The 56774-nt window shown below is 63.1% G+C and carries 53 protein-coding genes and 1 tRNA gene (1 of these 54 only partly in view); 25 read left to right on the plus strand and 29 right to left on the minus strand.

Features of this window, described 5'->3' with window-relative positions; all coding sequences use genetic code 11:
* Window positions 1-472: the start of an aminodeoxychorismate synthase component I gene (pabB, locus tag K3146_RS09950; protein ID WP_221546136.1), read on the minus strand. 1340 nt of this gene lie to the left of the window's left edge; only the first 472 of its 1812 coding nucleotides appear in the window; its start codon is at window positions 470-472; its stop codon lies beyond the left edge, outside the window.
* A gap of 108 nt (window positions 473-580) precedes the next feature.
* On the opposite strand from pabB, the gene K3146_RS09955 reads away from it, so the two are divergent.
* Together K3146_RS09955 and K3146_RS09960 are read left to right on the plus strand one after the other, a co-directional pair.
* Window positions 581-2107 carry a helicase HerA-like domain-containing protein gene (locus K3146_RS09955; RefSeq protein ID WP_221546137.1) on the plus strand — a complete coding sequence of 509 codons (1527 nt, stop codon included), beginning with the start codon at window positions 581-583 and terminating at the stop codon, window positions 2105-2107.
* A gap of 2 nt (window positions 2108-2109) precedes the next feature.
* Window positions 2110-2511 carry a ribose-phosphate pyrophosphokinase gene (locus K3146_RS09960; protein ID WP_247711193.1) on the plus strand — a complete coding sequence of 134 codons (402 nt, stop codon included), beginning with the start codon at window positions 2110-2112 and terminating at the stop codon, window positions 2509-2511.
* On the opposite strand, the gene K3146_RS09965 is transcribed toward K3146_RS09960, so the two are convergent.
* From K3146_RS09965 to K3146_RS09990, 6 genes are all read right to left on the minus strand, one after another.
* Window positions 2508-3944, minus strand: coding sequence for a sensor histidine kinase (locus K3146_RS09965; RefSeq protein ID WP_221546138.1), 1437 nt, complete (start codon window positions 3942-3944; stop codon window positions 2508-2510). The two genes, K3146_RS09960 and K3146_RS09965, sit on opposite strands and share 4 nt — an antisense overlap.
* A complete protein-coding gene (locus tag K3146_RS09970; RefSeq protein WP_221546139.1) occupies window positions 3941-4675 on the minus strand; it encodes a response regulator in 735 nt (244 codons plus the stop codon). Before K3146_RS09970 ends, K3146_RS09965 begins: the two co-directional genes overlap by 4 nt.
* A gap of 45 nt (window positions 4676-4720) precedes the next feature.
* Complete coding sequence (locus K3146_RS09975; RefSeq protein ID WP_221546140.1) at window positions 4721-5389, minus strand: EF-hand domain-containing protein; 669 nt, start codon at window positions 5387-5389, stop codon at window positions 4721-4723.
* Window positions 5390-5566: 177 nt separating this feature from the next.
* Window positions 5567-5965: a cupin domain-containing protein gene (locus K3146_RS09980; protein WP_221546141.1), complete on the minus strand. Its 399-nt coding sequence runs from the start codon at window positions 5963-5965 to the stop codon at window positions 5567-5569.
* The gene (locus K3146_RS09985) at window positions 5965-6360 is read right to left on the minus strand and encodes a VOC family protein (RefSeq protein ID WP_221546142.1); all 396 of its coding nucleotides are present in this window, start codon (window positions 6358-6360) and stop codon (window positions 5965-5967) included. The genes K3146_RS09980 and K3146_RS09985 overlap by 1 nt, the downstream gene beginning before the upstream one ends.
* A gap of 76 nt (window positions 6361-6436) precedes the next feature.
* Window positions 6437-8242, minus strand: coding sequence for an aminopeptidase P family protein (locus K3146_RS09990; protein WP_221546143.1), 1806 nt, complete (start codon window positions 8240-8242; stop codon window positions 6437-6439).
* A gap of 125 nt (window positions 8243-8367) precedes the next feature.
* On the opposite strand from K3146_RS09990, the gene K3146_RS09995 reads away from it, so the two are divergent.
* The 3 genes from K3146_RS09995 (at window position 8368) to K3146_RS10005 (ending at window position 11722) form a co-directional block, all read left to right on the plus strand.
* The gene (locus tag K3146_RS09995; RefSeq protein WP_221546144.1) at window positions 8368-9120 is read left to right on the plus strand and encodes a hypothetical protein; all 753 of its coding nucleotides are present in this window, start codon (window positions 8368-8370) and stop codon (window positions 9118-9120) included.
* A 152-nt stretch (window positions 9121-9272) separates the two neighbouring features.
* Window positions 9273-11330, plus strand: coding sequence for a S9 family peptidase (locus K3146_RS10000; RefSeq protein ID WP_345724188.1), 2058 nt, complete (start codon window positions 9273-9275; stop codon window positions 11328-11330).
* Window positions 11327-11722, plus strand: coding sequence for an acyl-CoA thioesterase (locus K3146_RS10005; RefSeq protein WP_221546145.1), 396 nt, complete (start codon window positions 11327-11329; stop codon window positions 11720-11722). The genes K3146_RS10000 and K3146_RS10005 overlap by 4 nt, the downstream gene beginning before the upstream one ends.
* On the opposite strand, the gene K3146_RS10010 is transcribed toward K3146_RS10005, so the two are convergent.
* The 5 genes from K3146_RS10010 to K3146_RS10030 form a co-directional block, all read right to left on the minus strand.
* Window positions 11723-13474 (minus strand): GGDEF domain-containing protein, encoded by a 1752-nt coding sequence (locus tag K3146_RS10010; protein ID WP_221546146.1) that lies wholly within the window; start codon window positions 13472-13474, stop codon window positions 11723-11725.
* A 69-nt stretch (window positions 13475-13543) separates the two neighbouring features.
* Window positions 13544-14662, minus strand: coding sequence for an alanine dehydrogenase (gene ald / locus K3146_RS10015; protein WP_221546147.1), 1119 nt, complete (start codon window positions 14660-14662; stop codon window positions 13544-13546).
* 70 nt (window positions 14663-14732) lie between these two features.
* Window positions 14733-16280, minus strand: coding sequence for a DUF389 domain-containing protein (locus K3146_RS10020; RefSeq protein ID WP_221546148.1), 1548 nt, complete (start codon window positions 16278-16280; stop codon window positions 14733-14735).
* A gap of 9 nt (window positions 16281-16289) precedes the next feature.
* Window positions 16290-18626, minus strand: a complete 2337-nt coding sequence (locus tag K3146_RS10025; RefSeq protein ID WP_221546149.1) for a DNA translocase FtsK — start codon at window positions 18624-18626, stop codon at window positions 16290-16292.
* 54 nt (window positions 18627-18680) lie between these two features.
* Entirely contained in the window at window positions 18681-19205 is a 525-nt protein-coding gene (locus K3146_RS10030) for a thiamine phosphate synthase (RefSeq protein WP_345724190.1), read from the minus strand.
* 22 nt (window positions 19206-19227) lie between these two features.
* On the opposite strand from K3146_RS10030, the gene K3146_RS10035 reads away from it, so the two are divergent.
* On the plus strand, window positions 19228-19893 hold the full coding sequence (locus K3146_RS10035) for a YggS family pyridoxal phosphate-dependent enzyme (protein WP_221546150.1): 666 nt from the start codon (window positions 19228-19230) through the stop codon (window positions 19891-19893).
* A 55-nt stretch (window positions 19894-19948) separates the two neighbouring features.
* Here the strand turns inward: K3146_RS10035 and K3146_RS10040 are convergent, their stop codons facing one another.
* The 3 genes from K3146_RS10040 to K3146_RS10050 form a co-directional block, all read right to left on the minus strand.
* On the minus strand, window positions 19949-22681 hold the full coding sequence (locus K3146_RS10040; RefSeq protein ID WP_221546151.1) for a TonB-dependent receptor: 2733 nt from the start codon (window positions 22679-22681) through the stop codon (window positions 19949-19951).
* An 85-nt stretch (window positions 22682-22766) separates the two neighbouring features.
* A complete protein-coding gene (locus tag K3146_RS10045; protein ID WP_221546152.1) occupies window positions 22767-25526 on the minus strand; it encodes a [protein-PII] uridylyltransferase in 2760 nt (919 codons plus the stop codon).
* Between the two features lie 2 nt (window positions 25527-25528).
* Complete coding sequence (locus K3146_RS10050; RefSeq protein WP_221546153.1) at window positions 25529-27217, minus strand: class I adenylate-forming enzyme family protein; 1689 nt, start codon at window positions 27215-27217, stop codon at window positions 25529-25531.
* A gap of 171 nt (window positions 27218-27388) precedes the next feature.
* Between K3146_RS10050 and lgt the strand changes: the two genes are divergently transcribed.
* The 3 genes from lgt to K3146_RS10065 all read left to right on the plus strand — a co-directional run bounded on the left by lgt (window position 27389) and on the right by K3146_RS10065 (window position 29793).
* On the plus strand, window positions 27389-28267 hold the full coding sequence (gene lgt / locus K3146_RS10055) for a prolipoprotein diacylglyceryl transferase (protein ID WP_221546154.1): 879 nt from the start codon (window positions 27389-27391) through the stop codon (window positions 28265-28267).
* Window positions 28264-29316, plus strand: coding sequence for a class I SAM-dependent methyltransferase (locus tag K3146_RS10060; protein ID WP_221546155.1), 1053 nt, complete (start codon window positions 28264-28266; stop codon window positions 29314-29316). The genes lgt and K3146_RS10060 overlap by 4 nt, the downstream gene beginning before the upstream one ends.
* 63 nt (window positions 29317-29379) lie before the next feature.
* On the plus strand, window positions 29380-29793 hold the full coding sequence (locus tag K3146_RS10065; RefSeq protein ID WP_221546156.1) for a DUF2147 domain-containing protein: 414 nt from the start codon (window positions 29380-29382) through the stop codon (window positions 29791-29793).
* Window position 29794: 1 nt separating this feature from the next.
* Here K3146_RS10065 and K3146_RS10070 read toward each other — a convergent pair whose 3' ends face one another.
* The 4 genes from K3146_RS10070 to K3146_RS10085 all read right to left on the minus strand — a co-directional run bounded on the left by K3146_RS10070 (window position 29795) and on the right by K3146_RS10085 (window position 34155).
* On the minus strand, window positions 29795-31333 hold the full coding sequence (locus K3146_RS10070) for an ABC transporter permease/substrate-binding protein (protein WP_221546157.1): 1539 nt from the start codon (window positions 31331-31333) through the stop codon (window positions 29795-29797).
* Entirely contained in the window at window positions 31330-32097 is a 768-nt protein-coding gene (locus K3146_RS10075) for an ATP-binding cassette domain-containing protein (protein ID WP_221546158.1), read from the minus strand. Before K3146_RS10075 ends, K3146_RS10070 begins: the two co-directional genes overlap by 4 nt.
* Window positions 32094-32549: a hypothetical protein gene (locus K3146_RS10080; protein WP_221546159.1), complete on the minus strand. Its 456-nt coding sequence runs from the start codon at window positions 32547-32549 to the stop codon at window positions 32094-32096. Before K3146_RS10080 ends, K3146_RS10075 begins: the two co-directional genes overlap by 4 nt.
* A gap of 79 nt (window positions 32550-32628) precedes the next feature.
* Window positions 32629-34155 carry a PAS domain-containing protein gene (locus tag K3146_RS10085; protein WP_221546160.1) on the minus strand — a complete coding sequence of 509 codons (1527 nt, stop codon included), beginning with the start codon at window positions 34153-34155 and terminating at the stop codon, window positions 32629-32631.
* Window positions 34156-34331: 176 nt separating this feature from the next.
* Between K3146_RS10085 and K3146_RS10090 the strand changes: the two genes are divergently transcribed.
* The 7 genes from K3146_RS10090 to K3146_RS10120 all read left to right on the plus strand — a co-directional run bounded on the left by K3146_RS10090 (window position 34332) and on the right by K3146_RS10120 (window position 40834).
* Window positions 34332-35498, plus strand: a complete 1167-nt coding sequence (locus K3146_RS10090; RefSeq protein ID WP_345724194.1) for an isovaleryl-CoA dehydrogenase — start codon at window positions 34332-34334, stop codon at window positions 35496-35498.
* 11 nt (window positions 35499-35509) lie between these two features.
* Window positions 35510-35806: a DUF1330 domain-containing protein gene (locus tag K3146_RS10095; RefSeq protein WP_247711194.1), complete on the plus strand. Its 297-nt coding sequence runs from the start codon at window positions 35510-35512 to the stop codon at window positions 35804-35806.
* The gene (locus K3146_RS10100) at window positions 35803-37410 is read left to right on the plus strand and encodes a carboxyl transferase domain-containing protein (RefSeq protein ID WP_221546162.1); all 1608 of its coding nucleotides are present in this window, start codon (window positions 35803-35805) and stop codon (window positions 37408-37410) included. The genes K3146_RS10095 and K3146_RS10100 overlap by 4 nt, the downstream gene beginning before the upstream one ends.
* A 70-nt stretch (window positions 37411-37480) precedes the next feature.
* Window positions 37481-38110, plus strand: a complete 630-nt coding sequence (locus K3146_RS10105) for a lysophospholipid acyltransferase family protein (RefSeq protein WP_221546163.1) — start codon at window positions 37481-37483, stop codon at window positions 38108-38110.
* On the plus strand, window positions 38103-38897 hold the full coding sequence (locus K3146_RS10110) for a DUF1295 domain-containing protein (protein WP_221546164.1): 795 nt from the start codon (window positions 38103-38105) through the stop codon (window positions 38895-38897). Before K3146_RS10105 ends, K3146_RS10110 begins: the two co-directional genes overlap by 8 nt.
* A gap of 76 nt (window positions 38898-38973) precedes the next feature.
* The gene (locus tag K3146_RS10115) at window positions 38974-39600 is read left to right on the plus strand and encodes a hypothetical protein (protein WP_221546165.1); all 627 of its coding nucleotides are present in this window, start codon (window positions 38974-38976) and stop codon (window positions 39598-39600) included.
* Between the two features lie 25 nt (window positions 39601-39625).
* The gene (locus K3146_RS10120; protein WP_221546166.1) at window positions 39626-40834 is read left to right on the plus strand and encodes a WcaI family glycosyltransferase; all 1209 of its coding nucleotides are present in this window, start codon (window positions 39626-39628) and stop codon (window positions 40832-40834) included.
* Here K3146_RS10120 and K3146_RS10125 read toward each other — a convergent pair.
* Window positions 40831-42072 carry a glycosyltransferase family 4 protein gene (locus K3146_RS10125; RefSeq protein ID WP_221546167.1) on the minus strand — a complete coding sequence of 414 codons (1242 nt, stop codon included), beginning with the start codon at window positions 42070-42072 and terminating at the stop codon, window positions 40831-40833. The two genes, K3146_RS10120 and K3146_RS10125, sit on opposite strands and share 4 nt — an antisense overlap.
* A gap of 109 nt (window positions 42073-42181) precedes the next feature.
* Here K3146_RS10125 and K3146_RS10130 point away from each other — a divergent pair, with 109 nt between their 5' ends.
* From K3146_RS10130 to dcd, 3 genes are all read left to right on the plus strand, one after another.
* Window positions 42182-42613, plus strand: coding sequence for a hypothetical protein (locus K3146_RS10130; protein ID WP_221546168.1), 432 nt, complete (start codon window positions 42182-42184; stop codon window positions 42611-42613).
* Window positions 42610-44562 carry a hypothetical protein gene (locus tag K3146_RS10135; RefSeq protein WP_221546169.1) on the plus strand — a complete coding sequence of 651 codons (1953 nt, stop codon included), beginning with the start codon at window positions 42610-42612 and terminating at the stop codon, window positions 44560-44562. The genes K3146_RS10130 and K3146_RS10135 overlap by 4 nt, the downstream gene beginning before the upstream one ends.
* 73 nt (window positions 44563-44635) lie before the next feature.
* The gene (gene dcd / locus K3146_RS10140; RefSeq protein ID WP_221546170.1) at window positions 44636-45190 is read left to right on the plus strand and encodes a dCTP deaminase; all 555 of its coding nucleotides are present in this window, start codon (window positions 44636-44638) and stop codon (window positions 45188-45190) included.
* Here the strand turns inward: dcd and K3146_RS10145 are convergent.
* Window positions 45171-45878 carry a winged helix-turn-helix transcriptional regulator gene (locus K3146_RS10145; protein ID WP_221546171.1) on the minus strand — a complete coding sequence of 236 codons (708 nt, stop codon included), beginning with the start codon at window positions 45876-45878 and terminating at the stop codon, window positions 45171-45173. The genes dcd and K3146_RS10145 overlap by 20 nt on opposite strands.
* A gap of 197 nt (window positions 45879-46075) precedes the next feature.
* Here K3146_RS10145 and K3146_RS13570 point away from each other — a divergent pair, with 197 nt between their 5' ends.
* The gene (locus K3146_RS13570; RefSeq protein ID WP_282098492.1) at window positions 46076-46207 is read left to right on the plus strand and encodes a hypothetical protein; all 132 of its coding nucleotides are present in this window, start codon (window positions 46076-46078) and stop codon (window positions 46205-46207) included.
* 151 nt (window positions 46208-46358) lie between these two features.
* Window positions 46359-47534, plus strand: a complete 1176-nt coding sequence (locus K3146_RS10150; protein ID WP_221546172.1) for a saccharopine dehydrogenase family protein — start codon at window positions 46359-46361, stop codon at window positions 47532-47534.
* A gap of 42 nt (window positions 47535-47576) precedes the next feature.
* Here K3146_RS10150 and K3146_RS10155 read toward each other — a convergent pair whose 3' ends face one another.
* Window positions 47577-49766: a TonB-dependent receptor gene (locus K3146_RS10155; RefSeq protein WP_221546173.1), complete on the minus strand. Its 2190-nt coding sequence runs from the start codon at window positions 49764-49766 to the stop codon at window positions 47577-47579.
* 115 nt (window positions 49767-49881) lie between these two features.
* Window positions 49882-49956, minus strand: a tRNA-Gly gene (locus K3146_RS10160).
* Between the two features lie 195 nt (window positions 49957-50151).
* Here K3146_RS10160 and K3146_RS10165 point away from each other — a divergent pair.
* The 4 genes from K3146_RS10165 (at window position 50152) to K3146_RS10180 (ending at window position 52829) form a co-directional block, all read left to right on the plus strand.
* Window positions 50152-51075 (plus strand): tetratricopeptide repeat protein, encoded by a 924-nt coding sequence (locus tag K3146_RS10165; protein ID WP_221546506.1) that lies wholly within the window; start codon window positions 50152-50154, stop codon window positions 51073-51075.
* A gap of 7 nt (window positions 51076-51082) precedes the next feature.
* Window positions 51083-51694 carry an LON peptidase substrate-binding domain-containing protein gene (locus K3146_RS10170; protein WP_221546174.1) on the plus strand — a complete coding sequence of 204 codons (612 nt, stop codon included), beginning with the start codon at window positions 51083-51085 and terminating at the stop codon, window positions 51692-51694.
* Window positions 51695-51768: 74 nt separating this feature from the next.
* Entirely contained in the window at window positions 51769-52410 is a 642-nt protein-coding gene (locus K3146_RS10175; protein WP_221546175.1) for a TetR/AcrR family transcriptional regulator, read from the plus strand.
* Complete coding sequence (locus K3146_RS10180) at window positions 52407-52829, plus strand: MAPEG family protein (RefSeq protein WP_221546176.1); 423 nt, start codon at window positions 52407-52409, stop codon at window positions 52827-52829. Before K3146_RS10175 ends, K3146_RS10180 begins: the two co-directional genes overlap by 4 nt.
* On the opposite strand, the gene K3146_RS10185 is transcribed toward K3146_RS10180, so the two are convergent.
* The 6 genes from K3146_RS10185 to K3146_RS10210 all read right to left on the minus strand — a co-directional run bounded on the left by K3146_RS10185 (window position 52826) and on the right by K3146_RS10210 (window position 56708).
* The gene (locus tag K3146_RS10185) at window positions 52826-53449 is read right to left on the minus strand and encodes a MarC family protein (RefSeq protein WP_221546177.1); all 624 of its coding nucleotides are present in this window, start codon (window positions 53447-53449) and stop codon (window positions 52826-52828) included. The two genes, K3146_RS10180 and K3146_RS10185, sit on opposite strands and share 4 nt — an antisense overlap.
* A gap of 4 nt (window positions 53450-53453) precedes the next feature.
* Window positions 53454-54164: a Cif family virulence factor gene (locus K3146_RS10190; RefSeq protein WP_221546178.1), complete on the minus strand. Its 711-nt coding sequence runs from the start codon at window positions 54162-54164 to the stop codon at window positions 53454-53456.
* A complete protein-coding gene (gene folD, locus K3146_RS10195) occupies window positions 54164-55057 on the minus strand; it encodes a bifunctional methylenetetrahydrofolate dehydrogenase/methenyltetrahydrofolate cyclohydrolase FolD (protein ID WP_221546179.1) in 894 nt (297 codons plus the stop codon). Before folD ends, K3146_RS10190 begins: the two co-directional genes overlap by 1 nt.
* Complete coding sequence (locus K3146_RS10200) at window positions 55054-55338, minus strand: YggT family protein (RefSeq protein ID WP_345724204.1); 285 nt, start codon at window positions 55336-55338, stop codon at window positions 55054-55056. Before K3146_RS10200 ends, folD begins: the two co-directional genes overlap by 4 nt.
* 76 nt (window positions 55339-55414) lie before the next feature.
* A complete protein-coding gene (argB, locus tag K3146_RS10205) occupies window positions 55415-56323 on the minus strand; it encodes an acetylglutamate kinase (protein WP_221546180.1) in 909 nt (302 codons plus the stop codon).
* A gap of 85 nt (window positions 56324-56408) precedes the next feature.
* Window positions 56409-56708, minus strand: a complete 300-nt coding sequence (locus K3146_RS10210) for a hypothetical protein (protein ID WP_221546181.1) — start codon at window positions 56706-56708, stop codon at window positions 56409-56411.
* Window positions 56709-56774 lie beyond the last annotated feature (66 nt).

Below are 56774 nucleotides of genomic sequence, written 5' to 3' on the forward strand. Positions count from 1 at the left end.
AATTGCCTGCCAGGGGGAAGGTCAGGTTCGCCTGGTAGATATCGCCAGCGCGGATCGCTTCCTGCAGTTTCGCAAACGCTGCCTCGTATCCGCCCGGCGAGATTTGCGGTTCCAGCGGCCCGACCGAGCCGGGCCCCCGTGCATGTGCCTGCAGCCAGTCGGACATGTCAGCTGCCGCGATCTTTTCCGGTGCATCGAACAGGCCAAGCCACACGAGCGGACCGGTTGCACCGGTCTTCGCTGCGGCACGGGCTGCCAAACGATCCTCGAGCGCGAGTCCGGCTTCGTAGGTGATGTAGCCCGCGAGTTCGCCGCCGCCCTTGCGCGCCGCCTCGGCAGCCCGAAGCGCCCATTCGACCTCGTCAGCCCTCCTTGCGACAAACACTTCGCGCGGGTTTTCATAGAGCAGCGCGTCGGCAGCGCCGCTTTCGCGCGCATCGTCCAGCAAAACAAAGGGATGTCCGCCCGCCATTGCGCAAACAGCATTTACAGCGCTTCGCAGCCAAGTCGAGTGCTCGCTTGACCTTGCCGCGCCCCCTGCGCCACATCTGGGCAAACACAGATCAAGGGCGGGACTTCTATGAGCACCATTTTTCTCGGGTTGGGCGGCGATGGCGAGAACCAGCATCTCCGGCTGGAACAGGCCAATCGTCACGGGCTGATTGCAGGCGCGACCGGAACCGGCAAGACAGTGACGCTGCAGGGCCTTGCAGAGAGCTTCTCCGCCAATGGCGTTCCCGTCTTCGTCGCCGATGTGAAGGGCGACCTTGCGGGCATATCGATGGCGGGTTCGCCGCAGTTCAAGCATGCCGACAAGCTGGAGGGCCGCGCGAAAGAGTTGGGCATGGACGACTATGCCTATGCGGATAACGCCGCCGTCTTCTGGGACCTTTACGGCGAAAAGGGTTTCCCGATCCGCACCACGATTTCGGAGATGGGCCCGCTGCTCCTCGCCCGGCTGCTCGATTTGAACGAGACGCAGGAAGGCGTGCTCAACATAGTCTTTCGCTATGCCGACGAGAACAACCTCCTGCTGCTCGATCTCGGCGATCTGCAGGCAATGCTGGCCTTCGCGCATGAGAACGCGTCGGACCTCTCGGGCAAATACGGCAATGTCTCCAAGGCCAGCGTCGGCGCGATCCAGCGCCAGCTACTAAGCTTCGAAAGCCAGGGCGCGGACCAGTTCTTTGGCGAGCCTGCACTGGAGATCGACGATTTCCTCGCCACCGACGACCAGGGTCGCGGGATCATCAATGTCCTCGCTGCCGACAAGCTGATGCGCAGCCCGAAGCTCTATGCGACCTTCCTGCTTTGGCTGCTGGCCGAACTGTTCGAGACGCTTCCCGAGGTGGGCGATCCGGACAAGCCGAAGCTCGTCTTCTTCTTCGACGAGGCACACCTGCTGTTCGACGATGCGCCCGAGGCGCTGGAGGACAAGGTCGAACAGGTCGTGCGCCTGATCCGTTCGAAGGGCGTCGGCGTCTATTTCGTGACACAAAACCCGATCGATATCCCTGAGAAGATCGCCGGCCAGCTCGGCAACCGCATACAGCACGCCTTGCGCGCCTTCACGCCGCGCGACCAGCGGGCCATCAAGGCAGCGGCCGAGACCTTCCGCATCAACCCGGATCTCGATGTCCAGGAAGCCATCACGCAGCTCAGGGTGGGCGAGGCGCTAGTTTCGACACTCGACGAAGACGGCGCACCGGGCGTTGTGCAGCGCACCTTGATCAAGCCTCCGCACTCGCGCCTCGGTCCGGTGACCGAGAAGGAGCGCAAGATCATCAACTCGGTGAGCGATCTCGACGGCAAGTATGACGAGGCCGTCGATCGCGAGAGTGCAGAGGAGGTTCTTGCGGCCAAGGCTGCCGATGCTGCCAAGACCGCAAAGGAGGTCGAGGAAACGAGCCGCGAGGAAGTCGCAAAGCGAGAGCGCAAGACGCCCTCCATGTGGACCAAGGCCGGCAAGGCTGCGGCCAAGGCAGCCGCGGGCTCGCTGACCTCGGTCGCGGTCGCCACGGTGCTGGGCAAGAAATCGCGCGCCGATCCGGTTCGCACCGGCCTCAATGCGTTTGTCCGCAATATCGTCGGCGGACTGATGCGCTGACCATGGATCGCGCGCTCGGAGAATTCCTGGCCGACAACGGCCTTTCCGAGACGCCCGACCTGTCCGCCATTCATGATACGGAGCGAGTCCGCGCCCTGCTGGTGGAGGCCGCGCGCGAGCGACGTGCGATGAGCTACTCCGAAATCCTCGGTCGGCTGGGCTTTCGCTTCACCCGCCCGAAGATGCGCGCCCTTTGCAAGACGCTCGACACGCTAGACGCTGAAGGAAAGGCCCGCTCCGAGGCCCCGCTTGCGGTCCTCGTGGTGCGCGAGAGCGACGGCCTGCCGGGCCAGGGCTGGTGGATCTCCCGCCGCGATTTCAAGGGCGAATGGACCGGCGCCAAGGCGAAGCGATACGTCGAGAAGCTACAGGCCGAAACCTACGATTTCTGGGCGAGCCACTAGCCCAGCGGAAGGCGCAGCTCGGCGCGCAATCCGCCCTGCTGCCGGTTGGCCAGCTCCAGCGAACCGCCATGCTGTTCTGCCACGGCCCGCGCGATCGTGAGACCAAGTCCCGCCCCTCCGGTGGCCCGATTGCGACTGGCCTCGCCGCGTGTGAAGGGTTCGAGCATTTCGGCGATGCGGCCTTCGGGAATGCCCGGCCCATCGTCCTCGATCCGGATCACGGCATGGCCATCCTCGCGCGTCAGGCTGACTTCCGCCGTGCCGCCATAACGCAGCGCATTCGACACGAGGTTGCGCACGCCGCGCTTGAGCCAGGTGAGGTGCACAGGGGCTGCAAGGCGCTGACCATCGAGCAGCGCGACCGGCTGATTCATATCCTCGAATTCCTCGATCACCGAAACCAGCAGCGCATAGAGTTCGGTTCTTTCGGCGGGGCGATCGGCGCGGCCGATCCGGGCTAGCAGGAGGATCTCGTCGAGCGTGCGAGTGATGTCCTCGATCGAATCGACCATGCGGCTGCGCGTCGCCTCGTCCTCGACGCCCTCGACGCGCACCCGAAGCGCGGCGAGCGGGGTCTTCAGATCGTGGCCGATCGCGCCCAGCATCACGTCCTTCTCGTCGATCATCGCGCCGATCCGTGCTTCCATCGCATTGTGCGCGGCAATCAGCCGCCGCACGTCCTCCGGACCTTGCGGCTCCATCGGGGAGGCATGGACAGGCAATTGCGAGAAGTCCTCGGTCCGCTTCGTCAGCTGTGCGAGGGGGCCGGTGATACGGCGCAGGATCAGCCACAGGACAAAGCAGAGCAGCGCGGTCAGCGCCGCAGCGCGCAGGATCGGAAAGGCGGGTCCGAAATGCCTGTGCGGAGCGCGGACCGGCGCGCGGACGACCTCCCATGTGCCGCCGCTCGATATGCCGGCGACCGCGACTGTCTTCGGAAGATCTTCTTGCTGTAGACCCCGGCGCATTGCCATCCGGCGGAGGAAGCGCTGGGCCACCGGGTCGGCCGATGCGGGGCGCTCGACCACACGGATATCGTCGAACTCGCGGCCATTGTTGCGCAATGTCTCGCCGAGCCGTCGAGCAATCGCGGGACGGTCCTCGTCAACGGAAAAGCCCGGGAACTCCGCGCTGCGACTGAAATCGGTATTGCCGAATCTCCGTGCAACCCTATCTGCCCTGCGCGGCAGGCGGCGCTCTCCCTCGGCCCCGCGCCTTGGTCCGGGATCGATGCGAACCGCAGGAAACCCTTCTTCCGCGATCCGCGCCGCCGCAACGAAACGCAGGCCAAGCATGTTGACCAGCGCGGCTTCGGCCCGGTCCTTCTCGATATTCCAAGCGACAACCGCATTCACGCCCTGGACGACGAGCAGCGTCAGGGCGACCGCGAGCGTTACCTGTCCGAGCAGGCTCTTTGGCAGGAAGCGCGTCATGCCGTTCCTTGCGCAGCGCGCGTGACATCGGCGCCGAACCGGTAGCCGCCGCCACGCACCGTCTGGATGAAGTGCGGATTCCTGCTGTCGGCCTCGATCTTGCGCCTTAGCCGACTGACCTGGTTGTCGACCGCGCGGTCGAACAGATGGGCTTCGCGGCCCTGCACCATGTCGAGCAACTGGTCGCGGTCCAGCACGCGGCGCGGATGGTCGCAAAAGGCGCGAAGCATGCGGAACTCGGCGGTCGAGATGGGGACAAGGGTACCGTCCGGATCGCTGAGCCTCCGTTTCAGGGGATCAAGCGTCCATCCTTCGAAACGATAGAGCAGGTCCTCACCCGCAGCTTCGGGAGCACGTTCTGCACGGCGCAGCACCGAACGGATGCGCGCCACCAGTTCACGCGGCTCGAAGGGCTTGGTGACATAGTCGTCTGCCCCGATTTCGAGCCCGACGATGCGGTCCATCGCTTCGCCCTTTGCGGTCAGGAGGATGACCGGGAGCCCGCGCGCCTCAACGAGATGGCGGCAGAGCGATAGTCCGTCTTCACCCGGCATCATGATGTCGAGCAGCACGAGATCGGGTGTGGCTGTTTCCAGCTCGCTCCGCGCCCTGGCTGCGCTTTCGGCCTGCGAGACGCTGAACCCCTGGCCGGAGAGATACTCCGCCAGGGGTTCGCGCAGGCTTCGCTCGTCATCGACGAGGAGGAGTTTGGTCGGCGCGCTGTCGTTCATGTCGATCCGGCGACTACCGCTTGTGCGACCTGCGGCGCAAGCCGCTTACTGGCGACGCCCTTCACGGCGCGACTTGCGCTCTGCCTTCGCGGCCGCATGCTCTTCAGCCGAGACGACGCCATCACCGTCGCGATCGGCCTTGGCGAACCGGGCAGCCAGCGCCGCGTCGAATTCCGCGCGGGTCACCGACTTGTCGCCATTGGCATCCGCCATTCGCAGCATCTGCATCGCGCCGTGGCGTCCGCCACGCTTGCCGCGCTTGCCATCGCGACGCTCACCGCGCGCTTCGTGCATGGCCTTGAGTTCATCCTGCGATAGTCCGCCAGAATTGTCGGTGTCCATGCGTTCAAAATGGGCTGCCATCTTCTGGGCACGGTGCCCTTCGCGAGCCTCGCGTCGTTCGCTGCGACGCTCCATTCGCGCTTCATGCATGGCCATCATCTCTGCATGCGAAAGCTCGCCGTCGCCATTGGTATCGGCCTCGGCGAATTTCTCCATGCGGTGGGCTGCGCGATCATCGGCGTCGACCACGCCATCGCCATTCGCGTCCATGCGTGAGAAAAGCGCCGCGCCATGGGCTTCCATTTCGGCCTGGGTGATGGTGCCGTCACCATCGGCATCGGGATTGTGCTTGCCGCCGTGATTATGCGCGAGAGCTGCCGTGCCGGCCAGGGCCAGTGCGGTGGCGGAAAGGGAAAGTGCGATCTTCTTCATGTCTAAGCCTCCAGATGTGGAGAGCTGCGGCACGGCGGGAGGGGGGAGAACAGGTCTGTCCGCACCGCAGCTCGTGCATCCTCTCTGCAGGAGCAATGTCGCAGCAATATCCCGCAGGATGGCTGAATTGTATCGCTTTGTCACAAACGTGAAGCGCCGTTCACGAACGTGAAATCTCTAACGCGGCCGGTGCTGGGTGCCCTCGCCAGCCGTGATGAATATAGCCGTTGCCTCAAGCTCGATGTCGGCAATATGCCAAACGCCGGGCGCGTTGATCGCATAGTCGCCTGCACCAAGCGTCGTCTTCTCGATCCGCCCGTCGGGAAACTCCTGCGTCAGCACCATCTCGCCCGAGATGCAGATTACCACCTCATCTCCCAGCGGGTGCATTTCCCAGCTCGGCCAGCTTTCGGTGAAAGTGTGCTGGCTTACCAGTCTTCCTTCACGGCCATCGACCCCATTCCGCTTGCCGTAAGCTTCGTACCATTCCATCCCGTCGAAGGGTGGCTGAGGCACCGCCGTGGCGCCGAGGCCAAGGTGAATGAAGCTATCCGGCAGGCGGCGAGGGTCGGCCACTACCCGACCTTGTCCATCAGGAAGGCGTTGAGCTTGTTTCCATCAGGATCGCGGAAATAGGCAGCATAGAACTGCATGCCGTTCTCGTCCGGCTCCCCGCGCGGGCCCGGCTCGCCTTCGTCGCTGCCGCCATTGGCGAGCGCGATGTCGTAGAGCCGCTTCACCTGGTCACGGTTCTCCGCCTGGAGCGCGACCATGGTACCGTTTCCGACCGTCGCTTTCTCGCCATCGAAAGGCTTGGTCGCAGCAACGCCCGCGCCGCCATCCCACTTGCCCCAGGCGATGAAGGTGTCGAACTCCATCATCCGCCCGACGCCCATTTCTGCGGCGATGGCATCGTAGAATTTCGCGGCCTTCTCGAGGTCGTTTGTGCCCACCGTAACGTAACCGATCATCTGCCCTACTCCTTGCTGAAAGCGACTCGCGACCGATGGAACATTACGTGAACATACCTATTGCTGCAAGCTGTTCCTACAGCGGGCGACACTCGCGCTCGAGCCAGGCGAGGTCGTCGCCTTCGAGTTGGGGGGCGAGGATCTCGCGTGTCTTCGCGTGATAGGAATTCCACCATGCGATCTCGCGGTCGGTGAGAATTGCCTTGTCGACCAGCCTGCGGTCGAGTGGCACGTGGGTGAGCGTCTCGAAAGTCAGATACTTGCCCTCGCTACCTTCGACCTTCGCATCGACCACCAGCACGAGGTTCTCGATCCGGATGCCGTATTCGCCGGGCTTGTAATAGCCCGGCTCGTTCGAGAGGATCATGCCCTCGCGCAAGGGCGCTCCGGTCCCGGCGAAGGCCCCGCCGGGCTTGGAAATCCGCTGCGGCCCTTCGTGGACCGAGAGATAGCTACCCACGCCGTGGCCCGTCCCGTGGCCATAGTCGACGCCTGCCTGCCACAGGTGCATGCGCGCCAGCGCGTCAAGCGCACCGCCACTGGTGCCATCGGGGAAGCGGGCGAGGTCGAGTTCGATGTGGCCCTTGAGGACGCGCGTATTGCGGTCGATCATTTCCACGGTCGGCTCACCCGGTCCAACCCAGACGGTGCGGGTGATATCGGTCGTTCCGTCGAGATACTGCCCGCCCGAATCGCACAGATAGATGCTGGAAGGCGGGATCGGGATGTTGCTGTCCTCATCCACCTTGTAGTGCGGCAGGGCAGCATGGCCTGCAGCGGCGCTGATGGTGTTGAAGCTGCAGTCCCTCATGTCGGGACTGAGGCCGCGGAATTCGCGCAGCTTGGCCGCGGCGGAAAGCTCGTCCACCTCGCCGCTGGGCGCATATTCTTCGATCCAGCGCAGGTAGCGAACGACCGCCGCACCATCGCGCGCCTGAGCCTCGCGGTGGCCCTGCTGTTCCGCTTCGGTCTTGATCGCCTTAGGGAGCACGACCGGATCATCATCGCGCACGACCTTTGCACCGCCCTCTTCCAGCGCATGGAAGATCCCTGCCACGGCATGCTTGGGATCGACCGCAATGGTCTTGCCCCTAAATTCGGCCAGCGCGGGTTCGAACTCGGCCCGGTCCCTCACGCGCACGGCATTGCCTAGGTGCTGGGTCAGTTCCGGAGTGACCTTTTCGTGGGCGATGAAAAGCTCTGCCGTACCGTCTGCATGGGCCAGCACATAGGACAGCGCGACCGGAGTGTTGTCGACATCTGCCCCGCGCATGTTGAGCAGCCAGGCGACCGAATCCAGCGCGGTGATGACAGTTGCGTCATAGCCTTCGCGCTTGAGCCAATCGGCCACCTCGGCGCGTTTGTCGGCGCTTGAGCGACCGGCGAACCGTTCGTCATGCGGCACGGCGGGCGCAAGCGAGGGTTGCGGGCGATCGGCCCAGACCGCATCGATCGGATTGCCATCGACCGGGACCAGCTCGATGCCCTTCTTGGCGAACAGCTTGCTCGCTTCTTCGGCCCATTCCACGCCGTGGAGCCAGGCGTCGTAACCGATCTTGCCGCCCTCTGGTGCATGTTCCGCAAGCCACTTGGCGGGCGATGTCGCGGGCACATCCTCGTAATCGTAGAGCTTGCCATCGACCTGCTCGCGCACCTGCACGGTATATCGGCCGTCGGTGAACATCGCGGCCTTGTCCTTCAGGACCGCTGCACTGCCCGCGCTCCCGCCAAAACCCGTCAGCCAGTGCAGCCGCTGCGCATAGGAGCCGACATATTCGCTCATGTGCTCGTCGGAGATGGGAATGACGAAGCCGTCGAGGCCGCGCTTGGCCATTTCGGTGCGCAGCGCGTCGAGACGGGCTTCATGGGTCTGCATAAGCATTGAAAGGGTCTCTCTTTGTGATTCCGGTCTGTATGCCCGGCCATATAGCAACTGGTGCCCCTCCCTGCATCCCAACTATTTCTTAGAACCTTCTCAGTAGTTTGGCCTGCGAAAGGGGATCAAATTTGGTTTTTGGACGCAAGGGGCTCACGACGCCCGCACAGCGCAGGTATCCAGCAGCACAAGAGCGTGCGGAGACATCGCCCGGGCATCGCAATGTGCTCGAACTGCTCGACCGGGAGCAGGACGAAAAGCCGCACCAGCGCGCACAGATGGGCGGCATGGTTCTGTTCGATCTGGTGATGAAAATCATCGCCGACGAGCGCGGCGTGCATATCCAGAACCTCATTGCCATCCTTGCCAGCTGCGGCGGTGCAGCGTGCCTCAAGGCGGCACTCGCCGAAGTGCAGGAGGCCGGTCGCACGCCTCAGGAGGCCGGGATGATGGTGATCGAAGGCGCGGACGGACGCACCTATTTCTACGGTGACCTGCCCAATCGATTCCTCTGGGAAAGCGAAACCTCGCTGCTCAGCCTCACGCTGGGCGCGGCGCAGGGCCTCGGTGCGCAGGTCTCGGTCCAGATGGTGGAAGAGACTATGGGGCATGTCGCCAAGACTGTCGGCTCGCCCGAATTCGGCGTGCCCCGTCTCGACGAACGCGAGCGGGCCAGCGATCTGCCCATCGAATGGGTGAAGGTCTTCCAGTCAAAGCTTGCCGAGGCTCTCGATACCTACGAGGTCCCGCCACAGCAGCGCCCGGCCGCCTTTGGCTTCGCGATCCAGCGAGCGATGGAGGCGGGCCATCAGGCGGCCCCGGTTGACGCCCTTGCGCGGCTGGCGCTCGAATGCGCTGTCCCGATGGCCAAGCTCGACCTCTAACTCCCCATCCGTCAGCCTTAGTTGACAGTTTCGATGCGGTGCAATGCCGCGCATAATCACTCGTGCCTTTGAAGTTTGGTGGAGCCAGCCTATCTCAGGCCGCACCGGCCCATGCCGCATCCAATTCTCCCCAGACCGACCAAGGGAACCAAGTGACCGAACCAACCGCGCCGCCTGTCGCCGAGAAGCGAGAGCATTCTTACACCCACCATGGGGTCACGATCGCCGATCCCTATCACTGGCTCCGCGACCAGGGTTATCCGACCATCGACGATGAGGATGTGCTCGATCACCTGAAGGCGGAGAACGCGTGGTTCGAAGCGCGCATGGCCCCGCAGAAAGCCCTGGTAGAGGAGCTCTACGAGGAGATGAAGGCCAGGATTAAAGAGGACGATTCCTCCGTCCCGCAACGCCGCGGAGATTTCCTCTACTGGTCCGAGTTCGAACAGGGCACGGAATATCGCAAACACTACCGCAGGCCGCTGGCGGGCGGGGATGCCGTAGTCATCCTCGACGAGAATGCGCTCGCTGATGGCCATGAGTATTTCCGGCTCGGTGCCTTCTCTGTTTCGAAGAACGGCCGCTATCTCGCCTATTCAAGCGATACCAACGGTTCGGAGCGGTACACTGCGCGAATCAAGGACCTCGAGACAGGCGAACTGCTTGCCGACGCAATCCCGGGCATCCGCACCAGCCTGACTTGGGTCGCAGGCGATACGGCAGTCGTCTACGGCGAGGCGAACGAGAACTGGCGCACGCTCAACGCCAAGGTCCATGTCCTCGGCCAGCAGGTCTCCGACGACGTCGAGATCTATCGCGAAGACGACGAGAGTTTCAGCGTCGATACCGGCCTAACCGCGCAGGAAGACTGGCTGGTTATCGCCACCGGCGACAATGAAACCAGCGAGGCTCGGCTCGTTCGCGCCGACAATCCGACGGGCGAGCAGATCCTCATCGCCCCGCGCCTCAAGGGCCGCGAATATGATGTCGATGTGCGGGACGGCACGATCTACGTCCACACGAACGATGACCATGTGAATTTCCGGCTTGCCACCGCTAGCCTCGACAATCCCGGAGAATGGACCACGCTGATCGAAGGATCGGATGAGTTCTACCTCGACGGATTCGAGCTGTTCAAGGATTTCTACGTGACCGAAGGGCGGCTGCGCGGGCTCGACCAGATCCAGCTGCGCAGCTACGCCGATCCCAATCTCGTGAAGCCGATCGCCTTTACCGAGGCGAGTTTCTCGACGGGTCTTTCCAACAATCCCGAATACGACCAGGACAAGCTGCGGCTTGCCTATGAAAGCATGGTCACGCCGGATTCGGTCTATGACTACCATGTCGCGACCGGCGAGCTCGAGCTGCTCAAGCAGCAGGAAATCCCAAGCGGCTATGATGCCGGCCTCTACCAGGTCGAGCGGATCGAAATCGCCGCGCGCGACGGCACCATGGTGCCGGTGTCGATCGTCAGCCGGAAGGATCGCGCGATGGGCGGTCCGCTGCACCTCTATGCCTATGGAGCCTACGGCATTGCCTATCCGCCGGGCTTTTCGACCACGCGGCTGAGCCTTGTCGACCGCGGCTTCGCCTTCGCCATCGCCCATATCCGCGGCGGCGACGACCTCGGGCGCAGCTGGTATCTCCAGGGCAAGCTCAATGAGCGTACCAACACGTTCAATGATTTCGTCGATGTCGCCAAAGGCCTGATTGCCAAGGGCTACACCTCTGAGGGCAAGATCAGCGCAAGCGGCGGTTCTGCCGGCGGCGAGCTGATGGGCGTGGTACTCAACTCCAATCCCGAGCTTTGGGGCGCGGTAGTGGCGCATGTGCCTTTCGTCGACGTGCTCGCCACCATGCTCGACAAGGACCTGCCGCTGACGCCCGGCGAATGGCCCGAATGGGGCAATCCGATCGAGAGCAAGCAGGCCTTCGCCTACATCCTGTCCTATTCGCCCTATGACCAGGTAGTGGCGCAGGACTACCCGCCGCTGCTGGTCACAGCCGGGCTAAACGATCCGCGCGTGACCTATTGGGAGCCGGCGAAATGGGTCGCCAAGCTGCGCGAATTCAAGACCGATGATAACGAGCTGCTGCTGAAGACGAATATGGGCGCTGGCCATGGCGGCAAGTCAGGCCGCTTCGCCTCCATCTACGAGGTGGCCGAGGAATACGCCTTCATCCTGTGGCAAATGGGCGAGGCGAAATGACCGCGCGCTTCGAGCAGACCCTTACCGCCCTGCCCGAGCACATCGACGAGCTCGGGCACGTCAACAACACTGTCTGGGTCCGCTGGATCCAGGACCTTGCAACGGCCCATTGGACCCATGCCGCGCGGCCCGGAGATAGCGCGCGGTTCTTCTGGGTCGTGACCCGGCACGAGATCGATTATCGCGGCAATGTCTCGGTCGGCGAGAGCGTGACCGGCCAGACGTGGATAGAGGGGGAACCGCGCGGTGCGACCTCGATCAGGCGGGTCGATTTTAGCAACGCGGCGGGCAAGGTGATCGTCTCGGCGGCGACGACCTGGGCCATGCTCGACCGTGAGACACAGAGACTGGTACGCGTGCGGCCCGAGGTGCTCGAACCGTTTCGCCGCTGATCAGGCGGCCACGCGCCGGTCGCCTGCGCGGCGATCGGGGAGAGCCTCGACGATCTGCGAACGAGTGCGATTGCGGCCTGCTACCTTGGCTTCGTAGAGCAGCCTGTCGACCTGCGAATACAGCGATGAAAAGCTCAGTCCGGGCTCATCTGCAATTGCAGAGAAATCGACGATGCCCATGCTAGCCGTGACCGGTCGGTGGATTTCGTCGACACCGGCCATGACACGCTGGGTTACCGCCAGGCGGCGTTCCTCTGCCTTCTCGAGAGCATCCTCGCCGCGCAGCAGGAGCAGGAACTCCTCTCCGCCGATCCGGAAAGCGACCAGATCGTTGTCGTCTCCAGGGCTTAGCGCCCATGCCGCGCTGCGCAGCACCAGGTCGCCGACGGGATGCCCATGGATGTCGTTGATCGACTTGAAGCGGTCGATATCCACCACCGCCATCGCGTGGAAACCCTCGCGAACGAGTTCCCCGTAGCGCGCATCGAGCGCCCGGCGATTGCGCAGCCCGGTGAGCTCGTCGTGTTCACTCAAGACTTCGAGATCGCGAGCGATGGTGATTGCCTGATCGCGTTCGCGGCGGATCCGGATGAAACGGTCGGCGACGGCCAGCGCGGTAGCGATCACCTCGAACAGCAGGGCGAAGTTCTGCGCCCAGGTCTCATCGAAGATGAAGGCTTCCGGCAGCGTGTAGACTATGACTGCCTGCAGCAGCACGATGAAGGCCAGCGGAGCGATCCCGAATGCGAGGTAGGGCGCCATCCGGCTGTGCTGCTGGAAGGCCTGCCACAAGATGAAGAAATAGCCCGCGAATATGGAGACCAATATGCTGAAGTAGATGTGGTCGATCCATTCGCCATAAACGTCCATCGCGAATGTCGAGACGATGCCGTTGGCAAGCGTCAGCACCGGCAAAACCAGCAGCCACCTGCGATAACGACGCGGCAGGCGCCCATCTTCGATGAAGTGGTAGGCGAACAGGAATGTCGCCGCGACCATCAGGTCCAGGCTGAGGTAGGTGACATTGAGTTCGGTCTCGTAGTCGAGGACCACCATCATGGGCAGCAAGCCCGACACCGCGGCCGTCTGCACGAAGGCCATGAGGCAAAAAAGCGCATGATACAGCGGAAAGGGCTCACGCAGCGCGCGGAAGAAGCCGATGTCGAAGATTATCGGGGCAAGGAGCAAGCCGCAGAGCAATGCCGCCAGCAAATGGATGTGGCCCGCGACGACCGGGACTTGCGGTTTCTCGGCAAGTCGGGTCGCGACGAATGTCTCCGGGAACCAGCCACCCTCGTGAATGAAGATCACATTGGCGATCGGCGTTCCCGGATTGGGTAGCTCTACCATGGCCTTGAGGCTCGATGCGCCCATCTTGAGATCGCGAAAGCCGTATTCGCGCGACAGGCGGCGGCCGTCCTCGCCCTCCACGATGACTTCGAGCCGTTCGAACTCGTAGCGGTCGAACTCTGCCGCCCGCGGATCGAGGCTGCCGTCCAACGTGTGGCGGATGATGTGCCTCTCCGCTCGCCATTCGAACTCGGCCCCCTCGCATTTCCATGCCGAGGGGTCGGCAAGCGCCTGGTCATAGGAAACGCTCTTGTCGACCGAGATGTGACAGGTCGATCCGGGTGCGAACTTTTCCTGCGCCGAAAGCGGGCCGGGGACGAGCCACAGCATCGCGCAAAGCACGATAGCAAAAACGGCCCGCCAGTCGGCAGGCCGCGAGAAAGTCCCGAACTCCAGTCGCATTGGGGGCGGACATAGCCGAAGCGGACTTAAGGTCCAATTACCCCCGCGGTAAGGCAATGTTAGGCGTATTTACGCGGTCACGACCTCGGCCACGGGCCGGTAGTCATAGCCGAGCTCCTTGGCGACGGCTTCATAGGTCACTTCGCCCTTGTGCACATTGAGGCCTTCAGCGAGGTGCGGGTCGGCCGCGAGCGCCTTCTTCCAGCCAAGGCTGGCGATGCGCAGCGCGTGCGGCAAGGTCACGTTGTTGAGCGCATAGGTGCTGGTACGCGCGACAGCACCGGGCATGTTGGCCACGCAGTAATGCACGATGTCGTCGACGACGTAGGTCGGCTCGGCATGGGTGGTGGGCTTGGAGGTCTCGAAGCATCCGCCCTGGTCGATGGCGACGTCGACAAGGACGGCGCCCTTCTGCATGTCCTTGAGCATTTCGCGCGTCACCAGCTTGGGAGCCGCCGCGCCGGGGATCAGCACTGCACCGATGACGAGGTCCGCACCGCAGACGGCGTCGTACAGGTTCGCCGCATTCGAGAACCTTGTGCTCGCGCGCGATTCGAAATGCGTGCCGACCTTTTCGAGCACGTCCGGATCGCGATCGAGGATGGTGACATCCGCACCGAGTCCCGCCGCCATTTGTGCCGCGTTGAAGCCGACCACGCCGCCGCCGATCACCACGACCTTGCCCGGCATCACGCCCGGCACGCCGCCCAGCAGAACGCCGCGCCCGCCGTGCGCCTTTTCGAGAGCAGTGGCGCCTGCCTGCACGCTCATGCGACCGGCAACCTGGCTCATCGGCTTGAGCAGCGGCAGTTGCCCGCCCGTACCCGTGACGGTCTCGTAGGCGATTGCGGTCACGCCACTTTCGACGAGGTCCTTCGTCTGCTCCGGATCGGGCGCAAGGTGCAGATAGGTATAGAGAATCTGGCCCTCGCGCAGCTTCTTGCGCTCGACCGCCTGCGGTTCCTTGACCTTCACCACCATCTCGCATTCGGCGAAGATCTCGTCGGGCGTGTCGACGATTCTTGCGCCCGCCTCGATATATTGTTCGTCGGTCGCATCGATACCGCAGCCGGCCTGTGTCTCGATCCAGACCTCATTGCCCTGGACGATGAGCTCCTTCGCGCTTTCGGGCGTCAGGCCGACGCGATATTCGTGATTCTTGATTTCCTTGGGGCAACCGATGCGCATGAGGAGGACTCCTTGAACGAACCCCACCCGTTACATCTGCAACCAATCTGCGGCAAGCCTGTGTGCTGGCCTAAAGCGTAATCCAGGACAGTTCGACTTCGTCCCCGCTGAGCGTCTCGGTAGCGGTCGCTTCGATCCCCGCATCTTCGAGGGCTTTGGCGACGGATGATGCTTCCTCTGCGCTCCCGGTCACCATGATCGGCACACCCGTCCGGCGTGCAGCCCAGATCGCGAGTTGCAGGCTGGCCCGGCCGCTATCCGTGGGCTTGCCATCCGCCATCGCGACGCGCGGCAGCTGGAGGAGCGGCGGTCGCAGCTGCGCGGTCCATCCCGGAGTCGAGCGGACCACCCGGCGTTCCAGTTCGCGATAGCCTGCCAGGGTCAGTTGCGGCAGGGGTCTGGCAGTTGCGGCTATCCTGCGCATGTCGCGATCAAGCATGACGTCGCCGCGTTCGACGCCGGCCGCCGTCGCCATCCGATCGACCATCGTCGCGATCTGCCGCTCGGTCGCTGCAGCCTGTTCCGCAGCGCGCGCCTTCGCTAGCTCGGCCTGCTGCGCTGCGCCGGGATCGGTCCCGACCCGCAATTGGTCGAGCGAGACGACGACTTCACGGTCGAGACGATCCTTGAGTCTGCGGCTGACCTCTGCTTCTGCGCCGGTCCTGAACTCGGGGGTGAAGACATTCGCACTGATCTGAACCGGATCGCTTTCCCAGTTGATCGTCGTGCCGCCGATTTCGGCATCGTCGGGAAAGGCGCTTTCCAGCTCGCTCGTGACAATGCGCTGGGCATTTGCCTCGAAGGCGATGGACCTCAGCGTCAGGCCAAGCGGGACCGCCATGGCGACGAAGATCACGAATATGCCGACATTCTGGAACCAGCCCTGGCGCGTCGAAAGACTTGTACGGAAGCCATAGAGGCGCGCCATCAGAGTCGCGGTCAGTGCGATGGTCAGGAAGTTGGTGATGAACAGGCCGAATGCGCCGAAGAACACCGTCCAGTTGAAGGTTGCCAGCCCGAAACCGACCACCGCGAGCGGCGGCATCAGGGCAGTGGCAATCGCCACACCGACGATGGTGCCTTCGCGCCCGCGGATCATCGCGTAGGACCCGGCGATGGAGGAAAACAGTGCCACCATAAGGTCGAGCAGGTTGGGCCGCGTGCGAGCGGCGATTTCCTCGGTGATCGTCTCCAGCGGTGACACCAGCACGATAAAAGCGGAGAAGAGGATGGCGGCCAGACTGCCCAGCGCAAGCGAGCGGGCGCTGATCTTGAGCCATTTCTGCTTGCCAGTCGCAAGCGCAAAACCCACGCCAAGGATCGGGCTCATCAGCGGCGAAAGGAGCATGGCCCCGATCACCACTGCGCCCGAGGACAGGAGCAGGCCGAGGATCGCGATCCCCGCCGACATCATCGTCATGAGCATGTAGCGCGGGGTGGCCGGACATTCGAGCGCGACCTTGGCCACCACCGCCTTGTGATCGACGTTGGACACGACTTCCTTGCGCCACCAGCTGCGCATAGGGGCTATCGAGCGACCTACGGGGGAATAGACCCACCGTGCCACGCGTTCGGGCTGGTCGGCAGCGGTGGAATTCTCGGTCGTCGTCGCGTTCATCGCAGCCCTCTAGATGGGATTTCCGTCCTGGTCGCGGTAAATTTCGCGCCTGCCGACATGGTTGGCTGGGCCGACCAGACCTTCGCTTTCCATCCGCTCGATCCATTTGGCAGCCGTATTGTACCCCACGCCCATCTGGCGCTGGAGCCAGCTTCCGCTCGCCTTCTGGTTCTCGATCACGATCTGGCAGGCCTGACGGTATTTGCGCTCTTCCGGATTGTCCGAGGCGGTGAACTCGTCTTCGAAATTGAAGCCGCCATCCTCAGGCTCTTCTGTCACAGCATCGACATAGTCGGGCTTGCCCTGACCGCGCCAGTGATCGGCCACGCGCTCAACCTCGTCGTCGGCGACGAAGGGTCCATGAACGCGCACCAGTGCGCCGGTGTTTGGCTTGTAGAGCATGTCGCCCCTGCCGAGCAGCTGCTCCGCTCCCTGCTCGCCAAGGATCGTGCGGCTGTCGATGCGGCTCGTGACCTTGAAGCTGATGCGTGTCGGGAGGTTGGCCTTGATGACACCGGTGATGACATCGACCGAGGGCCGCTGCGTCGCCATGATCAGGTGGATGCCGGCAGCGCGGCTCTTTTGGCTGAGGCGCTGGATGAGGACCTCAATCTCCTTGCCCACCGTGACCATCAGGTCGGCCAGCTCGTCGACGATCAGCACGATCAGCGGCAGCGGTTCGTAATCGAGCTGCTCTTCCTCGTAGAGCTCCTCGCCCGTCTCGGGATCAAAGCCGGTCTGCACGCGGCGACCGAGCGGCTTGCCCTTCTCGATCGCCTTGCGGACCTTGTCGTTGAAGCCCGCGATGTTGCGCGAGTTCACCGATGACATCATCCGGTAACGACGCTCCATCTCCTCGACCGCCCATTTGAGCGCGCGGACCGACTTCGCCGGCTCGGTCACCACGGGGCTCAGGAGGTGGGGGATATCGTCATAGGTCTTGAGCTCCAGCACCTTGGGATCGATCAGGATCAGGCGGCACTCGTCCGGCGTGAAGCGATAGAGCAGCGACAGCAGGATAGCATTCAATCCGACCGACTTGCCCGAACCCGTCGTGCCGGCGACGAGCAAATGCGGCATGGCGGCAAGGTCGGCGATGATCGGTTCGCCAGCGATATCCTTGCCGAGGATCATCGGCAGGCTGCCGCGATGATCGACGAAGGCGCTGGAGGTCGCCAGTTCCTTGTAGCTGACCATCTGGCGGTCGGCATTGGGCAGTTCGATCCCGATTACGGTCTTGCCCGGAATGGGGCTGACGCGCGCGCTAATCGCGCTCATGTTGCGGGCGATATCTTCGGCCAGGCCCACCACGCGGCTCGCCTTGATGCCGGGCGCGGGTTCGAGCTCGTACATGGTCACCACCGGGCCGGCGCGGACTGCGGTGATCTCGCCCTTCACGTTGAAATCGTCGAGTACGTTTTCGAGCAGGCGCGCATTCCTTTCGAGCGCGATCTTGTCGAGCTTCACGCCCTTGTGTTCCGGCTGGTCGGCCAGCAGATCGTGGCTTGGCAACTGGTAGTTGGCGAACATGTCGCGCTGCTTGGCCTTGGCCGGCTTCGACTTGGCGGGCGCGGAGACGGGATCGGCGATTTCAGGGGCGCGGCGTGCAGGGCGTGCCTCCGCCTCGTCATCATCCTCATCTTCGGCGACGGCTCGCTTGGCGCGCTTCTGCTTCTTCGGGCCTACCGGGAGCTCGATCCCGGACAATTGTGGGCGCCGCTTGAGCATCTCAGGAAGCGTGAAGAACTCCGCCCAGTCGATCGCGAAGACCTTGGTCACCAGTGCCAAGCCTCCGCCGAGCGAGACCAAGCCAAGAGCACCAATGACCCAACCCGAGAAATCGCCGCCGAAACGCGTCGCGACCGCCTCTATGCCGCCTGCACCGAGCAGTCCGGCGAGGCCGCCCGCCCCTGCCGGGAAGGGGCCGGGGCTACCCTCGAACAACAGGGCGATGACGGTGCCGAGGAGCAGGATTGCGAGCAGCAGGAGCGCGAACGGGCTCCACCATTTGCCGGGTGTTTCCTCTTCATCCGGGTCTTCGACACCAGTCCAAAGGCGGCGCGCCGAAATCCAGAGCAAGGGCAGCAGCAGCAATGCGGGCAGTCCGAAGAGGAAATAGGCGCGTTCTGCCGCCCAGGCCCCGCTAGCCCCCATCCAGTTCGCGATGCTGCTTCCCGATGCCGCGGTCGACGGACTCGGATCGGTCTGCGAATAGCTGGCCAGAGCGAGGGCTAGGAACAGCAGCAGGACAAATAGCAACCCAGCACCCGCCATATGAGTGGCGCGGCGAAGTGAACGGCGAAAAGCCGCCCGCCAATCGGGTTTGGCGCCAGCGCGCGTTGCCATGGAAATTCCCTTCTTCCGTCTTGCCGCCAGTATGAATTCAGCAGGACTCTGCCGTCAAGCGACCTTCGTCGAAGCGAGTCCGTCGATCGCACCCCAGCGCGGCCAGTCGAGCTCGATAGCGCGTTCGCGGGTCATTCCACCCAGCGCGATCACCGGAACCGGCGATTGCTGCGCGAGGACGTGGAACCCGAAAGCGCCGAGCGTCTTTACCTCGGGATGCGAACGGGTCGGGAATACCGGCGACAGGAAGATCCCATCTGCCCCGGCCGCCACGGCGTGCTCGATCTCGTCTCCATCGTGGGCAGTGGCGAGCCAGAACCCGGACTGCGGCCTGCTCCCACCGTAGGACCCGTCTTCGCCCCAGCCCTCGCCCCGCGAGAGGATAACCATGTGCCTTTCTTCCCGCGCGATCGCCGCCAATTCGTCGAACCGCGCGCGGCGCTCGGGGCCGTCCAGATGATAGTGACGAAACACGAAGCCTGATCCTTCTGGCAGGCAGCGCAGGGCTTCCTCCAGCCCGTCATCATTGCGCGCATCGGAAAGCAGCCACAGCAGGGGTAGGGTCTGGCGCGAGGTCACAACTGCGTTATAGCGCGCCGCGATGGAAAAGGCAGATACTCCGCTCGAACAGGTGCGCAGCCAGATTGCGCAGGCGTGCAAGCGCGCACGGCGCGACCCGGGCGAAGTGACTCTGGTGGCGATCAGCAAGAAGCATTCGGCTTCGGCCATCGAGCCACTCTTGCTTCAAGGCCAACGCCATTTCGGCGAGAACCGCGTGCAGGAAGCGGCCGAGAAATGGCCTGCCCTGCGCGAAGCGCATCCGGGCGTGCAGTTGCACCTCGTAGGGCAGTTGCAGTCGAACAAGGCCGAGGATGCAGCTGCGCTGTTCGATGTCATCCATTCGCTCGACCGGCCGAGCCTTGTGAAAGCGCTTGCCAAGGCCTTCGACAAGACCGGCCGCCGCGTGCCCTGCTTCGTGCAGGTCGATGTGGGTGACGAACCGCAGAAGGGCGGCTGCCCGGTGGCGGAACTCCCCGCCCTGCTCGATCAGGCGCGCGATGCCGATATCCCGCTCGCCGGCCTCATGTGCCTGCCCCCGGCAGACATCGAACCGGCACCTTTCTTCGCCTTCCTAGACAAGCTGGCGCGCGACCATGGCCTTGAGGGACGGAGCATGGGCATGAGCGGCGACTTCGAGACCGCGATCATGCTCGGCGCGACCCATGTGCGTGTGGGCACGGCCCTGTTCGGCGAGCGCCCTTCCTGAACGAAAAAGGGGAGCCGTATGGCCCCCCTTCTCCAATTGCACATGGCAGGTTCGATCAGAACTCTGCGCGTACCGTCACACCATAGGTCCGCGGCTCCGCCAAGAAGGCCGAGTACGTCTGCTGCGGAGCGATGAAGGGCGTGTTGAACGCAACCTGCGTGTATTGGGTATCGAACATGTTCTGGACCCAGCCCTCGATTGCGAAACGGTCCGCGATGTTGGTGAGACCGATACGCCCGTTCACGACAACGAAGCCGTCCTGTTCCTTGCCGTAGAGCAGGTCAGAACCGGTGTTGTAGTCGCTGGTCATGCGCGCGTTGATGAAGAACAGGCCCTTCATGCCCGAATCCCCAATGTCGGGGGTGAAGGTGAACGAGCTCGTTGCCACCAGCTCGGGAGCGTTCGACAGATTATCGCCCGGAAGCAGGCGGAGTGCCGGATCGAGCGGATCACCCTGATCGCTCCCCACGAGGTTATCCTCATAGGTGGTGTCCGCATAAGTGATGCCCATCGTCATGTTGACGTTGCGGGTCGGGCTGAGCGTGGCTTCGAATTCGAAACCTTGCGAGATCACACCGGGTGCGACGTCGTCCGGCGCGCAGGCCCCGGTTGTCGCGTCAGTATCACGATCAGCACCACCCAGATTGGCAGAGCAGCCGTTGATGTTCTGGACGAGGAAGACCGAGCCGTTGAAGGTGTTCAGCTGGAAATTGCTGAACTCCTGCCGGAATCCGGCGAGGCTGAAGCCCCACTGACGGGTCGAGTATTTGAGCCCGATTTCATAGGCATCGACCGTTTCCTCGTCGAACTGCAGGTTTGCCGGGTCGAGAGCCGTGACATCCAGCGTCAACGGATTGCTGAGCGCCGAGCGATCCAGGTTGAAGCCACCTGCCTTGTAGCCGCGCGAGTAGGAACCGTAGACGAGGAGATCGTCGACCGGCTTCCAGCTCAGGATCGCCGTACCGGTGAATTCATCCTCGTCGCGTGTATCCGCAAGCGAGACCCCGTCGAGTTCCGAGGTCGAGTTGCCCTGGCAAGACAGCGAAAGGATACCTGCGAAGAAAGGCGACAAGCCGACGATCGGTCCAAGGATCGCCCGGTTGGTCGGGCAGACATCGTTGTCGTTGCTGAAAGTTGCGTCGAACTCCTTGGTTTCGTTGGTGTAGCGAAGGCCAAGCGTCAGATCGAGCGTGTCGGTGATGTGGAAAATGTTATGCGTGAAGATCGCATAATTCTCGCTCGACTGGTTGTAGACATCGCCTGTGCCGCCAAGGTCATTGAGCGTCGCAAGATTGTTGATACCTGCGACGACAGCCGGAGTTGCTGCACCGAAGACTGCACCACTCTGGATCGCACCGAAAGCAGCGGGGCTGAAGCAATTGGATTGCGTGGGGTCCGGAGCTCCGAGGATACCCGCAACAGCGATGGCCAGGCGGCAATTGACGAAAGTTCCGTACTGCGTGCCAAACCGCAGATTGTCGCGCACTTCCAGCTTCTCGTTCGCATAATAGGCGCCGACAAGCCAGTCGAGCCGGTCGTTGAACGCCGAGCCATTGAGGCGGAATTCCTGCGTGAAGGTCTCGAACTCGCGAGCGCCGGCATTGGGCCCGGGCGCGCGATAGAGAATGTCTACGCCGGTGTAGTCCGTGTCGGAGGCCTGGTTGTTCGAGTATTCACGATAGGCCGTGATCGACGTCAGCGTCGCGGCACCGAGGTTCCAGTTTAGCTCGCCCGAAATACCGTAGTCCTCGGTTTCGCCCTCATAGGAACGACCCGCGGTCGGATAAATGTCGCGGTCGAAGGTTGATTGGGTCAGGGCACGGGGGTCGTTACCCATTCCGACCAGAATTGCGGCAATTGGATTTCCGCCCGGACCAAAGTCGGTAAGCGCCGGAGTCCCTGCAGCGGGGTAGGTAAAGCCATCGAAGGTCGGGCCGGAAACACGCGCAAGCGGGGCAAACTCGGGCTGCACGAAGGTCGCCGCGCAGCAGGCTTCGTCCTTCTTCGAATAGTCGCCCACAAGTCGGAAGCTGATGTCCTCATTCGGTTCGAACAGGGCCTGTGCACGGACGAGATAGCGATCGCGATTGTTGATGTCGGTGCCGTTGGTAACATCGTTGTAGAAGCCGTCGCGCTGGAACCACACACCATCGATGCGAGCGGCCACTGTGTCGCTAAGCGGAGCGTTCACGCCGCCTTCGATGCGCAGGGCATCGTAATTGCCATAGGTGAAATCGGCATAGCCGCCGAACTGGAACTCCGGCTCGGCGGTGTAGATCGAGATCATCCCGGCCGACGAGTTGCGCCCACCGAGGGTTCCCTGCGGACCGCGCAGGATCTCGATACGATCGAGCGGGCCGAGTTCGGACAAGGCGTTACCCGAACGCGAGCGATAGACACCGTCAACGAATACGGCGACCGAGCTTTCGAGACCGGGGTTGTCCCCCACGGTGCCAATACCGCGAATACGTGCCGACCCGTTTGCTTCGTTGCCGGTCGATGAAACGAGCAGCGAGGGAGCGACCTGATTGAGCTCGCGAATGTCGCTGGTGCCAGAATTCTCAAGTGTCTCCGCCGTCACAGCCGAGATTGCGACCGGCACATCTGCGAGGTTCTGGGCTCGGCCCTGCGCTGTCACCACGATAACGGGGGTGGTGTCGTCGACATCCGCGTTCTGGACCACGTCGCCTTCTTCCGCGACTTCCTGGGACAAGGCCGCTTGGGGCAACAACGTGAATCCGGCGCCAAGAATGGCAAGCGAGCGCAATGAAAGCGTAGTGGTTCGCATGGGGGGGTCTCTCCTTTGGTACTCTCTCGCAAGATTCAGTGGGCGATTTGCAACCTAAGTGCAACAATCAAACCACGAACGGGTGTCAGGCGTCTTCCAACCGTGCCTGTAATGCATCACCTGCCGCCTCGACGAGGCGCGCTTCGAGGCGATTTTGTCGTTCGCCTTCAAGCAGTTTTCCGCCCGTGAGGTCGGTTACGTAGAATGTGTCAACGGCCCTTTCGCCATAATTTGTGATGTGGGCGGACTGGACGACCAGCCGATCCTCGAACAGCACTCTGGCCAGCCGGTTGAGCAAGGCCGGGCGGTCGCGCGCATTGACTTCGATTACGGTGAACTTGTTCGAAGCCTTGTTGTCGAACAGCACGCGCGGGCTGACATCGAACGCCTTGGAACGGCTGTGCGCCAGAGGGCGCTGGGCCAGCTTGGGCGTGAGGTCGATCCGGTTGGCCAGCGCATCGGCGATGCTCTGCTCGATCCGCCGTAGCTGTGCTTCCTCGCGGAAGGGCGCACCGTGGGGATCCTGCACGAGGAAGTTGTCGAGCGCCCAGCCGGTGCGCGACGTGTGGATGCGGGCGTCGATGATATTGCCCCCGGCAAGGTGGATACCGCCCGCGATACGGTAGAACAGGCCGGGATGGTCGGATGCGATGACCGTCACCAGTGTCGCCCCGCGCGCCTCGTAATATTCGCAGTGGACCGAGAGCTCGTGCTCAAGATCGCGAGCGGCTGCGTAGTGAACGAGATTGAGCGCGATGATGTCGACCGGTTCGGCAATCCAGTAGGCATCGCCGAAGCTCGCGCCGTGCTGATCGACCAGCGCGGCATTGTCGCCCAGTATCTCGGCAACCTGCGCGCGCTTGGCGGCGACCTTCTCCTTACGCCCGTGCCGCATGTGGCCGAGCCGAAGGCGTTCGGACGAGACATCGTAGAGTTCGCCGAGCAGCTGCCCCTTCCAGCTGTTCCAGGTGCCGGGCCCGACGGCGCGGATATCGACGGCGGTGAGGATCGCGAGATGACGCAATCGCTCGAGGCCCTGCACCTGCCCGACGAAATCCTCGATCGTCTTCGGATCGGTGAGGTCGCGCTTCTGTGCCGTGTGGCTCATCAGCAAATGATTGAGCACCAGCCAGGCGACGAGCTCGGTCTCGCTCTCCGTCAGGCCGAACCGAGGGCACAGTTCCTCCGCCACTTCGGCACCCAGCACCGAATGGTCTCCGCCGCGGCCCTTGGCGATATCGTGAAGCAGCGCAGCGACATAGGCGACGCGGCGCGAGCCGACCTTGTGGATCAGCCGCGTGGCGCGCGGGTGATCGGCCTTTAGCTCGCCCTTTTCGATCTTGTTGAGCAGCCCGATCGCGCGGATCGTATGCTCGTCCACCGTATAGTGATGGTACATGTCGAACTGCATCTGCGCGTTGACCTTGCCGAAATCGGGCACGAAACGTCCGAACACCCCGGCCTCGTTCATCCAGCGCAGGACGGTTTCCGGATCGTTGCGGCCGCAGAGCAGGTCGAGGAACAATCCATTGGCGCGCGGATCCTCGCGCACATCATGGTCGATCAGCTTGGCATCGCGCGCCGCCTGGCGCATGGTTTCGGGGTGGATCTCGAGACCCTCGCTCTCGGCGATCTGGAAGATCTCGATCAGCCGGACGGGGTCCTTGGCGAACCAGTCTTCAGCCGGGGCGGCTATCCTTCCGCCGAACACGCGGTACCCCTTGACCGTGCGCGGACGCGGGCGGAAGCCGGCGAAGAAACCGCTGCGCGCCGCGTTCCGGGCGAGATCATCCTCGATATGGGCAAGGAACACGCCGGTAAGGCTGCCAACCCGTTTCGCCTGCAGGAAATAGAACTGCATGAACCGCTCGACCGCGCTCTTGCCCGGCCGGTCGGCGAAATTCATGCGGTCCGCCACCTGGCGCTGCAAGTCGAAGGTGAGGCGGTCCTCGGCGCGCCCCGTCACCGTGTGCATGTGGCAGCGCACGGCAAGGAGGAAGCGTTCGGCACGGCGAAAGCTGCGATACTCGGCCTGCGTCATCAGGCCTGTATCAACCAGCTCTGCTGCATTGGTGACGCGGTGGATGAACTTGCCGATCCAGTAGAGCGTTTGCAGGTCGCGAAGCCCGCCCTTGCCGTCCTTGACATTGGGTTCGACCACGTAGCGGCTGTCGCCCATGCGCTTGTGGCGGTTGTTGCGTTCTTCCAGCTTCTGCGAGAGGAATGCGCGCTCGTTGCCGCTGACAACCTCTCGCGTGTAGCGCCTTCCGCCTTCTTCGTAGAGATCGCGGTCGCCCCAGACGTAGCGCCCTTCCAGCAGGGCGGTGCGAATGGTGAGGTCCTCCTTCGCCAGCCGGATGGCCTCGTCGATCGTGCGAGTGGAATGTCCGACCTTCAGGCCAAGGTCCCACAGCAGGTAGAGCATGGCTTCGACCACCTGCTCACACCATGCGTTGCGACGTTCGCCCACCAGGAATGCCACATCGACATCCGAATGCGGCGCCATCTCGCTGCGCCCGTATCCACCCACGGCCATGATCGCGAGACGTTCGCCCCTGCTGCGATTGGGCGCAGGATAGGTGTGCTGCGTTACGTACTCATGGATGACGCGGATGAGCTGGTCGATCAGGAAGGAATAGCCGCCGGCGATGGCATGGCCCGCCGACGGGCGCGCTTCGAGGCGCCGCTCCATCTCGGCCCGCCCGGCCTCAAGGGCCGACTTGAGCGCGTCGACCACGCTCTTACGCGAGTTGCTGCCGTGCTTTTCGACCAGCGCTTCGATCTCGGAGGCGAGCTTGCGCCGGTCGATGATCGCGCGCTGGTCGGGGATCGCGGTGTTGCTCAAGCTTACGCGTAATCCTTAGCGTAGGTCGCCTTGACGGTACGCTTGTCGACCTTTTGCGTGCCAAGGCGCGGCAGCTGGTCCGTTGCGCGCCACATGATGCCCGGGATCTTGAAGGCAGCGATATGCTCGCGCAGGAATGCCTGCAGTTCTTCCGGCGAGATATCCTGACCCTCATGTGTCAGGTAGACGGCGGCAGGCACTTCGCCGAAACGCTCGTCGGGAAGGCCGAATACGCTGCACTCGGCAATCGCGTCATGTGCATAGATCGCCTCTTCCACCTCGATGCAGGAGATGTTCTCGCCACCCCGGATGATGATGTCCTTCTTGCGGTCGACTATGAAGAGATAATCGTCCTCGTCGAGATAGCCGAGATCGCCCGTGCGGAAGTAGGCATCGTCGGTATAGGCCGCTTTCGTGGCTTCCTCGTTCTTCCAGTAGCCGAGGAAATTGGCCGCCGAACGGATGCACACTTCGCCCACCTGGCCCTGCGCCAATTTCTTGCCGTCATCGTCGAGGATCGCAAGATCGACGAGGGGTTTCGACGGCATGCCGGTCGACCCGGGCTTGGCCATATAGTTTTCGTTGAGATTGCCGCAGCCAACCGCATTGGTCTCGGTCAGTCCGTAACCGAGCAGCGGGAATCCTTCCGGGAAAGCGTCCTTGATCTTCTTCACATGTTCGGGTGGGCGCGCCGAGCCGCCGGCGGCAAAGCTCTTGCACTGGGAGATATCGAACTGGTCGCGTTCGGGGTGCGTCGCCATCTCGTAGCTCATCAGCGGCACACCGACGAAGTAGGTGATCTTTTCTTCGTCGAGCAGGCGCAGCGCCTCGCGCGCATCCCACTTCGGCATCAGCACCAGCTTGCGGCCCAAGGCGAAGCTCTGGAGAAAAAGGGGCACTTCGCCGGTCACGTGGAACAGCGGGACCGCCACCAGCGCGGAAGGCTGGACGGTCGGCGCTTCGCCGCGTTCGGTCAGGATCTGCAGGATCATGGCAGTCTGGGCGACGTAGTTCATCACACCCGAAACAACGCCGAGATGGTCCGAATAGGCGCCCTTGGGATGGCCGGTCGATCCCGATGTATAGAGAATGGTCGCCAGGTCATGCGGACCCAATTCGCCGATCATCTTCATCGCAGTATCGCCGGCTGCCCAGATCGGAGCGAGGCCTTCCTCAGGCGTGCCGTGGTCGAACACGACGATCTTCGCGCTGATATCGTGACCCTCCATGCGGGCGGCGCGCTGTTCGTCGGCGAGCACCAGCGAACATTCGCAAAGATCGATGCCGTAAGCCATTTCTTCGCCGGTCCACCAGCCGTTGAGCAACGTGGCGCATCCACCCGCCATCAGCGTGCCCATATAGGCGATGATCCAGTTCGCGGAGTTTCTCGCGGCAATGCCGACCCGGTCGCCCTTCCCCACGCCATGCCGGCTTGCCAGGCCATGCGCGACATGCGTCGCCGCAGCATATACCTCACCGAAGGTCAGGCGTAGGTCGCCATCGACCAGGAATAGCTCGTCCTTCTTCTCGTTGGCGAAATGCGCGAAGTAATGCGCAAGGCTCGGGGGCGCATTCTTGAAGACGGGCATCTGCACACCGCGGCGTTCGATGGGGGTGGTTTCGAACATCTGGCCCGGTGCCGTCACGGCGGCGGTGAAACGATGAATATCCTTGTCGAGTTCGGTCGGCATGGTGGTGTAAGGTCCTCTCCGGTTGCGAGCGCGGGCATATCCGCATCTCCCCGGCAAAAGCCGGAGAAGGTGCGAGACAGGCTTTCCCCAAAAGGCCTGCTATGCCAAAAGCCGCATCCGAAACTGGTCGCGCATGTCGGCCTTCGAGACTTTCTCTAAGGGGATTAGACCTTGCTGTCACTACTGGCTGCGAGCGCAGTTGCTTCCGAACCGATCCAATGGGCCGAACTCGGCCTGAGGCCGTACCTGTTCGAGCTCGGCAGCTTCCAGCTGCGCTACTATTCGCTCGCCTATCTCTTCGGCATCCTGTTTGCCTATTGGCACCTGTCGAGGATGATCAAGTCGCCCGGCTCGCCGCTGGCGCAGCGCCATGCCGACGACCTGTTCTTCTATTGCACGCTCGGCGTTATCCTCGGCGGCAGGCTCGGCTATGCGGCCTTCTACCAGCCCGAGCTGTTCGGCGGGGTCGAATTGTTCCAGCTGTGGAATGGCGGAATGAGCTTTCACGGCGGGGTGATCGGCGTGCTGGTCGCGATCAGCTGGGTCGCCTGGCGCGGCTCGCTCAACTGGCTGCGGGTGTGTGACTACATCGCCGTCAACGTCCCCATCGGCTACATGCTCGGCCGGATCGCGAACTTCATCAATGGCGAGCTTTTTGGCCGGCCCGTCGAAAGCGATGTACTCTGGGCGATGGTCTTCCCCGGCGGCGGTGATGTCGCGCGCCATCCCAGCCAGCTCTACCAGGCCGGGCTCGAAGGCCTGCTTCTCGGCCTGATCCTCATCGCTCTCTTCTGGAAAACGCGTGCACGCTACCGCCCGGGCCTGCTCGTCGGCCTGTTCACCGTCGGCATGGGCGTGGGGCGCTTCGTGAACGAGTTCTTCCGCGAACCCGATGCCCACCTGGCGCATCGCGTGGTCGAAACCGGCCTCAGCCAGGGGCAATGGCTGTCGCTACCGATGATCGGGATAGGGATCGCGGTAATGGTCTATGCGCTCGTTCGTCCTCCGGTCGGCGGCGCAAAGGCATCGGGCAAGCCGCAGCCCGCATGAGCGGCGCGAACCACACCGACCTCGCCAGCACTTTCCGCCGACTGATCGAACGCCACGGGCCAATGCCCGTGTCGCGTTACATGGGCGAGAGCAACGCGCGCTATTACGCGAGCCGCGATCCACTCGGCGCGGGCGGCGACTTCACGACGGCACCAGAGATCAGCCAGATGTTCGGCGAGATGGTCGGCCTTTGGCTTGCCGACCTGTGGAGCCGCTCGGGCCGCCCCGATGCCGCCTATGTCGAGCTTGGCCCGGGGCGCGGGACGCTAGCGAGCGACGCCCTGCGCGCGATGACTAGCCAGGGCCTGCGCCCGCCGGTGCATCTGGTGGAAGGCTCCTCTGCGCTGCGAGAGGTTCAGTCGGGTGCGCTTTCCGGAGCGCAGTTCCACGACACGATAGACAGCTTGCCGGAGGATCATCCGCTCTACATCGTCGCCAATGAATTCCTCGACGCGCTGCCCATTCGCCAGCTGGTGATGACCGAGAAGGGCTGGCGCGAACGCATGATCGCGCTCGATGGCGAGCAATTCGTCTTCACCGCCGGACCGAACCCGATGGATGAAGCGGTGCCCGCAGAACGCCGCGCGCAGCCGGTCGGCACGGTGATCGAGACTTGCCCTGCGGCGGCCGCGACGATCGAGGCGATTGCCCGTCGGATCGACGTACAAGGGGGCTCAGCCCTATTCATCGATTATGGGTATCTTCAACCGCAGAACGGCGAAACGCTGCAAGCGGTAAGGACCCACCAGAAGGTCGGCGTATTCGATGCGCCGGGAGAGATGGACCTGACCGCGCTGGTCGATTTCGCGACGCTCGCCGACATCGCAGCGAAGGAGGGGCTGGCCGTCGAGACCGCGACCCAGGGGGCGTGGCTTGAAGCCATGGGCATGGGCTTGCGTGCCCAGGCCCTGAGCCAGCGCAGCCCCGAACGGGCGCAGGAGATCGCAGCGGCGCATGCGCGGCTGACGGGAACCGATGGCATGGGTGAGCTCTTCAAGGTCATGGCAATCACGCCTCGTGGAGGCGTGCGCGGTGCGGGCTTCGGCTGAGGTTCATCCCTCGTCCGTCATCACCGCTGTAACCCGCAAGGATCGCGGGACGAAGGAGAGAACATGATTGGTCGCTTCATTCCGCTCGCTGCCCTGTTCCTTGCTGCGCCGCTTGCCGCAGCCCAGCCGGTCGACGGCAAGTGGATTACGGCAGAGCGCGACGCCGTCATTACTGTCGGCGATTGCGGCAGCACGAAATGCGGGCGGATATTGCGCTTCCTCGTCCCGCCGCCGCAAGGTGCGGACCAGCGCGACGTCAACAATCGCGACCCCGCCAAGCGCAGCCGCAAGCTCCTGGGCATGCCGGTCCTCTCCGGCTTCCGGGAAGAAGACGATCTGTGGCGCGGGCAGATTTACGATCCCAAGAGCGGCAAGACCTATCGCTCGGTCATTCGCCGCATCAATGCGACGACGCTCGAAGTGAAGGGATGCATCGGCCCCTTCTGCCAGACGCAGATCTGGAAACGGGCGAGCTAGCTCAAAGACCGGCGCGTTCGGCCAGCAGGCGAGCGGCGGCGTCGAATGAGAGCTTGTTGTCCTCACGATCGACAGCGAGGTTGGCCTCGCGCATCGCCTCGACATCAATGGCATCGACCAGCGGCTGCAAGGCCGAAACAAGCGCGGCATCGCGTGACGCGGCAGGACTTAGCACCAGCACCGCATCGTAGTTTGGGAAGGCCCGGCGCGGGTCTTCGAGGATGACGAGATCGTCCGCCTCGATCCTTCCGTCGGAGGTATAGGCGCCGATCACATCGGCCTCGCCCGATTGCAGTGCGTTATACATGAAGGTGGGCGAGAAATTGCGCAGCTCGCCGAAGCGCAATCCATAGGCATCGCGCACCGCTATCCATTCGGGGCGTTCGAAGAACTCGGGGTCGCCGCCGATGGTCATCTGCTGCGCGACGCGCGACAGGTCGTCGATCGATTGGAGGCCCATGGCCTCCGCGCGGTCGCGCCGCACTGCCAAGCCGTAGGCGTTTTCGAAGCCCAGTCGGCCGAGCACCGAAATACCGGTGTTCTCGGTCTCCCACTCCACGATCTCGGCATACATCTGCTCGCGCGGCAGATTGTCCTCGCGCTTCATCTGGTTGGTCCAGATCGTGCCCGTGTAGTCGACATAGATATCGATATCGCCGCTCGCAGCCGCGCTATGCGCCACTGCCGAGCCCAACCCGTCGCGATATTCGACCGCGAACCCTTCTGCTTGCAGTCTCTGCCCGATCAGGCGGGCAAGGATATATTGCTCCGAGAAGCCCTTCGCGCCGATGACGATATGGTCCTCGTCATCTCCTCCGCCGAACTGCGCGAAGAGCGCCGCACCGACTCCCAACACAACTGCTGCCAATCCACCTAGCCACAGGCCCCGGCGGCGTTCACGAAAGCCGCGTTCGATAAGGCCTAGCAGCGTATCTGCGACCAGCGCCAGCGATGCGCTCGCGATACAGCCCGCCAGCACGAGCACCCAGTTCTGCGTCTGCAGCCCGGCGAAGATCGGATCGCCGAGGCTCTTCTGGCCGATCGTCGTCGCCAGCGTCGCGGCGCCAATGGTCCAGACGGCAGCGGTGCGAATGCCCGCCATGATATAGGGCGCGGATAGCGGTGCCTCGACCAGCAGCAGGCGCTGGCGGAAGCTCATTCCCACCCCCTCTGCCGCCTCGATCACGCCGGGGTCGAGATTGGCCTGCGCGGTCACGGCGTTCCGAAGGATTGGCAGCAGCGCATAGAGGGCAAGGGCCAGCAGCGCCGGTAGGAAACCGAGCGTCGGGAGCCCCTCGCCGAATATGGCGCGCAGGCTCAGCAGGATCGGAAAGAACAGCGCCAGCAGGGCAAGCGCGGGGATCGTCTGGACGAGACTGGCAAAGGCTAGCGAGGCGCGCGCCACCCGTTCCGACCTGCTCGCCCAAACCGCCAGCGGCAGGGCCACCGCGATCCCGAGCGCAATGGCTGCTGCCGAAAGCAGCACATGTGCCGCAAGCTGGTCGCCGAGGCCAAGAAGAGCATCCCACAGGCCGTTCACCGCGACAGCTCCGCCAGCCGTTCGGACTGGTGGCGTGGCACGGCGACCAGCGCCTGGGCGACCTCACCGCCCTTGCCTGCGACCAGCGCGGCGGGCTGTTCGTCGGCAACGATAGCGCCCGCGTCCATCACCAGAACCCGCTCGGCGAGCAAGAGCGCTTCGGCCATGTCATGCGTGACCATGATCGTCGTCAGCCCGAGCTCTCGGTGCAGGCCGCGAATCCGTTCGCCAAGTGCATCGCGCGTGACGGGATCGAGTGCCCCAAGCGGCTCGTCCATCAGAAGCAAATGCGGATCGCCCGCCAGTGCACGCGCAACGCCGACGCGCTGGCGCTGTCCGCCGGAAAGCTCGTCGGGCATGCGATCCGCCATATCGGGTTCCAGCTCTACCAGCTCGAGCAATTCGCCGACACGCTGGCGCGACAACCGCTCGCCTGCCAGCCGCGGGCCGATTGCGATGTTCTCCGCAACGCTCATGTGCGGGAACAGTCCGATCGACTGGAAGACATAACCGATCCGGCGCCGCAAGGCGGGCAGCGGAAGGCCGGTCACGTCATCGCCTTCGAAAAGCACTTCGCCCGAAGTCGGTTCGACCAGCCGGTTGACCGTCTTGAGCAGTGTGGACTTGCCCGATCCCGAAGCCCCGACCAGAGCCACGAACTGGCCGTGCGGGATGGTCAGCGAGACCCCGCCGACCGCGCTTGTTTCGCCATAGTGTTTGGCGATGTCACGAAATTCGAGTGCTGGCGCGCCGGGCGAATTCACTCTTCGGCATCGCCCTCTTCGGCGGGCGGCGCATAATCCACGCGCTGGAGTTCGATCCGGCGGTCATTGGGGCCGTTGGCCACCATCGTGTCTCCCTTCACGCGACCCGGCACCCAGCATCGCTCGACCCCGCCATCGTCACCCGGCTTGAAGCAAAGCTGCTTGCCCTCGGGGCCCTCCGCAAAGCTCCATTCACCTTCCTGCCAGGGATCGCCATTGCGCAGGTCCCGATAGGTGCCGTCCGCGTCGAACAGCGTGACATAACGCGCGCCATCTTCGGCCCGCACCATCCAGGCGGTTTCGGAAAAGCTGTCGGGCGCAGGCGAGCCTTCCGGGCCCTCGGCAATCTCTTCTCCGCCACCCTGGGTCGGCTCGACCGCCGGCGCTTCCTCGGCGGGTGTGCAGGCGGCCAGGAAGATTGCTGCAAGAAAGACGCAGGATCGCAGGTGCATGACTTACTCCGATTGCGGGTTGCGGACAGTCATAGGCAGGCATGGGCGCAATGGCGACCCCCGCTTGCCAGAGACACCATCAATCGAGGATGTTGCGGCGCGGGAAGACAATCCTCACCTCGAGACCGTCTTCGCTGTAGCTACGCTCGAACGAGCCGCCGAGCTGGCTTTCGATTGCCATTCTCAACAGCCGCGATCCGAAGCCTTCGTTCTCGTCGGGCGGGGTAAATCCGCAGGGGATCGCGACTTCGTCCCAAATGACGCAAACGGTCTCGTCAGCTTCGCAGCTATCCTCGACCGTGACTACGACCTTCCCTTCGGCGCAGGACAGGGCGCCATATTTTGCGGAGTTGGTGGCAAGTTCGTGGAAGATCAGCGCGAGCGGCGTGGCGGCGCGCTGCCCGATCTTCACGCCGGGTCCGCTGATGGTAAACCGCTCGCCAGTAGGACTGTCGTACGGGGCGAGCAGGTCGGCCAGCAGGCCCGAAAGCGTCTCGCCCTGCCGTCCGCCAAGAGGCCGGACATAGTCATGCGCCGTACCCAGCGCCCGCACCGTTTCGGAAAGGTCGCGGGCGAAGTCCTGGACCTCGTCCTTGCCGCGCGAACGGATGGCAATGAGGCCCGACACCACGGCGAAGATGTTCTTGATCCGGTGCGACAGTTCCCGCGCCAGAAGATCGCGCGATTCGGAAATGCGATGCGCCTTGTCGACATCGATGACGGTTCCGAACCAGCTCGTGGGCTGGCCTTCGGTGATCACGGGCACGGCGCGCGACTGCACCCAGCAGTAGCTGCCGTCGGCGAGTTTCAAGCGCCATTCGTCCTCGAAAAGGCCTTCGGTCTCGACCGCGCTCAGGAATCTCGCCAGCGTTGCCTCCCAGTCTTCAGGGTGGATCGCGCGCTTCCAGTCTTCGGTGGTGGCCGGCGGCTCGATTCCGGTCAGTTCGCGCCACCGGGCGTTGACATAGGTGAAGTTGCCCTGGTCGTCGGCGCGCCAGGCGATGCCCGGAACGCTGTCGATCATCCGGCGCAATTCGCGCTCCTGGTTCTCCAGCGTCTGGTTGACATGGCGCCCGAGCCGCCGCTGGCCCAGCCGTCGCATCACCGACTGAGCGAGCACGGCAAGACCTTCGCGCTGGAGGTCCGTCAGGCCTTCACTGCGCGGCTCGGTATCGATGACGCAAAGGGCCCCGAGCGGTGCACCTTCGGCAGAAATCAGCGGATGACCGGCATAGAAGCGAATGTGGGGCTCACCGGTTACCAGCGGGTTGTCGGCAAAGAGCGGATCCTCCTGCGCATCACAAATCACCATCGGCTCCGTGCCGAGCATGGCATGGGCGCAGAAGCTGGTGGGGCGCGGTGTCGTCTCCTCTTCCATACCGAACCTGGCGAGGAAACGCTGGTGCTCCTTCTCGACCAAGGTGACGGTGGCCATCGGCGTATCGCAGAGCTTAGCTGCGAATTGCGCGATCTGCTGCAGCTCCTCGTCGCCCACGAGATCCTGTCCGCCATAGGTTGCGAGCACGGTCAGCCGCTCGTCCTCGCCGCAATAATGCTGCGAAGGCGGTTCATTGACCGGCCAGTTCGACCCCTGGGATGTCGGCATATCCATGGCTTCCCGCCAGTCTAGGATATAAACCTCTCTATTTCAAAGGCTTTCGCCGATAGCGAGGCGCGCGATTCCTCCCCTTGTTTCATAGGTTTGCACCAGCCTTCCGCCTCGGCTATCGCGCGGCGAAGAAATGACAGGGTGCGCCAGTCGCATCCGGCTAGGAGAGACACGTGCGCGCCACCCCCGATTTCGATTTCCAGCTCGGCGAAAGCGCCGACATGATCCGCGAAAGCGTCGGCCGTTTTGCCGATGAACAGATCCAGCCGCTCGCCGAGAAGGTCGACCGCGAAGACTGGTTCCCCCGCGATCTGTGGCCCGCCATGGGCGAGCTGGGCCTCCACGGCATCACCGTGGCAGAAGAAGATGGCGGGCTTGGTCTCGGCTATCTCGAACATGTGATCGCGGTCGAGGAAGTCAGCCGGGCGAGCGCTTCGGTGGGCCTTTCCTACGGCGCGCATTCCAATCTCTGCGTCAACCAGATCGCCCGCTGGGGGAATGACGAACAGAAGGCGAAATACCTGCCCAAGCTTATAAGCGGCGAGCATGTCGGCAGCCTTGCGATGAGCGAGGCGAGCGCCGGGTCAGACGTCGTCTCGATGCGCACCAAGGCCGAGGCCGTGCAGGGTGGATACCTTCTCAACGGCACCAAGTTCTGGATCACCAACGCGCCCTATGCCGATACGCTGGTGGTCTATGCCAAGACCTCACCCGAAGCGGCCAGCCGCGGGATCACCACCTTCCTGATCGAGAAGGACTTCGAAGGTTTCTCGATCGGCCAGAAGATCGAGAAAGTCGGCATGCGCGGCTCGCCCACGGCAGAGCTGGTGTTCGACGATTGCTTCGTGCCCGAAGAGAACGTGATGGGCCCCGAAAACGGCGGCGTCGGCGTGCTGATGAGCGGCCTCGACTACGAGCGCGTGGTGCTGGCCGGCCTTCAGCTCGGCGTGATGCAGGCCTGCCTCGACACGGTCATCCCTTACCTTCGCGAGCGCAAGCAGTTCGGAAAGCCCATCGGCAGCTTCCAGCTGATGCAGGCCAAGGTCGCCGACATGTATGTCGCGCTGCAATCGGCCCGCGCCTACACCTATGCCGTGGCCAAGAGCTGTGATGCCAACAAGACCACTCGCTTCGACGCGGCAGGTGCGATCCTGCTGGCATCGGAAAACGCCTTCCGCGTCGCCGCCGAAAGCGTGCAGGCGCTGGGCGGCGCTGGCTACACGCTCGACTGGCCGGTCGAACGCTACATGCGCGATGCGAAGCTGCTCGACATCGGCGCGGGCACGAATGAAATCCGCCGCATGCTGATCGGACGCGAATTGATCGGGGCTGCTGGGTGATGCCGGTCTACATGATCTCCCGCATGACGATCCACGATCGCGCCGAGTATGACAAATACGAAGAACGGTTCATGGAAATCTTCGACAAGTTCGATGGCACGCTGCTCAGCGTCGACGAGGAACCTCAGGTCGTGGCTGGCGAATGGAAAGCCACGCGCTCGGTCCTCATGGAATTCCCGACCAAACCGCAGCTCTTCGCCTGGCTCACCTCGCCCGAGTACCTGGAAATCGGCAAGTTCCGCGATGCCGGGAGCACAGCCGAAGCCATAATCGTAAATGGCCTAGAGCCGGGAGACATGCCCTCGTGACCGCACCCGTTCTCACATCCACGCTCGATCGCGAGGCGCCCGACGCGAAGGCGCGCTTCGAGCATAACAAATCGCTCGCAGCAGACCTGCGCTCAACTGTCGCCGCCGCCGCTCTGGGCGGCTCCGAAGGCAGCCGCGAGCGGCATGTCGGGCGCGGCAAGCTCTTGCCGCGCGAGCGGGTGGAGCGCCTGCTCGATCCGGGCAGTCCGTTTCTCGAGATCGGCCAGCTTGCTGCCAATGGCATGTACAAGGATACGATCAACGGCGCGGGGATGATTGCCGGGATCGGGCGCGTGTCGGGGCGGCAGGTGATGATCGTGTGCAACGATGCCACCGTGAAGGGCGGCACCTACTATCCGATGACGGTCAAGAAGCACTTGCGCGCGCAGGAAATCGCACAGGAGAACCGGCTCCCGTGCATCTATCTCGTCGACAGCGGCGGGGCGAACTTGCCGCACCAGGCCGAGGTCTTCCCCGACCGCGACCATTTCGGGCGCATCTTCTTCAACCAGGCGAACATGAGCGCGCTGGGCATCCCGCAGATTGCATGCGTCATGGGCAGCTGCACTGCAGGCGGCGCCTATGTGCCGGCCATGTCCGACGAGACGGTCATCGTGCGCAATCAGGGCACGATCTTCCTTGCCGGACCGCCGCTGGTGAAGGCCGCGACGGGCGAGGAAATCAGCGCCGAGGATCTTGGCGGCGGCGACCTCCACGCCAAGAAATCGGGCGTGGCCGACCACCTCGCCGAGAATGACGAGCACGCGCTCACCATCGTGCGCGATATCGTCAGCCACCTTGGCGACAATTACGCCGAGGCGAGGAACATCGACCTCAAGGAACCCCGCGCGCCCAAGTTCGATGCGGACGATCTCTATGCCCTCGTGCCCGATGATGTCCGAGCGCCCTATGACGTGAAGGAAGTCATCGCGCGCCTCGTCGACGGCAGCGAGTTCCACGAGTTCAAGGCGCAATACGGCAGCACGCTGGTCTGCGGCTTTGCCCATATCTGGGGCATGCCGGTGGCGATCCTCGCCAATAATGGCGTGCTCTTTTCCGAAAGCGCGCAAAAGGGCGCGCATTTCATCGAACTCGCCTGCCAGCGCCGGATTCCGTTGCTGTTCCTCCAAAACATCTCCGGCTTCATGGTCGGCGGGAAATACGAAGCGGAAGGCATTGCCAAGCATGGCGCGAAGCTCGTGACAGCCGTTGCCACTGCCACCGTTCCGAAAGTCACCGTGGTCATCGGCGGCAGCTTCGGCGCGGGCAATTACGGTATGTGCGGCCGCGCCTATTCCCCGCGTTTCCTCTTCACCTGGCCCAACGCCCGCATCTCCGTGATGGGCGGCGAGCAGGCCGCATCGGTCCTCGCCACTGTCCACCGCGACGCGGACAGCTGGACCGAGGAACAGGCCGAGGAATTCAAGGCCCCGATCCGCCAGAAATACGAAGACGAAGGCAACCCCTATTACGCCACCGCGCGCCTGTGGGACGACGGCGTGATCGATCCGGTCCAGACGCGCGATGTCCTCGGCCTCGCCTTCGCCGCAACGCTCGAAGCGCCAATTCCCGAGAAACCGCAGTTCGGCGTGTTCAGGATGTAATCAGCGGAAAACCACGCATCCCTCTCGCTTTCCCTAGCGTAACTGCTAGGCGTGGGCGTCAGGAGAGAGAATGCCGCAAGCCAATTTCAGGAAGCCATCGCTTCTGAGCCGCATCGTGCGGCGCGTCATCATGGTCCTCTATCGCTGGAAGGGCTGGAAGATCGACGGACGCCTTCCCGATCTCGCCAAGTTCGTGATCGCGGGAGCACCGCATACGTCGAACTGGGATTTCGTGTTCTTCATCGGCGCCACGGCAGAGGAAGGCGTGCATCCCAATTTCATGGGCAAGCACACGCTGTTCCAGGGCATGATGCGCAACTTTATGTTCGACATGGGCGGCATCCCGATCGATCGCACCAAGCGAGCCAACTATGTCGAGCAGGTGGCCGATGAATTTGCCAGGCGCGACCGGCTGGCGCTGGTGATTGCGGCGGAAGGCACGCGCTCCACCGACGGCAGCTGGAAATCGGGCTTCTACCATATCGCACGCGCCGCAAACGTGCCGATCGTGCCAGCCTATGTGAACAACGACACGATGACGCTGGGCTTCGGCCCGCCCATCGTACCGACCGAAAGCTATGGCGAAACGCTGGCTGAAATCGCACGGTTCATGTGTTCGAAGCTGCCCGGATACGAGCGCTTCGCTATCCTGGAGGCACAGGCACAAGCCCTTATCGAAGAGGAACGCGCCCATGGTTGATATGCTACTGGTCAACGCCGTTATCCTTGTGGCGATCGTCCTCGTCCTCTGGGCGATCTCGGTGAAGATCGACGACGTGTCCTTCATCGATGCCTTCTGGGGGACGGGAATGGCCCTGATGGCCTTCACCAGTTGGCTGCAGGCTGAGCGCGGAGTGCTCGCCAACCTCCTGCTCGCCATGACGGCCGCCTGGGGCCTGAGACTCGGCATCTACCTGATCCGGCGCTGGAGCGCGGAAGGTGAAGACAAACGTTATGAGCGCATGTTGCGCAAGGATCGCGAGAAGGGCCGCTTCGCCTTTGCCGCACTGACGAAGATTTGGCTCGGGCAGGCCGTGCTGCTCTTCCTCGTCTCCTCGCCCGCACAGCTGGGTATCCTGTCGAGCGAGGCAGGTCAGCCGATCACGGCGCTCACCATGGCCGGCGTCGCACTCTACCTCGTTGGTATTATCTTCGAATGGGTGGGCGACTGGCAGCTGGCACGCTTCAAGGCAGACCCCGCCAACAAGGGCCAGGTCATGGACAAGGGCCTGTGGCGCTACACCCGCCATCCCAACTATTTCGGTGATGCCTGTGCCTGGTGGGGTATCTGGCTGGTCGCGGCGAGCGTGAGCTGGGAGGTTGCGCTGTGGACCGTGGCAGGACCGCTGTTCCTAACCTTCACGCTGGTCAAGTGGTCAGGGGCTGCGCTGCTTGAGAAAGGCATGAAGCACACCCGTCCCGGATACGAGGAATACAAGCGCAGGACGTCGGCCTTCATTCCGCTGCCACCCAAGAAATCCGGCTAGGATTGTCCCAGTGGGGGTTTAACCGCGCTCACGATAGTCTACATGGTAGACCAGCGATCGTAACGAGGTTCGACAGGTGAGCGACGAGGATATCGAGCAACTACGCAGCCGTTTCGCGCGCGAGGCGATGGCGCTGATGGAGCGGACCGGCGAGGAGGTCTCGCGCACGCGGCTCGCAGCCGAGCTCAAGATCGCACGCGCCCGTCTCGATGCCGTTTTCCCCGAGGAAGGGGACATGCTCGAGGCGATTACTGCCGAATGGTTCGCGCCCAAGATCGCGGTGATGGACAAGGTGATGGCCAGCGGCCTCCCGCCACGCCGCAAGCTCTATGAATTCATCGCCCGCCGCTACGTCCTGCTGCGCCAGAATTTCGCCGACGACCCGATCGCTTTCCGTCTCTATGTCGAGATGGGCGAACGCTATTTCGAATACGCCCAGAGCTATATCGATCTTGGCGACCACTATCTGTGCGAAATCATCGCCGAAGCGCAGGCAGAGGGCCATCTCGAAGGCATGGATGTCGACTTCGCACGCTCGGTGATCAACCAGATGGTCGCTCCCTACCTCATGCCCTACTACATCGCGATGCTGGGCGACCGGCTGAGCGAGGACAAACTCGCGCATATCGTCGACGCGATATTCGACGGGCTCGTTGCCAAGGATGGCGGCGCGCGCGGCACGAGCAAGCTCAACGCAGCCTGATGTGGTGACGCCGCGGCGGATATTGATGCTCGGGCTCAATTACGCGCCCGAACCCATCGGCATCGGTCCCTATACCTCTGGTCTTGCCGAAGCGCTGGTCGAACGGGGCCACACGGTCCAAGTCGTGGCGGGCCAGCCCTATTATCCCGAGTGGAAACTTTACCCGCGCTTCAAACGGCGATGGCAGTCGAGCGAGGAGAACGGGGTCAAGATCACCCGCTGTCCGCACTACATCCCGTCCAACCCGACCGGCGCCAAACGGATGGCCCATCACGCCAGTTTCGCCAGCAGCTGCTATCCCGCAGCCCGCAAGGCTCGCCGCGAGCTCAATCCCGAGATTGTGTTCGCAATTGCGCCCTCCATGATTGCAGCTCCGGTTGCTCTACGGATGGCGCGCAGGGCCGACGTCCCGATGTGGCTCCACGTGCAGGACTTCGAAGTTGGCGCAGCGCTTGCGACAGGCCTGATCGACAGTGCCAGCAGAACCGCCGATGCGGCGGCACGCTTCGAGGACCGCATGCTGCGCTCGGCAGATCTCGTCTCAACGATCAGCGAGCCGATGTGCGACTTGCTCGAGCGCAAGGGGGTCGGATCGGAGCGCATACTGGAGATGCGCAACTGGGCCAATCACGCCGACACGATGGGACACGCCGATGCAGCCCGCTTCCGCAAGGAGTGGGGCCTCGAAGGCAAGACGGTCGCGCTCTACTCCGGCAATATAGCCAACAAGCAGGGTCTCGACATCGTGATCGAGGCAGCGCGGCAGATGGCCGACCGCGAGGATATCGTCTTCGTCATCTCCGGCGAGGGTCCCAACCGAGGCAGGCTAGAGCGGCTCGCCCAGGGCTTGCCAAACGTCCTCTTCCGCGATCTTCAGCCGGAAAAGAGCATCGGCGATCTGCTGACCATGGCCGATATCCATTTGCTGCCGCAGCTGCACGATGCCGCCGACTTGGTCCTTCCCTCGAAGCTCGGGAATATGCTCGCATCGGGCCGTCCGGTCATCGCAACGGTGCGCCCGAATACGGGGATCGCCCGCGAGCTGGTCAATTGCGGCATCGTAGTCCCGCCCGAAGTGCCCGAGGCGATCGTTTCGGCCATCGCCGCACTCGCATCGCATCCCGACTATCGCAAGACCATGGGAAGCGCGGCGGCTGCCCGGGCGCAGGAAGCCTGGTCGAAGCAATCGGTCGTCGACCGTTTCGAAGAGGGGCTCGATCGGATCCTGGGCTAGATACCCAGTCCTGCGAGGACTCGTCCGACCCCGTCCCGATAGTTTGCGAAATCGCGCTGCGCCGCTTCCGCCATCGCGGCCTCGCGCATCGCGTGAAGAAGGTCGCGATCATCGATTAGCGCGAGCATGGCCTTCTCCAGTTCGTCGGCGTCTGGTCGTTCCCGAATGATTCCGCTGCTCTTGCTCGCCCCCAGCCCTGCAGCGGTGCTCTGGATGACCGCGAGGCCCGATGCCATGGCTTCGATCAGGACAATGGCAGAGCCTTCGAAGTGGCTCGGAAACACAAGGGCGTGATGCGAGCGCATGATTGCGGGCATCTCGCTGCGCGTGACCGGGCCGAGGATGTCGACCCTGTCGCGATAGGGGGCGAGCATGCGTTCGGGCACCATCACGGGGCCTACGAGCGTAAGGCTGGCATCGGTGTGTGGTAGGCGCTCGATAGCCTCCAGCAGGTGCTGGACACCCTTGCGGGCCGATACCTGCCCAGCGAAGAGGAACCTCACCGGCTCATTGCGATCGACAGGCTGCGGGGTTTGCGCCCCGCCAAATAGCGCGGCGTCATAGGTATAGGGCAGCTGCACCAGCTTTTCGGCGAGGCACGGTACTGGCGAATAATCGAGGATCGATTGCGCTACGAAGGGGCTCCCGCAGACGATCCGGTCGGCGCAATCATATTCGATATCGTTGCGCGCGATCTTGCGGTCTTCCATCGCCGGGAGGTCGCCCGAAAGCCAATCGCCATGGGTTGCAGCGATGCGTTCGATTTCCTCATTCCAGTAACGCCAATCGGCAATGGTCCGATCGAGGATCTTGGGGCATCCGGCGGTTCGGGGATCGGAGAAGTCTGCGAAGGCGCTGTCGTCATACCCCCACAAGACAAGCGGACCTTCTTTCTCGGCGAGGCCCGCCGCGTACCTGCCGAACCGGGCATTGAGCGCAGCATCGATCGCGCGACCCAGTCGGGCGGCACCGAGCCGGGTCGCCAGCCGCTCAGGCAGTTCGAACCTCGGCTTTGCACGCACCAGTGCGGGGTCGAGAAGCGGGCTTGCAAAGCGCGACAGCTCGCGTTCGATTGGTCTGGCGATTGGCGCGGGCAGGCGGGAGACGAACGAGCGAACCCCGCTGTCCGGGTGATCGAAAAGTCCCGTGAGCAGGCAGTGAAGCTGCCCCAGGTCCTGCAACGCAAGCGCGGTTTGCCTGCTGTGCTGCGTGCCGGGATGCAGGACCATCGTCTTCATCGCGCGCAGGCTTAACGGGGAATGCGCCGATCGCAAAAACCATTTTCCTACAGCGTCAAGCGTGATTAACCGATCTGGCTCATCATATTGCCAACAAGGAACCAAAGCGATGAGTGATCCCATTCCCCTGCAGATCCCCGCAGGCTTCGCGCCGGCATTCGCGCTCGGTATCGACGATGGCCAGGGCAACCTCGAACTTGTCGCACAAGGCTCGCCCCTGCCGGTCTACCAGGCTGCTCCCGCTGCACCGGCGGCGCTTGACGGTCAAACCACCTCGAACGTCATCGTCGGCCCGTTCGCGCCGACCGTGGCCACCCCTGTGTTCCTGACCCTGGCAGGCGACTGGGAGGGAACCGTGACGCTCAAGCGATCGACCGATGGTGGCGCAACGCTCCATCCGCTCACGGCGGCCGGGTCCGCATGGGGTATCTACCGCGCGAATGCATGCGAGCCCGTCTGGGAGGAAGGCGAAGAAGACGCCACTCTCTGGCTCGATTGCGCAGTCAATTCGGGTACCCTTGCATACAGGCTCGCCCAATGAGCGCGCTTGCCGTCCCCGCACTGGGGCTAGCCAACCGCGCCGCGCAGGCACTGCCCGCATTGTTCGGCGACCTCGCAGCACGCGCACCTGCCGATGACCTCGCCACCATCGATTCCATGGGCCACAGCGAACCGGGAAAGGGCGGCGCACGCTACATCTCCGATGCACTGTGCGACGCAGCCCTGCTTGCTGCTCACCCGCGGTTCGTTTTCGAAACTGCCAACGGCCGGATCTTCCGCCTTCTGCCCGAGGCAGGCTCCTTGTCGGTCGAGCAGGGCGGCGCATCGGGCGATGCAATTGCCAATGATCGTGACGCGGTCCAGGCGGCTATCGATTATGCCCATGCGATCGACGCGCGAGAAGTTCGCTTCGAGAGCGCGCGCTATCGCATCGATTGTCCGCCCAGGTTCTCACCCGCGGAGGAGACACGCGCCGAGGACGGTCATCCCATCGTAATCCGCAAGTCGATCGCCCTGCGCGGCTGCGCCCCGGTGCGGACCGAGCTGGTGTTTCGAGCACTCGACGGCGCCGATCCGGAAACGGACTTCCAGTTGGTCCCCACTTCGGCAACAAATCCATCGCTTGCGGTTTGGCGCGGGGGCGGCCTGTTCCTCCAGGGCGACATCTCCGATCCCGGCGAAGGGAGCCGCACGATAGGTCGTCTCGAGATCGAGCGAATGATCCTGTCGGGCGGGCGCCAGAACACCGGTTCCTGGACCTTCCCGGCCAATCCGATCGGCGGCGACGGCTGGGACGTGACCGATCGCGGGCTCTGGCTCCAGGATTGCTACGTCGGCGACATCGTCATGCGTGATTGCGACATGCGCGGCTGGAAAGGCGAGATATTCTACCTCGCCGGAGAGGCCAATGCGGCCGAGAAAGTCGAGCTCACCAATTGTCACTTCGCCACGTCCAATGGCAGCGCTTTCAATCCGGGTATTGATTGCGAGGTGCTCGCCACCGATTGCAGCTTCGGCGACACCTTCCAGGCGCAGGAGGACGTGGCCAAGACCCGCGCGGTCTATCGCAATTGCCAGTGGTATGATTGCGATCACATCGGGCTTGGCTGCGGATCGGCCAATGGCGTCTATTACGCGCAGGCCTACCCCACCCGGCGCAACGACGCCGCCCCACCCGTCACGATCCTCGACAATTGCGAGTTCCGCTCGATCCGCTCGGTCAAGTTCACCAGCTGGGTGCGCGGGAACATCCGCACGATCGATTGCAGCGTGAATATCGACGGGAACGAGGCGCTCGCCCTGCGCGATCTCGACCTCACCATCGAGGCCTGGCTTGATCGCGAGAGCGGGATCCATGCGCTGACCTTCATGGGCGTCGACAGCCTAAGCGAACCGGTGCCGGGCGCGCCAGCGGGCATCTACAAGCTTCCCCCACAGCACGTCCGCCTGAGATTGTCGCACCACCGCACGCAGTTTGCGCGCGAGAACGGCGCGGAATGGCTGGGAAGCTGGTGGGACGGCTATATCGACCGCACGTGCCAGCTCCATGTGCAAGGCGACTGCGCGAGCGACCGGCTGCCCAATGGCGGGCTCAACCCGGTCTCCATGCCGCTGGTCACCTATTCGCATGGCGAAGCGACAAGCCTCTCCTGGGCGCGCGGCTGGTACAAGATCGATTCGATTTCAGGCTCTGGCGAAATCGCCCCGAGCGCGCCGCTGATGGTTCTGCACATGACCAGTGGCATCATCGCCGACATGACCTTGCGGCGCACACCGGCAGGCGGCGCACAGTTCGGCTATGCCGACCGGCAGCGCATCCGGATGATCAAGCAGGATGGCACAGGATCGATCCGCTTCGTAAAGGGGGCATCGAACTCCTTCGCAGTGTCCGACACCCGGGTTCTCGCCAATGCGCACGACTGGATCGAGTTCAGCTACAACAGCGAATTCCAACGTTGGGAGGAGGAGGGCTTCTTCTCCGACGCCTGATATCATGCACGCGGGAGGGGATTAAATGCCCCTCCCGCTTGCCGCGCGGGGCGGCATGCGGAATCACTCTGTCATGGCGATTCTCTCCGACAAATGGATCCGCGATGCGGCAACGACCCGCGGCATGATCGAACCCTTCACCGAGGCTCAGCGCCGCGAGGGGAACATCTCCTACGGCCTGTCGAGCTTCGGCTACGACGCGCGCGTCGCGGACGAGTTCAAGATCTTCACCAATATCGACAGCGCCGTGGTCGACCCGAAGGATTTCGCCAGCAACAGTTTCGTCGACAAGCAGACCGATGTCTGCATCATCCCGCCCAACAGCTTCGCGCTTGCCCGGACGGTCGAGTATTTCCGTATCCCCGACGACGTGTTGGTGATCTGCCTGGGCAAGAGCACCTATGCGCGCTGCGGGATCATCGTGAACGTCACCCCGCTCGAGCCGGGCTGGGAAGGCCATGTGACGCTGGAATTCTCGAACACTACGCCGCTGCCCGCCAAGATCTATGCCAACGAGGGCGCCTGCCAGTTCCTGTTCCTCAAGGGCAACGAGCGGCCCGAGGTTACCTATGCCGATCGCGCGGGCAAATACATGGGCCAGCGCGGGGTCACGCTGCCCCGGCTGTAGCACCCCCTAGCTCACCAGCCTGCTTGGCCAACACTACCGGCGAAATCGGAAACCACCGATTCGCAGTGTCGGTCAGCAGTTTCTCGCCCGTCATGATGATGACTTCGGACCTGAGCAGCTCGTCGAGGACCGCCTCACCCATCCAGATTTCAATCAGCGACTGAAGCGGCGCGTGGACATAAAGATCGACAGGCTTGCCGGGATCCTTGTCACACAGATCGACTACGTTTCTCTCGGCAACAATCCACCAGCGATTGTGCTCGTTGAGATCGCTCAGCGTGAAAGAGAAAACGGTCTCGCCATCGGGTAACTCAGCGGTGTTGATCGTTCGGTGCAGGTCCCACATGGCGACGCCGACATCGATCTGATCCGCCCGCGTATGGCGCTCGGCCCAATTCTTTCCCCATTCGGCCAGCATCATGACGATAGGCTGGGCCTCGCGGCCTGCGGGAGCCAGTCGATATACTGCCTGTTGGCCGGCATCGCCGCGTTTCACGATGAGCCCATCTTCGGTCAGCTTCTTGAGCCGCGCGCTCAGCACAGAAGGCGAAATGCGAGGCATCGCCGCGGTAAAGTCTGAGTAGCGGCTCGCACCGAGTGTCATGGCGCGCAGGATCTGCAGGACCCATTTGTCGCCGAGTATGTCGGCGGCTTTCGTAGCGGGACAATGGCTAGCCAGTTCAGGCAATGCAGCCTCCTCAGACCCAGGGCCGGGAGCGATTAACTACCCTTTCCGGTCGATTTTCTCAATCACTACGGATTTAGTAGTGGCTTACTGCGAATTGCGTAGCGGCCTGCTTCGGATCGCGAACTATCGCGAAATCGAGCCGGCAAGCACTTTCTCCTCGTCGCCAAAACAGGCGATCACGAACAAGGAGAAAGATCATGAACAACTATATCACAAGCTTCATCTGCGCCGTGGCCGCCGTTCTGCTGACTGCAACATCGCTCGCGGAAGTGACTTCGGTTCCTGCCATGGATTTCGATCGTGGCGCCGGCACGGTTCTCGAAGCGTGAGCAATATCGGCCAATTAATCGTCCCGCCAGATGTTCGGTCAGAACGGCCGGCATCTGGTCGGGAATAATCGCACTCGCAGCGCCATGACGCTGCGTCTTTGACTCTCGTTGCCACTGCGCGCACATCGGCTGCACAAAGTGGGAGAGTGAAATGGCAGACCGCGAGTTCGATATCATCGTTTATGGCGCTACCGGCTATACCGGTCGTCTCGTCGCAGAGCATTTCGTACGCGAATATGGCGACAGTCCCGATGCGCCCAAATGGGCGATGGCCGGACGCAGCGAGGACAAGCTGACCGCGGTTCGTGACGAGATTGGCGCTCCTGCAACGACGCCCATGATCGTCGCCGATGCCTCCGACCCGGCCAGCCTCGAGGCGATGTGCAAGCGGACCAAGGTCGTCCTGACGACGGTCGGTCCGTACCAGCTCTATGGCGACGCGCTGGTCGAAGCCTGCGTGAAGACCGGCACCGACTATGCCGACCTGTGCGGCGAACCTGCCTGGATGGCCGACAAGATCGAGCAGCACCATGAAGCGGCCAAGGCCAGCGGCGCGCGCATCTGCTTCTCCTCGGGCTTCGACTCCATCCCTTTCGATCTCGGCGTCCTGATGCTCCAGAAGGAGGCTGTCGTTCGTCATGGAGCCCCGGCGCCCCGCGTCAAGGGGCGAGTGCGCGCCATGCAGGGCACCTTTTCCGGCGGTACGGCGGCAAGCCTCGGCGCGACGATGAAAGCGGCGATGAAAGATGCGAGCGTGATCGGCAAGCTACGCGATCCCTTCGCCCTGACCCCCGGTTTCGAAGGCCCGGACCAGCCTTCGGGCATGGTCCCGCGCTATGAAGACGCGCTGGGAAAATGGGCCGCGCCATTCGTCATGGCACCGATCAACACCAAGAATGTCCACCGCACCAATTTCCTTCGCGGTCACCCCTATGGGGAGGACTTCCGCTATGACGAGATGGTGCTGACGAGCCCGGGCGACGCGGGCAAGGCTGCCGCGAATGCGCTTGTCGAGCTGGCCAAGAATCCTTTCGGAGCGAAACCCCCCAAGCCCGGCGAAGGGCCGAGCAAGGATGAGCGCGAGAACGGCTTCTACGACGTCGTATTTCGCGGCGAGTATCCCGACGGGAAGAGCATCACCTATGGCGTGAAGGGCAAATTCGATCCGGGCTACGGCTCGACCAGCCGCATGCTTGGAGAAACCGGCATGGCGCTGCTCGAAAGCGACGCCGAAGGCGGTGTCGGCACTCCCGGCTCGTTCCTTGGCGAAGACCTCGTCGAGCGGCTGCGCGAGCACGCGCATCTTACTTTCGAAGTCGAGGATTGAGCAGAGAAGGGGAGCGCGGGGCGCTCCCCTGTTCCTTTTCGGTTACAGGCTTAGTCGTACCGCAACGCTGATGTTGCGACCCGCCAGCGGCACGAACTCCTTCGTGAAGCTGGAATGGCGGCGACCGGTCTCATCGAAGATGTTCTCGGCCTTCAGGATGACCGCCAGCGTCGGGTCATCCTCGAACGGACGCCAGGTGGCCGAAGCGTTGACGAAGGTGAAGCCTTCGGTCGCGGTTTCGAAGGGTGCGACTTCGTCCTGGTCGCCGAACCATTCGACCTCGCCGCGCAAGGTCAGATTGCCCGCGTCAGCTTCGAGAGCACCCAGCAGGCTGAGCGGCGGTATGCGCGGCACGTTGAAGCCGTTGTCGAGCTCGGCATCGATATAGGACGCCCGCACATCGGCGGTGAGATCGAGACCCGGCGTGTCGAGGAAGGTCCACGCCATTTCGCCTTCGATACCGGTATAGGTTGCCCCTTCCTGGAGATAGACGAAGACCGGTAGTTCATCCTCTTCCTCACCGGTTTCGCTCAGGTAGATGAAGTCGTCGAACCACTGGCGATAGGCGGCAAGGGAAAGGTCGACCGGCCCGAGGCTTCCGCGTGCGAACACTTCCACCCCCCAAGCCTTCTCCAGCTTGAGATCGACATCGCCGATCTCGAATTGCTGGGTCGCAATATGCGGGCCCTCGGAGAACAATTCCTCGGCGCTGGGCGCACGAGCGACACGCGACAGGTTCACGCCGGTGCGGAATTCAGGCGTCACGTCATAGGCAAGGCCGATCGCGCCGGAGACCGATTGGAAGTCGCGTTCGACGCCGAGCGGGACCGATTTGACATCCGTCAGCTCGAGCCGGAGAGCCCCTTCGAGTTGCAGCGGGCCGTTGCCGTATTCCTGCAAGGCAAAAAAGGACAGTTGCTCCGTATTGTTGGGCGCGACATAGGCTTCGGCACCTTCGGCGGCGAAGTCGCGGATGTAGAGCTGGGTACCGATCGAACCACGCAGCGCGCCGTCGGGATTCTGCACCAGTTCCGCGCGCGCTTCGATGCCTTCGACATCGAATACGGTGCCGACTTCATCGCCCTCGAATTCGGTGTGCGTGTAGTCGGAATAGCCCGCGCGCAGTTTCAGCCGCTGGAAGAAGCCGTCGCCCAGAAGGAAATCCCCGCGCATGTCCGCGCGATATTGGCGCAAGCCGATGCTGACGGTTTCGGGGCCTTCTTCCTCCTCGGCCTCGCCGCCACCTTCTTCACCTTCTTCGTGGTGGTGCGCGCCGGGCAGGATCGGAACGCCGTAGAAGGTGTCGTACACGCCGACGGAGACGCCGAGGGTCGAGCCGTTGCGGAAGAAGGCAAGGCCGCCGTTCAGCGCCCAGGTTTCCGTTCCGCTGTTGAAGAGCGTGCCTTCCGCATTGGCGGCTTCGCGCAGCTCTTCGGCTTCCTCGAACTCGCCTTCCGCCTCTTCTTCCGCTGCATCTGCAAGCAAATCGGCGCGAAGATCGCTGGAAAGGACGAAGCCGGGAACCTCGAGATCGTCGGTCTCGCGATAAACGCCGTCGACATGCGCCACGAACCCGCCGCCAAGCGGCACGTCGAGCGAGGCACCGCCTTCTCGTAGATCAGAGGCTGTATCGGCACGCAGGAGAGCATCGATGTGGATTGCCTCGTCACCGAGGCGGCGCGGAATGCGCTTGTCGATGATATTGACCGCGCCCCCGATTGCCTGACTGCCATAAAGCAGGACGGCGGGGCCGCGCAGGACCTCGATACTTTCGGCGGTCAGCGGATCGATCGACACCGCATGGTCGGCAGAGGTGTTGGAGACATCGATCGCACCGATTCCGTCGATCAGCACCTTCACACGTTCACCCGAAAATCCGCGCAGGATCGGTCGCGATGCTCCGGGCGCGAAGCCGGTTGCGGTGACACCAGGCTGGCTTGCGAGGACCTCTCCCAGCTGGCCAGCCATATTCTCGGCCAGTTCCTCGCCTTCGATTACGCTGGCGCCAGCGAGCAGGTCGAACTGACGCAAGCCCTCTGCGCTGACGATGATCGTCCCATCGGGCGAAATCCTCCGGTTGTGAAGGTCGTCCTCGGTTGCGGATATCTCCTCCGATTCCGATGCATCGTCGGTGGGTTGGCCCTGCGCCACCGCGGGGGCAGCGATGGCTACGGCGATAAGGGAAAGCGAGGCAGCGAGCCCGCGGCGAGCGATCACGGTTTGATACAACATATCGCCCTACTAGCGTTGCGATTTGCAACTGCAACCAATTTCGCGACGAACTGCAAATAGGCACGACGAATTGCAACCAGCGTGCGGTTGGATCGAAGTCTCGACTGGGAGAAAATGGAGCGGGCGAGGCGATTCGAACGCCCGACCCCAACCTTGGCAAGGTTGTGCTCTACCCCTGAGCTACGCCCGCTCACTGACGCTCGCCGAGCCGCATGGCCCGGTGGGGAGGCGCGCAACTAGCAACGCCTTATGAGTCCCGCAAGCAAAAAAATGCGCTTTTTTGACCCGCGACGAACCAACGCGTACGGCCCTTCACATTGGCGCTTCAAGACCCACATGGGCGGGCAGACAATTCTATTTCCGAAAGGCGGTTTACGTGGCGAGCATGGGTTTGAGCATCGACGAGCAGAAGGCAGTCGAGAAGTTCAAGAAGGACGTCGTCGAACCTTCGATGACGAAGCTCGTCATCCTCGACTTCTTTGCCGAGTGGTGTGGTCCCTGCAAGGCCGTCGCCCCGATGCTGGAAAAGGTCGCGGCAGAGTATGCCGACAAGGGCGTGGTGCTGGTCAAGGTCGATGTCGACAAGGAACAGTTCATCGCGGCCCAGTTCCAGGTTCAGTCGATCCCGACGATCTATGCCATGTTCCAGGGCAAGCCGGTCGCCGACCTGACGCAGGCGCGCAGCGAATCGCAGATGAAGGAAGTGCTCGACCAGATCCTCGCGCAGCTGCCGATCCAGGGCGGCGAGGCTGGTGACCAGCAAGCGCAGATGGCCGCGCAGGTCGAGCAATATATCGCCATGGGCGAGCAAATCCTCACCGAAGGCGACGCTGCGCGTGCGGCGGGCATCTTCGGCCAGGTCGCCGAGATGGCACCCGACAATCCCGCTGCACACGCCGGACTGATCCGCGCACTGGTCCAGGCCGACCAGGTGGAGGAAGCGAAGGCGGTCTTGCAGGCTGCCGAGGCCAATTCGGCAATCGCCGCGGATCCGCAGATCGCCAATGCCAAGGCCGCGCTCGAGCTTGCAGGCAACAAGGTGGACGATGGCGAACTCACCGCCCTGCGCGAGAAGGCGCAGGCCGATCCATCGGACATGGACGCCCGCCTCGCCTATGCCGAGGCAGCCTTCGCTGCCGGGGATCGCGATGCCGCTGCGGACGAACTGCTGGCGATGGTCGAAGCCGATCGCGAGTGGAACGATGGCGCGGCGCGCACCAAGCTGCTCGACATTTTCAATGCCGTAGGTCTCGAGGACCCCTGGGTGGTCTCGACCCGGCGCCGCCTTTCTAAGCTGTTGTTTGGGTGAGCGCAGCTTGACCAAGAGGCTCTCCATCTTTCCCCTGCCCGGCGCGATCCTGTTCCCGGGCCTGCAATTGCCCCTGCATATCTTCGAGCCGCGCTACCGCGAGCTGGTCGGGAGCGCGCTCGCCAAGGACCGACTGATCGGCATGGTGCAGCCGCAGCGCAATGCCGAAGGCTCCCCGCTGTACGCCGTGGGCTGCGTCGGACGGATCGGCGATGTCGAGGCGCTGGAGGATGGGCGCTATAATATCGTGCTCGAGGGCGAGGCGCGTTTCCGTATCCTGCGCGAGCTCGAAGTGACCACCGCATTCCGGCAGGTCGAGGCCGAGATGATCGAGGATCGCGAGAGCGAGGTTCTTGCCAGCGTCGAGCGCGCAGGCTTCGAATTCGAAGCCAGACGTTTTGCCACAATGCAGGGCTATTCGGTCGACTGGGACTCGGTCGAGCGGCTGGATGACGAGACGCTGATCAACGGCGTCGCGCAGATCGCGCCTTTCGACAGCGCAGCCAAGCAGGCACTGCTGGAAGCCGAAAGCCTGTCCGACCGCTGCGAATTGATGATCCAGCTGATGCAATTCTTCGCGCTGCGCGACGACGGCGACGAGATCGTCACCCTGCAATAGGCAACTGCAATGTGCGAAGCGGAGTCGCATCTTAGCTCTTCGCTGTCGGGGAAGGGCGAACTAAACAGTTCGTTATGAATGCGCCGCAATCCGAACTGACAAGGGCCGAGGCCACCCGGTTACGCATCCTCGATGCGGCGGCCGGCCTGTTCTGGAGGCGTAGCTTCCACGGTGTCTCGATCGACGAGATCGCCGCGCGGAGCGAAGTCAACAAGGCGACAATCTATCGCTACTACCTCGACAAATCGGAGCTCGCCCTCGCGGCTATCGCACATAATGGCGACACCGTTCTCCAAGGAATTTTCGCTCCGGTTTTCGAGCATTACAGCTCCGCGGAAGACCGGCTGGAACGCGTCTTCTTGTGCCTCTACGAAGCGCACCGCGCGTTCGACGAACGCGAAGGCGACCTGTTCGGTTGCCCGATTGCCGGGCTCGCCCTTGAACTGGGACAAGACATGCCGGATCTGCGGGCCGAGGCGCAGAAGATCTTCGACAAGGTAGAGGCGCACATGCTCGAGATAGCGATTTGCGCGCCGCAGCCGCGAGCTTCCGCTCGCGAGACCGCGCGCATGCTCGTCCAGCTTCTGCACGGGGCATTCACGTCCGCTCGGCTCTCGGTCGATCCCTTGCGCGTAGTCGATGCGGGTAATGCCGCGCTGATCCTGCTCGGAAGCGAGAGGCGTATCGCCATTCCCGAAGACAGGAGGATCTCATGAACCTGCCAATTTACAGCGCCCTTCTCGCTGCCTTCCTGGTGGTGCTCCAAGTCGGCCTGATGATGTCGGTGGGCTTTCACAGGCTCCAGGGCCAGTACATTGGCATCGGCAACGACCGCCAACTCGAGCGTAAGGTGCGCCGCCATGGCAATCTAGCCGAGAATGCGGGCCTCTTCATTGCGGCGCTTGCTTTGCTGGAACTGATCGTTGGTTCGACACAGGGAGTTCTCATACTGTGCATCGCATTCGCCGTCGTGCGCGCCGCCCATGCATTTGGCTTTTCATCGCTGGCCGGATCGCACGGCGACAATGTGACCGGCGGGCGCAGGGTTTTCGCTGTTGGTAGGATGATAGGCGCGTTCGGAACCGCGATCGTTGCAGTCGCAATCGCGGCGTCGATCATGATCGCCTTGCTCTAAATCCCGAAGCTGCCTTTCAGCCCATCGATCACATATTGCGCAGCAAGCGCTGCCAGGAGCACGCCCAAAAGGCGCGTGATGACGGCTTCGACCCGGTCGCCGAACAGCTTCATGAGCGGGCCGGCAGCGACCAGCGCGAGCATCGTAAGGAAGAGCACCGAGGCCAATGCTCCGAGCACGACGAGCGATTCCTCGGTGCCGTCCGCTTCGTTCATCAGCAGCATGATCGCGGCGATCGCTCCGGGGCCGGCCAGCATCGGCATGGCCATGGGGAAGACCGAAACGTCTTCCACCTCGGGAGTGGCGGCGACCTTCTCCGCCCGCTCCTCGCGGCGCTGGGTGCGCTTCTCGAAAACCATCTCAAAGGCGATCCAAAAGAGCATGAAACCGCCCGCGATACGGAAGCTGTTGAGCTCGATATGAAGTGCCCCGAGCAGGTCTTCGCCGAACAGGGCGAAGATCAGCAGGATAATGCCCGCGATAAATGTCGCGCGGATCGCCATGTTGCGGCGCTGTGCCTGCGTGGCGCCCTTTGTCAGACCGGCATAGATCGGAGCGCAGCCCGGTGGGTCGATCACCACGAAGAGCGTAATGAAGGCGGAGATGAAGAGCTGGGTCATGGCGTCACCCGCATGTCGGCGCCTCGGCTCCTTCGGGAGCTTGTGGAGCATCGGCCTGCCGGCGGAAAATCTCCACCATTTCGTCACCCTGCTTTACGGAGACCATGAAAGTCCGCGAGCAGTCGGGCGCGATGCGTGTAGCCCATGCAAGGCTGCCGTCGGCGGAATTGCCTGCCGAATGATCGGCAGAGGGCGTCGGCACGAAGCGCGATGCGCGCGGGGACGAGCAATCGGCGACATTGGCCGGGATCAGCTCCGGCTGGACGTGATCGTCCTCGAGCTCGAAGCCCTGATCGACGACCCAGCGATATTCGCCATCGGCCTGCCGTTCCCAGATCGTGGCAAACCGGCCCTTGCGTCCACTGGGATAGGTGGCTGGGCCAGTAGATAGCGCGTAGTCTCCGCTGCAGCTCGACCAGACGAGATCGGGACCCCAGACGATCGGCTCGGCCGGATCGGGCACGTCCTTGAGCGCTTCCTGTACGAGGACGATTCCCGGCGAAGCCATCACGGCATCATCGGTCGCGTAATGGCGAAACGCGGTCCAGGTGCCTTCATCCCGGGCCATGCGCGCGAAGGCGAGCTCGGTGGCGATGACCTTGCCTGGATTGGCTACGGGCTGGAGGAAACGGCCGTAGCGCTCACGCGGAGCCTGCGGCCCCATGCAAGCCGCAACGGCGAGCGCGGTCAAGCAGGCAAGGGCGTGGCGCAGCATCAGAGCTCTTCCGGAACGTCGAAACCGGCATTGCGGTAGGCCGCGACCAGCGTGTTGCGCAGCAGCACCGCGATGGTCATCGGCCCGACACCGCCCGGCACCGGAGTGATCGCGCTGGCAACGCCCTGCGCTGCCGCATAGTCGACATCGCCGACCAGCCGCCCCTTCTGCTCGCCCTCTGCAGGCGGCAGGCGGTTGATGCCGACGTCGATCACCGTAGCACCGTCCTTGAGCCATTCGGCCTTCACCATCTCCGCGCGGCCGACTGCGGCGACGACGATGTCCGCGCGCTTGACCACGGCGGGCAAGTCCTTCGTCCGGCTGTGCGCGATCGTGACGGTGGCATTGGCATCGAGCAGCAGCTGCGCCATCGGCTTGCCGACGATGTTCGAGCGACCGATGACGACCGCTTCGAGACCGGAAAGATCGCCCAGGCGATCGGTCAGCAACATCATGCAGCCAAGCGGCGTGCAGGGGACGAAGCCACTCTGCCCCACCGCAAGGCGACCGGCATTGGTGACGTGGAAACCGTCGACATCCTTGTCCGGGCTGATGCTTGCGATAACCGCCTGTTCGTCGAGATGGTCGGGCAGTGGCAGCTGGACGAGGATACCGTCCACCGCATCGTCATTGTTGAGCTGGTCGACCAGCGCCAGCAGGTCAGCCTCTGACGTATCGGCGGGCAGGCGGTGCTCGAAGCTTGCCATGCCCGCGGCGACCGTCGCCTTGTGCTTGGAGCCTACATAGACCTGGCTCGCGGGATCTTCGCCCACAAGCACCACGGCAAGGCCCGCTTTGCGGCCCGCCTTGCTTGCGAACTGCAAAGCGAGTGCCCCGACCCGCTCGCGCAGCAGCGCTGCAAAGGCTTTCCCGTCGATCCGCTCGGCGGTCATGCGCCGAGAATGATGTTGCGCAGAACAATCAGGATGATCTGCAGGAGGATGATCACGACGAGCGGCGAGAAGTCGATCGCTCCTGTATTCGGCATCAGTTTTCGAATGGGCCTCAGGACAGGATCGAGCAGCCGGTTGATGGCTTCGTAGAAGCTCATCAGGAATTCGTTGCGTCCGACCACGTTGAAGGCGAACAAAAGGCCGATGATGAACTGGATGATGATCAGCATCACGAAGATGGACGCGATCATGTCTATGATCTGGTAGAGGGTGATGAGCACTTCGGTTTAATCCCGTGTGATGTGAAGCAATCCCGTTGCACCTGCCTCTACAAGAGGTGCGACATGCTCGCCACCCCTAAGCTTTGCTTATCAAGGTCCCCGCACCGCGCGCGGTGAAGAATTCGAGCAGCATGGCATGCGGCACGCGTCCGTCGAGGACGACAGCCGCCTCGCATCCTGCCTCCACTGCGCGGACGCAGGTTTCGAGCTTGGGGATCATGCCGCCGCTGATCGTCCCGTCTTCGCGTAATCTGGCGATGTCCGCCGGCGAAAGGTCGGTCAGAAGCTTACCCTGCTTGTCGAGCACGCCGTCGACATCGGTCAGCAGCAACAGCCTTGCCGCTCCGAGAGCCGCTGCGAGCGCGCCAGCCATGGTGTCGGCGTTGATATTGTAGGTATGGCCGTCCTCACCGCTGCCGATGGGGGCGACGACCGGGATCATGCCTGCAGCAGTGGCGGTCTCGATGATGGTGGTGTCGACAGCGCAGGGTTCACCCACGAAGCCGAGGTCGAGCGCCTTCTCGATATTGCTTCCCGGGTCCCTCGTCGTGCGCTCCAGCTTGCGCGCGGTGACGAGGCCGCCGTCCTTGCCCGAAAGGCCCACCGCCTTGCCACCGGCGCGCGCGATCGACCCGACGATAGCCTTGTTGATCGCGCCCGAGAGGACCATCTCCGCCACTTCGGCGGTCGCCTTGTCGGTGACACGTAACCCGTCGACGAAGCGCGTCTCCACGCCCAGCTTCTCCAGCATCGCCCCGATCTGCGGTCCGCCGCCATGGACGACGACCGGATTGATCCCTACCGCCTTCAGCAGCACCACGTCCTCGGCGAATTCGCGCGCCGCGTCATCGTCGCCCATGGCGTTGCCGCCGTATTTCACGACGAAGCTCTTGCCGGCATAGCGCTGGAAATAGGGCAGTGCCTCGATCAGCGTCTGCGCCTTGCTGCTGGCGTCGCGCATTTCGGTGGGGTCGGTATGGGTCATCGAATGGAAAACGCCTGCGCTGAGACCGGGAATGGACAACGCAGGCGTTAGCTTGCTCACCGCAGGGGCGAAAGAAATTTAAGGTTTACTCGGTCGTGTCGGAACTGGTGACAACTTTCGCTTCGCCGCCTTCGGCGGAGATCGTCGTGTCGTCTTCCGCGCCGTTGACAGCAGGCAGATCGTCTTCGCCGCCTTCGACTGCGCCGACATCCTGATAGAGCCGCTCTTCCTGCGACGTCGTCGCGTAGTCGGGGATTTCCTCGGGACCATCTTCGGTCACAAGCATGAAGAAAAGGCCGATAGCGACGATCGCGAAGACCACGATCACGCCCACCCACATCGTGCGGGTTCCGGGAGCCTTGCTGTCGGGGACGGGGTCGTTCATGGTTCGATTTCTCCTTGGTCTGTCTGAATAATGGCCCGAAAGCGGCAGCGTTCCGACGATGGCCCT

The organism is Qipengyuania vesicularis (assembly GCF_019711415.1).
GTDB classification, from domain to species: Bacteria; Pseudomonadota; Alphaproteobacteria; order Sphingomonadales; family Sphingomonadaceae; genus Qipengyuania; species Qipengyuania vesicularis.

Excerpts from the sequence above, each read along its gene's own strand:
- K3146_RS09955 (WP_221546137.1), top strand. The coding sequence starts at position 581 with ATGAGCACCATTTTTCTCGGGTTGGGCGGCGATGGCGAGAACCAGCAT.
- K3146_RS09960 (WP_247711193.1), top strand. The coding sequence starts at position 2,110 with ATGGATCGCGCGCTCGGAGAATTCCTGGCCGACAACGGCCTTTCCGAG.
- K3146_RS09965 (WP_221546138.1), bottom strand. The coding sequence starts at position 3,944 with ATGACGCGCTTCCTGCCAAAGAGCCTGCTCGGACAGGTAACGCTCGCG.
- K3146_RS09970 (WP_221546139.1), bottom strand. The coding sequence starts at position 4,675 with ATGAACGACAGCGCGCCGACCAAACTCCTCCTCGTCGATGACGAGCGA.
- K3146_RS09975 (WP_221546140.1), bottom strand. The coding sequence starts at position 5,389 with ATGAAGAAGATCGCACTTTCCCTTTCCGCCACCGCACTGGCCCTGGCC.
- K3146_RS09985 (WP_221546142.1), bottom strand. The coding sequence starts at position 6,360 with ATGATCGGTTACGTTACGGTGGGCACAAACGACCTCGAGAAGGCCGCG.
- K3146_RS09990 (WP_221546143.1), bottom strand. The coding sequence starts at position 8,242 with ATGCTTATGCAGACCCATGAAGCCCGTCTCGACGCGCTGCGCACCGAA.
- K3146_RS10005 (WP_221546145.1), top strand. The coding sequence starts at position 11,327 with ATGACCGCGCGCTTCGAGCAGACCCTTACCGCCCTGCCCGAGCACATC.
- K3146_RS10010 (WP_221546146.1), bottom strand. The coding sequence starts at position 13,474 with ATGCGACTGGAGTTCGGGACTTTCTCGCGGCCTGCCGACTGGCGGGCC.
- ald (WP_221546147.1), bottom strand. The coding sequence starts at position 14,662 with ATGCGCATCGGTTGCCCCAAGGAAATCAAGAATCACGAATATCGCGTC.
- K3146_RS10020 (WP_221546148.1), bottom strand. The coding sequence starts at position 16,280 with ATGAACGCGACGACGACCGAGAATTCCACCGCTGCCGACCAGCCCGAA.
- K3146_RS10025 (WP_221546149.1), bottom strand. The coding sequence starts at position 18,626 with ATGGCAACGCGCGCTGGCGCCAAACCCGATTGGCGGGCGGCTTTTCGC.
- K3146_RS10035 (WP_221546150.1), top strand. The coding sequence starts at position 19,228 with ATGGAAAAGGCAGATACTCCGCTCGAACAGGTGCGCAGCCAGATTGCG.
- K3146_RS10040 (WP_221546151.1), bottom strand. The coding sequence starts at position 22,681 with ATGCGAACCACTACGCTTTCATTGCGCTCGCTTGCCATTCTTGGCGCC.
- K3146_RS10050 (WP_221546153.1), bottom strand. The coding sequence starts at position 27,217 with ATGCCGACCGAACTCGACAAGGATATTCATCGTTTCACCGCCGCCGTG.
- K3146_RS10060 (WP_221546155.1), top strand. The coding sequence starts at position 28,264 with ATGAGCGGCGCGAACCACACCGACCTCGCCAGCACTTTCCGCCGACTG.
- K3146_RS10065 (WP_221546156.1), top strand. The coding sequence starts at position 29,380 with ATGATTGGTCGCTTCATTCCGCTCGCTGCCCTGTTCCTTGCTGCGCCG.
- K3146_RS10080 (WP_221546159.1), bottom strand. The coding sequence starts at position 32,549 with ATGCACCTGCGATCCTGCGTCTTTCTTGCAGCAATCTTCCTGGCCGCC.
- K3146_RS10085 (WP_221546160.1), bottom strand. The coding sequence starts at position 34,155 with ATGCCGACATCCCAGGGGTCGAACTGGCCGGTCAATGAACCGCCTTCG.
- K3146_RS10095 (WP_247711194.1), top strand. The coding sequence starts at position 35,510 with ATGATCTCCCGCATGACGATCCACGATCGCGCCGAGTATGACAAATAC.
- K3146_RS10105 (WP_221546163.1), top strand. The coding sequence starts at position 37,481 with ATGCCGCAAGCCAATTTCAGGAAGCCATCGCTTCTGAGCCGCATCGTG.
- K3146_RS10110 (WP_221546164.1), top strand. The coding sequence starts at position 38,103 with ATGGTTGATATGCTACTGGTCAACGCCGTTATCCTTGTGGCGATCGTC.
- K3146_RS10120 (WP_221546166.1), top strand. The coding sequence starts at position 39,626 with ATGCTCGGGCTCAATTACGCGCCCGAACCCATCGGCATCGGTCCCTAT.
- K3146_RS10125 (WP_221546167.1), bottom strand. The coding sequence starts at position 42,072 with ATGAAGACGATGGTCCTGCATCCCGGCACGCAGCACAGCAGGCAAACC.
- K3146_RS10130 (WP_221546168.1), top strand. The coding sequence starts at position 42,182 with ATGAGTGATCCCATTCCCCTGCAGATCCCCGCAGGCTTCGCGCCGGCA.
- K3146_RS10135 (WP_221546169.1), top strand. The coding sequence starts at position 42,610 with ATGAGCGCGCTTGCCGTCCCCGCACTGGGGCTAGCCAACCGCGCCGCG.
- dcd (WP_221546170.1), top strand. The coding sequence starts at position 44,636 with ATGGCGATTCTCTCCGACAAATGGATCCGCGATGCGGCAACGACCCGC.
- K3146_RS13570 (WP_282098492.1), top strand. The coding sequence starts at position 46,076 with ATGAACAACTATATCACAAGCTTCATCTGCGCCGTGGCCGCCGTTCTG.
- K3146_RS10150 (WP_221546172.1), top strand. The coding sequence starts at position 46,359 with ATGGCAGACCGCGAGTTCGATATCATCGTTTATGGCGCTACCGGCTAT.
- K3146_RS10155 (WP_221546173.1), bottom strand. The coding sequence starts at position 49,766 with ATGTTGTATCAAACCGTGATCGCTCGCCGCGGGCTCGCTGCCTCGCTT.
- K3146_RS10165 (WP_221546506.1), top strand. The coding sequence starts at position 50,152 with ATGGGTTTGAGCATCGACGAGCAGAAGGCAGTCGAGAAGTTCAAGAAG.
- K3146_RS10175 (WP_221546175.1), top strand. The coding sequence starts at position 51,769 with ATGAATGCGCCGCAATCCGAACTGACAAGGGCCGAGGCCACCCGGTTA.
- K3146_RS10180 (WP_221546176.1), top strand. The coding sequence starts at position 52,407 with ATGAACCTGCCAATTTACAGCGCCCTTCTCGCTGCCTTCCTGGTGGTG.
- K3146_RS10185 (WP_221546177.1), bottom strand. The coding sequence starts at position 53,449 with ATGACCCAGCTCTTCATCTCCGCCTTCATTACGCTCTTCGTGGTGATC.
- K3146_RS10190 (WP_221546178.1), bottom strand. The coding sequence starts at position 54,164 with ATGCTGCGCCACGCCCTTGCCTGCTTGACCGCGCTCGCCGTTGCGGCT.
- folD (WP_221546179.1), bottom strand. The coding sequence starts at position 55,057 with ATGACCGCCGAGCGGATCGACGGGAAAGCCTTTGCAGCGCTGCTGCGC.
- argB (WP_221546180.1), bottom strand. The coding sequence starts at position 56,323 with ATGACCCATACCGACCCCACCGAAATGCGCGACGCCAGCAGCAAGGCG.
- K3146_RS10210 (WP_221546181.1), bottom strand. The coding sequence starts at position 56,708 with ATGAACGACCCCGTCCCCGACAGCAAGGCTCCCGGAACCCGCACGATG.